The organism is Nonomuraea sp. NPDC049607, from assembly GCF_040675375.1.
Lineage (GTDB): Bacteria > Actinomycetota > Actinomycetes > Streptosporangiales > Streptosporangiaceae > Nonomuraea.
In genome coordinates this window covers 1-47,545 of the sequence record NZ_JBFAOV010000051.1, presented here as the reverse complement: position 1 = coordinate 47,545, position 47,545 = coordinate 1, and the positions used below count along the sequence as shown (strand labels likewise).

At 73.0% G+C, this 47,545-nt stretch carries 41 protein-coding genes and 1 riboswitch; of the genes, 19 read left to right on the top strand and 22 right to left on the bottom strand.

The features are described from left to right. Nucleotides 1-210: 210 nt before the first annotated feature. The 5 genes from AB0J97_RS47385 to AB0J97_RS47365 all read right to left on the bottom strand — a co-directional run bounded on the left by AB0J97_RS47385 (nucleotide 211) and on the right by AB0J97_RS47365 (nucleotide 3,242). Complete coding sequence (locus tag AB0J97_RS47385) at nucleotides 211-444, bottom strand: alpha/beta fold hydrolase (protein ID WP_364102738.1); 234 nt, start codon at nucleotides 442-444, stop codon at nucleotides 211-213. Nucleotides 445-550: 106 nt separating this feature from the next. After that, a complete protein-coding gene (locus tag AB0J97_RS47380) occupies nucleotides 551-1,348 on the bottom strand; it encodes an ABC transporter permease (protein ID WP_357708490.1) in 798 nt (265 codons plus the stop codon). Then, nucleotides 1,345-2,337 carry an ATP-binding cassette domain-containing protein gene (locus AB0J97_RS47375; protein WP_364102735.1) on the bottom strand — a complete coding sequence of 331 codons (993 nt, stop codon included), beginning with the start codon at nucleotides 2,335-2,337 and terminating at the stop codon, nucleotides 1,345-1,347. The genes AB0J97_RS47380 and AB0J97_RS47375 overlap by 4 nt, the downstream gene beginning before the upstream one ends. Then, the gene (locus tag AB0J97_RS47370; RefSeq protein WP_357708486.1) at nucleotides 2,334-2,696 is read right to left on the bottom strand and encodes a hypothetical protein; all 363 of its coding nucleotides are present in this window, start codon (nucleotides 2,694-2,696) and stop codon (nucleotides 2,334-2,336) included. Before AB0J97_RS47370 ends, AB0J97_RS47375 begins: the two co-directional genes overlap by 4 nt. Before the next feature lie 3 nt (nucleotides 2,697-2,699). Then, entirely contained in the window at nucleotides 2,700-3,242 is a 543-nt protein-coding gene (locus AB0J97_RS47365; RefSeq protein WP_364102732.1) for a helix-turn-helix domain-containing protein, read from the bottom strand. Between the two features lie 102 nt (nucleotides 3,243-3,344). On the opposite strand from AB0J97_RS47365, the gene AB0J97_RS47360 reads away from it, so the two are divergent. The 3 genes from AB0J97_RS47360 (at nucleotide 3,345) to AB0J97_RS47350 (ending at nucleotide 10,470) form a co-directional block, all read left to right on the top strand. Next, complete coding sequence (locus tag AB0J97_RS47360) at nucleotides 3,345-4,496, top strand: ATP-binding protein (protein ID WP_364102744.1); 1,152 nt, start codon at nucleotides 3,345-3,347, stop codon at nucleotides 4,494-4,496. 113 nt (nucleotides 4,497-4,609) lie between these two features. Then, entirely contained in the window at nucleotides 4,610-5,797 is a 1,188-nt protein-coding gene (locus tag AB0J97_RS47355; protein WP_364102729.1) for an ROK family transcriptional regulator, read from the top strand. 215 nt (nucleotides 5,798-6,012) lie between these two features. Further along, nucleotides 6,013-10,470, top strand: a complete 4,458-nt coding sequence (locus AB0J97_RS47350; protein ID WP_364102726.1) for a ThuA domain-containing protein — start codon at nucleotides 6,013-6,015, stop codon at nucleotides 10,468-10,470. 64 nt (nucleotides 10,471-10,534) lie between these two features. Here AB0J97_RS47350 and AB0J97_RS47345 read toward each other — a convergent pair whose 3' ends face one another. Next, on the bottom strand, nucleotides 10,535-12,091 hold the full coding sequence (locus AB0J97_RS47345; RefSeq protein ID WP_357708477.1) for a DUF5722 domain-containing protein: 1,557 nt from the start codon (nucleotides 12,089-12,091) through the stop codon (nucleotides 10,535-10,537). A 90-nt stretch (nucleotides 12,092-12,181) separates the two neighbouring features. Continuing rightward, entirely contained in the window at nucleotides 12,182-13,219 is a 1,038-nt protein-coding gene (locus tag AB0J97_RS47340; protein ID WP_357708474.1) for a LacI family DNA-binding transcriptional regulator, read from the bottom strand. A 171-nt stretch (nucleotides 13,220-13,390) separates the two neighbouring features. Here AB0J97_RS47340 and AB0J97_RS47335 point away from each other — a divergent pair, with 171 nt between their 5' ends. The 5 genes from AB0J97_RS47335 to AB0J97_RS47315 are packed head-to-tail and all read left to right on the top strand — an operon-like array spanning nucleotide 13,391 to nucleotide 22,870. After that, nucleotides 13,391-16,537, top strand: a complete 3,147-nt coding sequence (locus AB0J97_RS47335; protein ID WP_364102722.1) for a glycoside hydrolase family 78 protein — start codon at nucleotides 13,391-13,393, stop codon at nucleotides 16,535-16,537. A 22-nt stretch (nucleotides 16,538-16,559) separates the two neighbouring features. Further along, entirely contained in the window at nucleotides 16,560-17,450 is an 891-nt protein-coding gene (locus tag AB0J97_RS47330) for a sugar ABC transporter permease (RefSeq protein ID WP_357708470.1), read from the top strand. Beyond that, on the top strand, nucleotides 17,447-18,271 hold the full coding sequence (locus AB0J97_RS47325) for a carbohydrate ABC transporter permease (RefSeq protein ID WP_364102719.1): 825 nt from the start codon (nucleotides 17,447-17,449) through the stop codon (nucleotides 18,269-18,271). Before AB0J97_RS47330 ends, AB0J97_RS47325 begins: the two co-directional genes overlap by 4 nt. 49 nt (nucleotides 18,272-18,320) lie before the next feature. After that, entirely contained in the window at nucleotides 18,321-19,763 is a 1,443-nt protein-coding gene (locus tag AB0J97_RS47320; protein WP_364102716.1) for an extracellular solute-binding protein, read from the top strand. An 11-nt stretch (nucleotides 19,764-19,774) separates the two neighbouring features. Further along, on the top strand, nucleotides 19,775-22,870 hold the full coding sequence (locus AB0J97_RS47315) for a DUF5722 domain-containing protein (RefSeq protein ID WP_364102713.1): 3,096 nt from the start codon (nucleotides 19,775-19,777) through the stop codon (nucleotides 22,868-22,870). Between the two features lie 98 nt (nucleotides 22,871-22,968). Here AB0J97_RS47315 and AB0J97_RS47310 read toward each other — a convergent pair whose 3' ends face one another. Both AB0J97_RS47310 and AB0J97_RS47305 read right to left on the bottom strand, forming a co-directional pair. Beyond that, nucleotides 22,969-23,571 (bottom strand): histidine phosphatase family protein, encoded by a 603-nt coding sequence (locus AB0J97_RS47310; protein ID WP_364102710.1) that lies wholly within the window; start codon nucleotides 23,569-23,571, stop codon nucleotides 22,969-22,971. A gap of 57 nt (nucleotides 23,572-23,628) precedes the next feature. Next, a complete protein-coding gene (locus tag AB0J97_RS47305; protein ID WP_364102707.1) occupies nucleotides 23,629-24,858 on the bottom strand; it encodes a PEP/pyruvate-binding domain-containing protein in 1,230 nt (409 codons plus the stop codon). 59 nt (nucleotides 24,859-24,917) lie between these two features. Between AB0J97_RS47305 and AB0J97_RS47300 the strand changes: the two genes are divergently transcribed. Together AB0J97_RS47300 and AB0J97_RS47295 are read left to right on the top strand one after the other, a co-directional pair. After that, nucleotides 24,918-25,313: a DNA-binding protein gene (locus tag AB0J97_RS47300; protein WP_364102704.1), complete on the top strand. Its 396-nt coding sequence runs from the start codon at nucleotides 24,918-24,920 to the stop codon at nucleotides 25,311-25,313. Beyond that, complete coding sequence (locus tag AB0J97_RS47295) at nucleotides 25,310-25,945, top strand: transcriptional regulator (protein WP_364102701.1); 636 nt, start codon at nucleotides 25,310-25,312, stop codon at nucleotides 25,943-25,945. The genes AB0J97_RS47300 and AB0J97_RS47295 overlap by 4 nt, the downstream gene beginning before the upstream one ends. 32 nt (nucleotides 25,946-25,977) lie before the next feature. Here the strand turns inward: AB0J97_RS47295 and AB0J97_RS47290 are convergent, their stop codons facing one another. The 4 genes from AB0J97_RS47290 to AB0J97_RS47275 form a co-directional block, all read right to left on the bottom strand. Continuing rightward, nucleotides 25,978-27,375 (bottom strand): MBL fold metallo-hydrolase, encoded by a 1,398-nt coding sequence (locus AB0J97_RS47290; RefSeq protein ID WP_364102698.1) that lies wholly within the window; start codon nucleotides 27,373-27,375, stop codon nucleotides 25,978-25,980. A 149-nt stretch (nucleotides 27,376-27,524) separates the two neighbouring features. Further along, nucleotides 27,525-27,794 carry a metal-sensitive transcriptional regulator gene (locus AB0J97_RS47285; protein ID WP_357708511.1) on the bottom strand — a complete coding sequence of 90 codons (270 nt, stop codon included), beginning with the start codon at nucleotides 27,792-27,794 and terminating at the stop codon, nucleotides 27,525-27,527. A gap of 77 nt (nucleotides 27,795-27,871) precedes the next feature. Next, complete coding sequence (locus AB0J97_RS47280; protein WP_364102695.1) at nucleotides 27,872-28,600, bottom strand: hypothetical protein; 729 nt, start codon at nucleotides 28,598-28,600, stop codon at nucleotides 27,872-27,874. Next, nucleotides 28,587-29,099 carry a SigE family RNA polymerase sigma factor gene (locus tag AB0J97_RS47275; RefSeq protein WP_357708456.1) on the bottom strand — a complete coding sequence of 171 codons (513 nt, stop codon included), beginning with the start codon at nucleotides 29,097-29,099 and terminating at the stop codon, nucleotides 28,587-28,589. Before AB0J97_RS47275 ends, AB0J97_RS47280 begins: the two co-directional genes overlap by 14 nt. Nucleotides 29,100-29,214: 115 nt before the next feature. Between AB0J97_RS47275 and AB0J97_RS47270 the strand changes: the two genes are divergently transcribed. Then, complete coding sequence (locus tag AB0J97_RS47270) at nucleotides 29,215-30,105, top strand: hypothetical protein (RefSeq protein ID WP_364102692.1); 891 nt, start codon at nucleotides 29,215-29,217, stop codon at nucleotides 30,103-30,105. Between the two features lie 103 nt (nucleotides 30,106-30,208). Here the strand turns inward: AB0J97_RS47270 and AB0J97_RS47265 are convergent, their stop codons facing one another. The 4 genes from AB0J97_RS47265 to AB0J97_RS47250 all read right to left on the bottom strand — a co-directional run bounded on the left by AB0J97_RS47265 (nucleotide 30,209) and on the right by AB0J97_RS47250 (nucleotide 34,771). After that, on the bottom strand, nucleotides 30,209-32,446 hold the full coding sequence (locus AB0J97_RS47265) for an Orn/Lys/Arg decarboxylase N-terminal domain-containing protein (RefSeq protein WP_364102689.1): 2,238 nt from the start codon (nucleotides 32,444-32,446) through the stop codon (nucleotides 30,209-30,211). Between the two features lie 72 nt (nucleotides 32,447-32,518). Beyond that, complete coding sequence (locus AB0J97_RS47260) at nucleotides 32,519-32,905, bottom strand: 2'-5' RNA ligase family protein (RefSeq protein ID WP_364102741.1); 387 nt, start codon at nucleotides 32,903-32,905, stop codon at nucleotides 32,519-32,521. Between the two features lie 43 nt (nucleotides 32,906-32,948). Next, nucleotides 32,949-34,220 carry a GDSL-type esterase/lipase family protein gene (locus tag AB0J97_RS47255; RefSeq protein ID WP_364102686.1) on the bottom strand — a complete coding sequence of 424 codons (1,272 nt, stop codon included), beginning with the start codon at nucleotides 34,218-34,220 and terminating at the stop codon, nucleotides 32,949-32,951. Nucleotides 34,221-34,285: 65 nt separating this feature from the next. Next, nucleotides 34,286-34,771: a helix-turn-helix domain-containing protein gene (locus tag AB0J97_RS47250; RefSeq protein WP_364102683.1), complete on the bottom strand. Its 486-nt coding sequence runs from the start codon at nucleotides 34,769-34,771 to the stop codon at nucleotides 34,286-34,288. Nucleotides 34,772-34,865: 94 nt separating this feature from the next. Here AB0J97_RS47250 and AB0J97_RS47245 point away from each other — a divergent pair, with 94 nt between their 5' ends. Beyond that, on the top strand, nucleotides 34,866-35,246 hold the full coding sequence (locus tag AB0J97_RS47245) for a PPOX class F420-dependent oxidoreductase (protein WP_364102680.1): 381 nt from the start codon (nucleotides 34,866-34,868) through the stop codon (nucleotides 35,244-35,246). Here the strand turns inward: AB0J97_RS47245 and AB0J97_RS47240 are convergent. Further along, nucleotides 35,215-36,330 carry a hypothetical protein gene (locus tag AB0J97_RS47240; protein ID WP_364102677.1) on the bottom strand — a complete coding sequence of 372 codons (1,116 nt, stop codon included), beginning with the start codon at nucleotides 36,328-36,330 and terminating at the stop codon, nucleotides 35,215-35,217. The genes AB0J97_RS47245 and AB0J97_RS47240 overlap by 32 nt on opposite strands. A 120-nt stretch (nucleotides 36,331-36,450) precedes the next feature. On the opposite strand from AB0J97_RS47240, the gene AB0J97_RS47235 reads away from it, so the two are divergent. Then, nucleotides 36,451-37,506 carry a hypothetical protein gene (locus AB0J97_RS47235; RefSeq protein ID WP_364102674.1) on the top strand — a complete coding sequence of 352 codons (1,056 nt, stop codon included), beginning with the start codon at nucleotides 36,451-36,453 and terminating at the stop codon, nucleotides 37,504-37,506. Then, entirely contained in the window at nucleotides 37,503-38,132 is a 630-nt protein-coding gene (locus AB0J97_RS47230) for a response regulator transcription factor (protein ID WP_357708442.1), read from the top strand. Before AB0J97_RS47235 ends, AB0J97_RS47230 begins: the two co-directional genes overlap by 4 nt. A gap of 31 nt (nucleotides 38,133-38,163) precedes the next feature. Here AB0J97_RS47230 and AB0J97_RS47225 read toward each other — a convergent pair whose 3' ends face one another. Continuing rightward, nucleotides 38,164-38,940 carry a methyltransferase domain-containing protein gene (locus AB0J97_RS47225; protein ID WP_364102671.1) on the bottom strand — a complete coding sequence of 259 codons (777 nt, stop codon included), beginning with the start codon at nucleotides 38,938-38,940 and terminating at the stop codon, nucleotides 38,164-38,166. Between the two features lie 105 nt (nucleotides 38,941-39,045). On the opposite strand from AB0J97_RS47225, the gene AB0J97_RS47220 reads away from it, so the two are divergent. Continuing rightward, nucleotides 39,046-39,588 carry an RICIN domain-containing protein gene (locus tag AB0J97_RS47220; protein ID WP_364102668.1) on the top strand — a complete coding sequence of 181 codons (543 nt, stop codon included), beginning with the start codon at nucleotides 39,046-39,048 and terminating at the stop codon, nucleotides 39,586-39,588. Nucleotides 39,589-39,635: 47 nt separating this feature from the next. Here the strand turns inward: AB0J97_RS47220 and AB0J97_RS47215 are convergent, their stop codons facing one another. Continuing rightward, nucleotides 39,636-40,241 (bottom strand): TetR/AcrR family transcriptional regulator, encoded by a 606-nt coding sequence (locus tag AB0J97_RS47215; RefSeq protein WP_364102665.1) that lies wholly within the window; start codon nucleotides 40,239-40,241, stop codon nucleotides 39,636-39,638. 70 nt (nucleotides 40,242-40,311) lie between these two features. On the opposite strand from AB0J97_RS47215, the gene AB0J97_RS47210 reads away from it, so the two are divergent. Then, complete coding sequence (locus tag AB0J97_RS47210; protein WP_364102662.1) at nucleotides 40,312-41,868, top strand: FAD-dependent monooxygenase; 1,557 nt, start codon at nucleotides 40,312-40,314, stop codon at nucleotides 41,866-41,868. 5 nt (nucleotides 41,869-41,873) lie between these two features. Here the strand turns inward: AB0J97_RS47210 and AB0J97_RS47205 are convergent, their stop codons facing one another. Both AB0J97_RS47205 and AB0J97_RS47200 read right to left on the bottom strand, forming a co-directional pair. Further along, nucleotides 41,874-42,194: a multidrug efflux SMR transporter gene (locus tag AB0J97_RS47205; protein WP_364102659.1), complete on the bottom strand. Its 321-nt coding sequence runs from the start codon at nucleotides 42,192-42,194 to the stop codon at nucleotides 41,874-41,876. Between the two features lie 2 nt (nucleotides 42,195-42,196). Next, nucleotides 42,197-42,844 carry an NAD(P)H-dependent oxidoreductase gene (locus tag AB0J97_RS47200; protein ID WP_364102656.1) on the bottom strand — a complete coding sequence of 216 codons (648 nt, stop codon included), beginning with the start codon at nucleotides 42,842-42,844 and terminating at the stop codon, nucleotides 42,197-42,199. 112 nt (nucleotides 42,845-42,956) lie between these two features. Here AB0J97_RS47200 and AB0J97_RS47195 point away from each other — a divergent pair, with 112 nt between their 5' ends. The 3 genes from AB0J97_RS47195 (at nucleotide 42,957) to AB0J97_RS47185 (ending at nucleotide 47,402) form a co-directional block, all read left to right on the top strand. Further along, the gene (locus AB0J97_RS47195; protein ID WP_364102653.1) at nucleotides 42,957-43,571 is read left to right on the top strand and encodes a helix-turn-helix domain-containing protein; all 615 of its coding nucleotides are present in this window, start codon (nucleotides 42,957-42,959) and stop codon (nucleotides 43,569-43,571) included. A gap of 71 nt (nucleotides 43,572-43,642) precedes the next feature. After that, nucleotides 43,643-43,849: riboswitch (cobalamin riboswitch) on the top strand. Between the two features lie 128 nt (nucleotides 43,850-43,977). Continuing rightward, entirely contained in the window at nucleotides 43,978-46,389 is a 2,412-nt protein-coding gene (locus tag AB0J97_RS47190; protein WP_364102650.1) for a ribonucleoside-diphosphate reductase subunit alpha, read from the top strand. Next, nucleotides 46,371-47,402: a ribonucleotide-diphosphate reductase subunit beta gene (locus tag AB0J97_RS47185; RefSeq protein ID WP_364102647.1), complete on the top strand. Its 1,032-nt coding sequence runs from the start codon at nucleotides 46,371-46,373 to the stop codon at nucleotides 47,400-47,402. The genes AB0J97_RS47190 and AB0J97_RS47185 overlap by 19 nt, the downstream gene beginning before the upstream one ends. The last annotated feature ends 143 nt before the right edge of the window (nucleotides 47,403-47,545 follow it).

Here is a 47,545-nt window from a genome sequence, read left to right as displayed (position 1 = left end):
CGGTCTCCTACCGGCAGGGCACGCTGTGGCTCAGCCCCGACGAGCTCGCCGCGATGCTGACCGACCTGCTGGCGGTCCTGGGCGGCCGCCTGGGCCGGCGCCCGCGTCACCCGCTGGATCGACCAGAGCGGCCTGGACGACTTCCTGGGCGGCCTGTTCTGACCCCGGGCCCTGGGCGCGCGGACCGCATCCGGCCCTCGCGCCCAGGGCTCACCCCGCCGTCGCGGCCTGCGGCCCGTCGTGGGCCGAGGCGAAGGCGAGCAGGGACGCAGCCGTCCGGGCCGGGTCCTCCAGCATGGGGGAGTGCCCGGTCCCGGGCAGCAGTTCGACGGTCACGCCAGGGACCGTCCGGTAGTCGGCGGCCGAGGACGAGCGCCATCTCCGGTCGTCCTGGCCGAAGAGCACCAGCAGCGGCTTGCCGAGATACTGTCCCCGCCTGCCCACCCTGCGGGCTTGTACGAATGTTCCCGGTAAGGCGGGGTCCCGGCCGGTTGGCCGTCCGGCGGGGTCTCGGCCGGTTCGCGATCAGGCGGGGTTCGGGCGGTCGCGGTCAGGCCACGTCCCGGCGCAGCGGTCTCAGGACGGCGGCCGTGCTCGCCAGCGCCGCGTACGCCAGCAGGACCAGCGCCCCGGCGGCCGGTGACAGCAGCCGGACCGGCTCGCTGGACAACTGCGCGGCCAGCGCGTCGGCCACGGCGGTGAAGTCGGTCAGCGCCGAGGTGGCGCCGCCGGGCAGCCACGGGTACAGCTCCCGCACCCCGGGGATCATGATCAGCGCCAGTTCGCCGCCGTACAGGTAGCCGATCACCACGCACAGCGCGGCGACCTGGTTGCGGATCAGCGCGCCCAGGCCCACGCCGAGCACCACGTAGACCGCCATCGCCACCCCCAGCCGGGCCAGCAGCGCCACGATCGTCCCGGCCGGCAGCCCCAGCTCGACGCCGCGGGCCGCGGCCACGCCGAACAGCGCCGCCCCCGCCGTGAGGGCCAGCACCAGCCCGTACGCCAGGCCCGCCACGGCGTGGGCGGCGAGCTTGGCCACCAGCACCCGCCAGCGGTCCGGCGCGAACAGGAACGTGAAGTTCACCGTGCGATGCCGGTACTCCGACGTCACGGCGAGCGTCCCGGCGGCGGCCGGCACGAAGGCCGTGAACCCCAGGAACCCCAGGACGGCCCGCACCCCCGCCTCGGTGTCCAGCCCCGGCATCGGCGGCTCGAAGTTCTCCGGCCCGACCACGGCCAGCAGCCCGATCAGCCCGCCGCCGAGCAGGACGGCCACCAGCGGCATGCCCCACCACATCCGCGTGGCCAGCAACCGGCGGAACTCGGCCCGCACGAAACCCCTCACACGCCCGCCCTCCCACTCGCGCCCCGCTCCCGCGGGCCCGCCCCTGCACTCCCGTCGGCCCGCTCTCCCGGGCCTGTCCCTTCGCTCCCGTCCGCCCGCTCCCGCGCCCCCTCGCCGGTGAGTCCGAGGAAGAGACGTTCCAGGGTCGGGCGTTCGGTGGTCAGGCCGTGTACCGGCAGGCCGTGGGCCGCGGCCAGGGCGGCGACCCGCGCCGGATCGAGGCCGCGGACCCGCAGGTCGTGCGGCCCGGCCGGCTCCACCAGCTCGGCCTCGCCCGCCAGGACCGCGCGCAGGGCGGCGGCGTCGGGGGTGCGCACCAGCACGTCCGGCTCGGCGCCGCACAGCTCGCGCAGGCGGCCGGCGGCCAGCAGCCGCCCCCGCCCGATGACCACCACGTCGTCGGCGACCTGCTCCACCTCGGCCAGCACGTGACTGGAGACCAGGACGGCACGGCCCTCGGCGGCCATGCCGCGCAGGAACGAGCGCAGCCACGCCGCGCCCTCGGGGTCCAGGCCGTTGCCCGGCTCGTCGAGCAGCAGCACGCGGGGGTCGCCGAGCAGGGCGGTGGCCAGGTTGAGCCGCTGCCGCATCCCGGTGGACAGGGCGCCGGTCGCCCGCCCGGCGGCCCCCGCCAGGCCCACCAGGCCCAGCAGGTCGCCGACCCGGCGATCGGGATGGCCGCCCATCGCGGCGTAGATCCGCAGGTGGTCCCTGACCGAGTGCCGGGGATGGAAGGAGGCGGCGTCGAACGTCGCGCCCACCACGGTGGTCGGGCGCGGGAGGTCGCGGTAGCGCCGGCCGCCGATCGTCACGACGCCGCGGGTGGGGGTGACGTGGCCGACCATCATGCGCATCGTCGTGGTCTTCCCGGCGCCGTTGAGGCCGAGGAACGCGGTGACCGCGCCCGGCCTGACCGTGAAGCTGAGGTCGTCGACGGCGGTCAGCTCGCCGTACCGCTTGGTCAGGCCGCTGACCTCGACGCCGGTCACGTGACCACGGCCTGTACGGCGGCGGCGACCCGTCCGGCGTCGGGGACCGAGACGACCACCTCGTCGAACTCGCCGCCGGCCCCCGCGCGGTCCAGCAGCAGGTGCACCGCAGGCGTGTCACGGGTGACCGACACGAGCTGCCGCCGCCCCCCGAACAGCCCCCACACCCCGATCTTGACGTGGCCCGCCACGCTCAGCCCCTTCCGCGCGCCGCGCGGGACGCGCAACGGCTCACCGGCGACCCGCACCTCCCGCACGGATGCGAGCGGGAACGTGTACCGGCCGTGACCGGTGAGGAACCGCTCCCAGGGGCCGAAGACGATCGTGACCAGACCCTCGTTGACCATTACCGTTGCCACAGCTCAGCCTTCCTTCAGGGGGAGCAGGACCGTCGCCAGCAAGCGCGGCGTACGCCCCCCTCCCGGCTCGTTCGCCAGCAGGGGCCGCACCAGTTCGGCGAATCCCTGGGCGAAGGCGACGAACTCCTCGTCGTCCAGGTGGAGCACCATCTGCTGGTAGCCGGCGCCGTCGGCGGCCAGATCGACGCGCTCCCGGTCGAGATAGCGGGAGAACTCCGACAGCAGGCTCCCGGCGAACGCGGTGAACCACCGGGCGTGGTCCTCCGCCGTCGCCGTCGCCAGCGCCTCGGGGGACGGCGTCAGGCCGCCCTCGGGCACCGCGTACACCCGTTCGGTCGCTCCGCCGACCTTGTGCTCCTCGACCACCTCCAGCATCCCGGCCTTGGCCAGCGTCGCGATCTGCCGGTAGAGCGTCGCCTGCGGCACGTCGGGCAGCAGGCCCGCCAGGCCGGAGGCCGTACGGCGGCCCCCGGCGACGGCGCGCAGGATGCGGATCCGCACGGGATGCAGCGCCAGCTCGGCCCAGCGCTCTGTCGAGGTCGTCACACGCAAGACGTTATCACTATCGAGAATGAGAATGACAACTCTGGCGTGTTTCCGCATGTCACAGGCCCGGTGGGGGTAGATGGCGGCTGAGGGGGACCCGTGATGGGAGCGTCGGTCGACTACCAGGCGGCATTCGAGGCACTGCCGTGTCCCTGCATGGTGCTCACCCGCGGCGGGGTCGTGCTCGCCGTCAACGACGCCTACCTGCGGATGACCGGCCAGGACCGGGCGGAGGTCATCGGCCGCGCCCTGCTGGGCGAGGCCCCGGTCCTGGCGGACCTGAGCGCGTCCGGGGCGGCGAAGGTGCGTGCCTCGCTGGAGCGGGTGGCCGGGGCCGGCGTCGGCGACGTCGTGCCGCTGCTGCGGGACGACTGGGACCCGCCCGACCAGCGCCACTGGCGCCTCACGCAGGCCCCGGTGCTCGACCCGTCGGGGGACGTGAAGGAGATCGTCGTCGTCTTCGGGGAGGTCAGCGGCCCGCTCGAATCCCGGCGTGCCGCGCCGGGCCCCACCGGCGGCCGGGTCTCCGGGCCGCTGAAGCCCAACGCGCTGCTCCACCAGGCCTACCGCCAGGAGCAGCAGAAGGTGTCGATGCTGCACGAGACGATCGAGCACCAGCAGCGGTTCGTCTTCGACGCCGCCCACGACCTGCGTAACCCGATCGCCGGCCTGCTGACCGAGCTGGAGGAGGCGCTGTCCGACCCCGGCGCCGACCTCCGCCGCACTCTGCACAGCCTGCACCGCGACGCCGAACGCCTCAACGACATCGTCGGCGACCTGCTCGCCCTGGCCCGCCTCTACACGGCCCCGCCGCCCGGCGCCGACCTCGTCGACCTCGCCCGCCTGGTCGTGGAGGAGCTGGACGCCCATCCGCCGAGCGCGTCCGTCCTGACGCGGCTGGAGGAGAACGTGGTGGTCCGCGCCTCGCGGGTGCGGCTGGCCCGGCTGCTGTCCAACCTGGTGGCCAACGCCGAGCGCCACACCACCAGCAGGATCGAGTTCGTGGTCGCCGCCGCGCCGCCGTACGCCGTCCTGGAGGTGCTCGACGACGGGCCCGGCATCCCGCCCGAGGAGCGGGAACGCATCTTCCACCGGCTGTACCGCGAGGAGCAGGCGCGCTCGCTGGACGCCGGCGGCTCCGGCTTCGGCCTGCCCATCGCCCGCGAGATCGCCCACGCCTACGGGGGCGACCTCTTCGTGGCCGACCATCAGGGCGGCGCCCGCTTCGTCCTGAGGCTCCCGCTGGCGACCTGACCGTCCGCCGGACCCCAGGACTTATGCCGACGCACGGTCATAAGTCAGTCTCCAGCCGTCGAAGATAGACTTGGGGTCCTCTGAAGTGGCTGCCGTCATCGGCGGAGAGGCTGGTGTTGACTCTGGACACGCTCAACGGCGCGACGGCGGGGGCCGGCGCGCTGCTCTCCCTGCTACGGGAAGGGCCTCCGCGCACCCGGACCGAGCTGGTCCAGCTCACCGGCCTGGCCAGGTCCACCGTGTCCCTGCGCCTCGACGCGCTGCTGCGGCACCGCTGGGTGCTGCCCGCCGACGACGTCGTCTCCTCGGGCGGGCGGCCGGCGGCCATGTTCGCCTTCAACCGCACCGCGCGGCTCGTCCTCGCCGCCGACCTGGGCGTCATGCACGAGCGGGTCGCGATCACCGACCTCGGCGGCACGGTGCTGGCCGAGCGCACCGCCGACGCGCCGATCGACCGGGGCCCGGAGGCGGCGCTCGGGCGGCTCGTCCGGACGTTCACCGACCTGCTCGACGAGAGCGGCCGCGACCTGGCCGACGTGTGCGGGGCGGGCATCGGCCTGCCGGGCCCGGTCGAGTACTCGACCGGGCGCCCGGTCAACCCGCCGCTCATGCCCGGCTGGGACCGCTTCCCGGTGCCGGAGTGGCTGGGGGAGCGGCTGGGCGTGCCGGTCCTCGTGGACAACGACGTCAACATCATGGCGCTCGGCGAGCACCGCGCCGGGCGGCAGCAGACCGGCCAGCTCGTCTTCGTCAAGATCGGCACGGGCATCGGCTGCGGCGTGATCTCCGACGGCCGCCTCCACCGGGGCGCCCAGGGCGCGGCGGGCGACATCGGGCACATCCGCGTCGCCACCGCCGACGACGACGTGCTGTGCCACTGCGGCAACGTGGGCTGCCTGGAGGCCCTGGCGGGCGGGGCCGCGCTGGCCGCCCGGATCGCGGCGACGGGCGTGCCCGCCACCGGCGGCCGGGACGTCGTCGCGCTGCTGCGCGCGGGCAACCGCGACGCCGCCCAGCTCGTCCGGCAGGCCGGGCGGGAGATCGGCGACGTGCTGGCCACGATCGTGAACTTCTTCAACCCGGCCGCCATCGTGATCGGCGGCGACCTGGCCGACGCCGGTGAGCACCTGCTCGCGGGCGTCCGCGAGGCCATCTACAAACGTTCGCTCCCGCTGGCCACCCAGCACCTGCGCATCCAGGGCAGCGAGCTGGGCGACCGGGCCGGCGTCATCGGGGCGGCCGTCATGGTGCTGGAGCACGTCCTGGCCCCGGAGGCGGTGGACAGCGCCCTCGCCGGCTGACGTCCACGCCCGAAGCCCCGCCCCGCGTCCGTCGCGCAGGGCGGGGCTTCGCCGTTCCGGCCAGGGCGTCAACTCGTTACGTCTAGGACTTAACAGACTTTCGTTGACAATCATCAAAAGTGACATCTAATGTCCCGAGCTACGAAGGTTCTTCGATCGTCCGCCAATGGAACCCTCCTTCCCGGCCCACCCCCCACGGAAAGGGAACCTCCGCGATGCCCCCCAGCGGATCCACCCGCCTGTCCCGATGGACGGCGCGGACCAGCGCCCTGATCCTGGCCATGTCGGGCACGGTCGTGCTCACCGTGGCCGCCCCGCCCGCCCAGGCCCACGCCGCCATCGACCCCGCCGACTACCAGCGCGTCGAGCTGGCCAAGGGCGTCGCCGAGATGGGCGAGCCGATGACCATGGCGGTGCTGCCCGACCTGTCGGTGCTGCACACCGCGCGCGACGGCACGCTGCGCCGCACCGACGCGCGGGGACAGACCGGCGTGGTCGGCACGCTGTCCGTCTACACCCACGACGAGGAGGGGTTACAGGGCGTCGCCGTGGACCCCGGCTTCGCCACCAACCGGACCATCTACCTCTACTACGCCCCCCGACTGAGCACGCCGTCCGGCGACGCGCCCGCGACCGGCACCGACTGGTCGGCCTGGCAGGGCGTCAACCGCCTGGCCAGGTTCACCGTCAAGCCCGACTGGACGCTCGACCTGGCCTCGCAGCGGACCGTGCTCGACGTGGCCGCCGACCGCGGCATGTGCTGCCACGTCGGCGGCGACATGGACTTCGACGCCCAGGGCAACCTCTACCTGTCTACCGGCGACGACTCCAACCCCTTCGACTCCTCCGGCTACGCCCCCATCGACGAGCGGCCCGACCGCAACCCCGTCTACGACGCCCAGCGCAGCGCCGGCAACACCAACGACCTGCGCGGCAAGATCCTGCGCATCAAGGTCGATCCGGCGGACGGCACCTACACGATCCCCTCGGGCAACCTCTTCCCGCCGGGCACCGCGAGGACCAGGCCCGAGATCTACGCCATGGGCTTCCGCAACCCGTTCAGGATGACCGTGGACAAGGCCACCGGCGTCGTCTACGTCGGCGACTACGGCCCCGACGCCGGCAGCAGCGACCCGGGCCGCGGGCCCGCCGGGCAGGTCGAGTTCGACCGCGTCACCGGCCCCGGCAACTACGGCTGGCCGTACTGCACCGGGACCAACACCCTGGCCGAGACCTACAACGAGTACGCCTTCCCCTCAGGGCCCTCCGGCCAGAAGTACGACTGCGCCGCCGGCGGCCCGGCCAACGACTCGCCGCGCAACACCGGCCTGGCCAAGCTCCCGCCCGCCAAGCCCGCCTGGATCAGGTACGGCGGCGACGCCGGCTCGCCGCCGGAGTTCGGCAGCGGCTCGGAGTCGCCGATGGGCGGCCCGGTCTACCGCTACGACGCCGCCCTGAACTCCGCCGTCAAGTTCCCGCAGGACCTCGACGGGCACTTCTTCGCCGGCGAGTTCGGCCGCAAGTGGATCAAGGCGATCGACCTGGCCGCCGACGGCACCCGCGGCGAGATCGCCGCCTTCCCCTGGACCGGCACGCAGGTCATGGACCTGGCGTTCGGCCCCGACGGCGCCCTCTACGTCCTCGACTACGGCTCCGGCTACTTCGGCGGCGACGCCAACTCCGCCCTCTACCGCGTCGAGTACATCAAGGACAGGAACCGCTCGCCGGTCGCGGTCGCCACGGCCGACAGGACGTCCGGGAAACTTCCGCTCACCGTGGCCTTCTCCAGCGCCGGCTCCGCCGACCCCGAGGGCGGCGCGCTCACCTACGCCTGGGACTTCGGCGACGGCACCACCTCCACCGCCCCGAACCCCACCAAGACCTACACCGCCGAGGGACAGTTCTCCGCCACGCTCACCGTGCGCGACCCCCAGGGCAACTCCGGCACGGCCGGCGTGGTCGTCACGGCCGGCAACACTGCCCCCACCGTGACCATCGGCGCGCCCGCCGCCGGGACGCTGTTCACCTGGGGCGACACCGTGCCCTTCACGATCGGGGTGACCGACCCCGAGGACACCACGGTCGACTGCGCCAAGGTCCGGATGACGTACGTGCTCGGCCACGACAGCCACGGCCACCAGATCACCTCCAAGAACGGCTGCGCGGGCGAGCTGACGATCCCGGTCGACGGCGAGCACGACGACGCGGCCAACATCTTCGCCGTCTTCGACGCCGAGTACACCGACAAGGGCGGCCTGACCACCCACACCCAGAACGTCCTGCAACCGCGCCACCGCCAGGCCGAGCACTACACGACGATGTCCGGCGTCTCGCAGATCTCCAAGGCGGCCGCCCACGGCGGCAGGACGGTCGGCGACGTGCACAACGGCGACTGGATCGCCTTCAGGCCCTACCGGCTCGACGACGCCAGGACGTTCCGGGCCCGGGTCTCCTCCGGCGGCGTCGGCGGCTCCATCGAGGTGCGCGCCGGCTCGCCGACCGGGCCCCTGCTCGGCAAGGCCGCCGTCCCGGTGACGGGCGGCTGGGAGACCTTCACCGACGTGCAGGCCCCGCTGACCGGCGCGACGGCCGCGACCACCACGCTCTACCTGGTCTTCACCGGCGGCGCCGGGGCGCTGTTCGACCTCGACGACTTCACCCTGGCCAAGGAGGCGATCGCCACCGGCCCGATCCACGCCGCCGACGGCAGATGCGTGGACGTCGCCGGAGCCGCCACCGCCGACGGCACCAAGGTCCAGCTCTACTCCTGCAACGGTACGAACGCCCAGAACTGGGCCATCGACGGCCAGACCGTCAAGGCGCTCGGCAAGTGCCTGGACGTGGCCGGGGCCGACAGCGCGGACGGCACCAAGGTGCAGATCTACACCTGCAACGGCACCGGCGCGCAGAAGTGGACCGCCGAGGGCGGCGCGCTGAAGGCGCTCGGCAAGTGCCTCGACGCCACCGACCCGGCCCAGCTCGTCATCCGGACGTGCAACGGCGGCGCGCCGCAGAGGTTCACCACGGCCACCCCGGCCGCCGGTGGCTCCGCCGTCCTGGTCTTCTCCCGGACGGCCGGGTTCCGGCACGACTCGATCGCGGCGGGCGTCCAGGCGATCAGGGACCTCGGGTTCGCCGTGACCGCCACCGAGGACCCGGCGGCGTTCACCGCGGCGAACCTGGCCGCCTACAAGGCGGTCGTCTTCCTCAACACCACCGGCGACGTGCTCGACGCCACGCAGCAGGCCGCGTTCGAGGCGTACGTCAAGGCGGGCGGCGGCTACGCCGGCATCCACGCGGCGGCCGACACCGAGTACGACTGGCCCTGGTACGGCGGCCTCGTCGGCGCCTGGTTCGCCGCCCACCCGGCGGTGCAGAAGGCCACGGTCAAGGTCGAGGACCGGGCGCACCCGGCCACCGCCCACCTGGACGCCTCCTGGCCGCGCACCGACGAGTGGTACGACTACCGGACCAACGCCAGGACCGGCGCCCACGTCCTGGCGACCCTGGACGAGTCGACGTACTCGGGCGGCACGATGGGCGCCGACCACCCGATCGCCTGGTGCAAGCCGTACGACGGGGGACGCTCCTTCTACACCGGCGGCGGGCACACCGCGGAGTCCTTCGCCGAGCCCGCCTTCCGGCAGCACCTGCGCGGCGGCCTCGCCTACGCCACGGGCCAGGCCAAGGCCGACTGCCGCCCCGAGACCGGCTACACCACCCTCTACAACGGCTCGACCACCGGCTGGGAGCAGGCCGGGCCGGGCGGGTTCGCCAACTCCGGCGGCACGCTGACCTCGCAGGGCGGCATGGGCCTGTTCTGGTACAAGGCCAAGGAGTACACCGCCTCCTACTCGCTCAAGCTCGACTGGAAGCTGGCCGGCGACGACAACTCCGGCGTCTTCGTCGGCTTCCCGCCCTCGACCGACCCGTCCTCGGCGGTGAACAACGGCTACGAGATCCAGATCGACGCCACCGACGCCCCGGAGAAGACCACCGGCTCGGTCTACGGCTTCAAGGCCGCCGACACCGCCGCCTGCGACGCCGCGCTGAACCCGCCGGGGGAGTGGAACACCTACGAGATCCGGGTCGAGGGCGAACGCCTGCAGGTCTTCCTCAACGGCGTGAAGATCAACGACTTCACCAACACCGACCCCGCCCGCTCGCTGAAGAACGGGCACATCGGCCTCCAGAACCACAGCGACGGCGACGAGGTGTCCTTCCGCAACATCCGCGTCAAGGACCTCGGGCCGCCCACCGGGGACTCCGTCGTCCAGGCGGAGACCTGGACGCAGGCGTCCGGCGTGGCCACCTACCCGCACACCCCCGCGCACGGCGGCACCGTGCTCGGCTACGTCAACCCGGGCGACTGGGCGGCCTACGACGTGGACCTCACCGGGGTCACCGCGTTCAAAGCCCGGGTCGCCTCGCCGGGGCCGTCGGGCGGCTTCGAGGTCCGTTCCGGTTCGCCGACCGGGCCGGTGCTCGGCGCGGTCACCGTCCCGAACACCGGCGGCTGGGAGTCCTACGCCGACGTCTCCACGGCGCTGACGGGCGTCCCCTCCGGCGCCGCCCGGCTGTACCTGGTGTTCACCGGCGCGAACTTCGACGTCGACGACTTCACCCTGGTCCGCGGCCCGGCCGGGAAGAAGACCGGACGGGCCGCCGGATAGCCACCGGGCCGGTGGCCGCAATGGAGGACGGCCACCGGCCCGGTCAGGTCAGTTCAGGCCGGGGTCAGGTCAGCGCGTAGCCGAGGACCTGCTCGTGGATCAGGCCCTCGCAGCCGGCCTGGTCCGTGACGAGGTGGTCGCCGCTGGCTGCGCGGCACCGGTGCAGCGCGACCGAGCCGGGCACCTGGCTGGTGTAGATGTGGCCGACCGGGCCCATCGGGAACTGCCCCTCGCAGCCCGGGTCGCGGGTGAGCAAGGTGTGCGCGCCGACCTTGCACTCGTACAGGGGCACGGTGCCGGACGCCTGGTTGCGCAGCAGCTTCCAGACGCGTTCCTGGGTGAAGCCGGGCGGCAGCAGCCGGGAGCTGGCCACGTGCCCCTTGCTCGCCTGGTAGCCGCGCCGGAGCTGGGTGTGGGGCAGCAGCTCGAAGCCGCACGACAACTGCGGGGGCGACAGGTCGTTGCGGTTGGCCAGCGCCCACGTCGACCAGGCCGGCTTGGCCGAGCCGTCGGTACGGCGCAGCCCCACGCCGAGACCGGCGGCCGTCTCGTCCGGGTGGTCGCTCATGCGGTGCCAGACGTAGCTCTCGATGCCCGGCGTGCCGAGGACGTTGCGGAAGGAGTTGCACAACTGCGACGCCTGCGCGGCCTCGGACGAGGGCGACAACGAGTTCACGCCGCTCTCGGTGAGCTGCACCTGCCAGGCCGACGGCGTGTTCGGGAACTGCTGGCGCAGCCACCCGACCAGCACGCCGATGTTGCCGTAGGTGACCTTCGGGAAGTCGTCGGCGGAGAACTGCGGCGCCAGCAGGTTCGGCGGGTAGGGGTGGTAGGCCACCCGCCAGGCCCGGTTGCCGGCCCGCGCCGCCAGGCCCTTGAGCACGGTCATGCCCGACAACATCGCGTCGGAGGCGGCCGGCTGGTCGTAGGCGGTGCCGAAGTGGTGGTCGAGCGAGGTGAGCACCTTCGCGGTGGGCTGCTGGGCCATGACCGCGTCGTAGGCGGCGTTGTAGTTCGCGGCGATCGCGTCCAGCCAGGCGGTCGTGCCGCACGCCGTGCCCTGGCCGCAGCCGATGTCGAACCAGGTGTTGCTGTTGACCTCGTTCATGACGACGAAGTCGGCGATGCGGCCGTTGCCGTGCTGCCCGTCGTAGCGCTGGGCCAGCATGCCGGCGAAGCGGCCGTAGTCGGCGGGGTTGTCGGGGACGCAGAACTTCTCGAACCCGGCGGCGGCGGGCGTGCAGGGACGGGCTCCGCGGGCCCAGGCCGGGGTGCCGTAGACGACGGCGGTGACGACGAGACCGCGGGCGGTCCAGTCCTTGATGGCGGCGTCGACGGCGGAGCCGACGGTGAAGCAGTGGCCGTCGAACTCCTGCGCGCCCGCCGCGCACGGCGGCGTCTTCACGCTGGGCTCCCACTCGGCCCAGATGAGGTTCATGGCGACGCCGCCGGCGTTGTTGCCGGCGATCTCGTTCTTGTCGGGCCAGAAGTCCGGTTGCAGGCCCTTGATGCGGTAGTCGGACCTGACCGGGTACGGCAGAGCGGCCGCCGCGGCGGCGACGGCCGGCGCGGCTGGGAGGAGAAGTAACAGGACGGCGGCGAGACGGGCAACCCAACGCATGGGACCTCCTGGGATTTAAACGTCTCAACAATGAGGCCCAGAAGGCGGCCAGGCAAGACCCGATTTCCTGCGGTAGGCCGAATTGAAACGTCACTGAGGGACGGTCGAGGCCCTGACCATGAGCTCCGGCTGGAAGACGATCTCCTGGTGCCAGTGGTTGACGTCGCCCCGGGCGTCGGTGAGCAGCAGTTCCGCGGCCGCCTGGCCGAGCTGGTGCTTGGGCTGGCGGACCGAGGTCAGCGACGGCGACAGCAGCTCGGCGAACTCGACGTCGTCGTAGCCCATCACCGCCATGTCGTGCGGGACGCGCACACCGCGCCGCTCCAGCCCGCGCAGCGCGCCCAGCGCCACCGTGTCGTTGACGCAGAACAGCGCCGTCGGCCCCTTGCGCGCGGGCAGCCGCCCCAGCGCCGCCTCGCCCTCGCGCGGGGTCAGCGCGGGCAGCGTGACCTCGGTGATCACCTCGTCGGGGTCGAGCCCGGCGGCCCGCACCGCCCTGGTCAGCCCCTCCCGCCGGTCGGCGCACTGGCGCACGATGTGCGGCCCGTTGAGGAAGGCGATGCGCCGGTGGCCGAGCCCCAGAAGGTGGGCGCCGGCCAGCTCGCCGCCCCTGACGTTGTCGACCGCCACCGCGCAGAGCTGGGCGTCGGCGCCCGGCCGGTCGAGCAGCACCATGCCGACCCCGCGCCTGCGCAGCTCCACCAGATGGGAGATGTCGGGCCCGGCGGGCGTGATGAGGATGCCGGGCACCCGGTGCTGCTCCAGGATCTGCAGGTAGTGGGCCTCCTTCTCGGCCGAGTCGCCGGAGCTGCACAACACCAGCAGCAGCTGCTCCTGCGACAGCCGGTTCTCGATGCCCGGCAGCACCTCGGTGAAGAACGGGTTGCCGATGTCGCGCACCAGGACGCCCACCGAGCGGCCGGAGCCGCCGCGAAGCTGCCGGGCGGGCGCGCTGGGCACGAAGCCGAGCGCCTTGATCGAGGCGCGCACCCGGCGCAACGTGCGCTCGGCCACCAGTTCGGGCCGGTTGAGCACGTTGGAGACCGTTCCCACGGACACGCCGGCATGGGCCGCGACGTCGACCATGCTGAGCCGCCGGCGCTCGGCCGGCTTGTGGATGTCGGTCACCGGTGGGCAGCCCTTCTGGTCACCTGGCAGAGAGAGCCAGTCTACTGGTTGAAATGTTTCAGCCAAACGACCCTGGCCTGCACATCTGGAACAGAGGCATTGACGGAAGTACCTCGGGGTGCCTACCGTGCGCATTGCTTGAAATGTTTCAACTAGCTTGGAGCCCCCTTGATGCATTTCGCCGTGACCGACCTGCGTGTCGAAGGACTGGCCGAACCGCTGGGCCTCGACGTGAGCGCGCCGGAGTTCTCCTGGCGGATCACCGGTGCCGGGCGAGGACGCTCGCAGAGCGCGTACCGGCTGGTCGTGGCCCGGGAGTGCGATCCGGCCGGTGACGAGGCCGAGCTGGTCTGGGACAGCGGCGTGGTCGCCTCCGCGGCGACCTTCGACGTCCCCTACGGCGGCGCCGGGCTGCGGCCCCGGACGCGCTACCAGTGGCGGGTCAAGGTGGCCGACGAGAGCGGCCAGTGGTCCGGTTGGAGCCCCGCGCACTGGTTCGAGACCGGGCTCGGCGAGGCCGGCGGATGGATGGCGGGCTGGATCGGCACCCCCGTGGTGCCCGGCTCCGAGCGGTTGCCGTCCCTGGAGAACGTGCCGCGCATCTGGGTCGCCGGCCCGCTCGGCCCGTCGGCGTCGCCGGTGGGCGCGTTCCGGACGCGGTTCTCGGTGCCGGGCGGGGCCAGGCCGCTGTCGGCGTGGCTGGTGATCGGCGGCGGCGACGGGGTCGAGGCGTACGTCAACGGGGTGCGGGTCGCCGGGGAGCTCCGGGAGGGGGCGTTCGTGGCCGACGCGGGCGACCTGGTGGCCTCGGGGGAGAACGTGCTCGCGATCAGGGCCGCCGGGTCCGGGCTGTGCGTGCGGCTGGAGGTCGTGGTCGAGGGACGGCCCGCGCTGCCGCAGCTCGTCCCCGTGGCGGGCGAGGGCACGGTGACCGTCACCTCCGGCGGCCGGTGGCGGGCCGAGGACGGGCCGGTCGAGGGCTTCGAGCAGCCCGGCCACGACGACGCGGACTGGCGGCTGGCCGAGGAGGTCGGGCTGCACGGCGACCCGCCGCTGGGCCGTGAGCCGGTCGGCGACCGGCCGAGCCCGTACCTGCGGCGCGAGTTCGGCGTGCCGTCGCCGGTGCGCCGGGCCAGGCTGTACGCCACCGCGCTCGGCGTCTACGAGATCCACCTCAACGGCGCACGGGTCGGCGCCGACCACCTGGCCCCCGGCTGGACCGACTACCGTCACCGCGTCGCGTACCAGACCTATGACGTGACGGCGCTGGTGTCGGAGGGGCGCAACGCGATCGGCGCGGTCCTCGCCGACGGCTGGTACGCCGGCAACATCAGCTGGTTCGGCTCCTTCCAGTACGGCCGCCGCCTGGCCTTCCGCGCCGAGCTGGAGATCCTGCACGAGGACGGCTCCCGCACCCGGCTGCGCACCGACGCCGACTGGCGCGCGGGCTCCGGCGCGATCCGCTACGCCGACCTGCAGAACGGCGAACGCCAGGACCTGGCCGCCGAGCCGCTCGGCTGGACGGCCGCCGGGTTCGACGACTCGGGATGGGCGCCCGCGGTGCCGGTGAGCCCCCCGGCGGGCCGGGTGACAGCCTCCGTCGCGCCGCCGATCCGGGTGCACGAGGAGGTGGAGCCGGTGGCGGTGTGGGAGTCCCGGCCCGGTGTGTGGATCGCCGACTTCGGCCAGAACCTGGTCGGCTGGGTCCGGCTCACCGGCCGCGCCGGCCGCGACCGCCCGGTGGTGCTGCGGCACGCCGAGGTCCTCGACCACGAGGGCGGCCTGCACCTGGCCAACCTGCGCTCGGCCCGCGCCACGGACGAGTTCCTGCCGCGCGGCGAGCAGGCCGAGACGTTCGAGCCCAGGTTCACCTTCCACGGCTTCCGGTACGCCGAGGTGTCGGGCCTGCACGCCGCCCCGGAGTCGATCACGGCCAGGGTGGCCCACGCCGCGATGGAGCCGGCCGGCGAGTTCACCTGCTCCGACGAGCGGCTCGACCGGTTGCAGCGCAACATCGTGTGGGGGCAGCGCGGCAACTTCCTGGCCGTCCCCACCGACTGCCCGCAGCGGGACGAGCGGCTCGGCTGGACCGGCGACATCTGGGCCTTCGCCCCGACCGCGCTGTTCAACTACGACGCCGCCGCGTTCCTGCGGAGCTGGCTGACCGACGTGGTCGACGCCCAGGGCGACGACGGCGCGGTCACCCACGTGGTGCCCGACGTGCTGTCGGGCCGCGGCCTGTCGCCCAACCCCAAGGAGGCCGGCTCGCCCGGCTGGGGCGACGCGCTGATCATGCTGCCGTGGGCGCTGCACCGGCTGCGCGGCGACGCCGGCGTGGTCGCGGCCTGCTTCGAGCCGATGCTGCGCTGGCTGGCCTACCTGGACCAGCGCTCCGACGGCGGCATCTTCCCCGATGAGGGGTTCGGCGACTGGCTGTCGATCGGCGCCGAGACCCCCAAGCGGCTCGTCGGCACGGCGATCTTCGCGCTGTCGGCCCGGCAGCTCGCCGGGCTCGCCGCCGCGCTCGGTCGCGACGCCGACGAACGCACCTGCCTGGAGCTGTACGAACGCGTGCGCCGGGCCTTCCGCGCGGCCTTCGTCGAGGGTCCCGGCGTGGTGGCGAGCGGCACGCAGACCGCGTACGTGCTGGCCGTGACGGCCGGGCTGCTGGAGGAGCACGAGCTGCCCAGGGCCGCGGCCCGGCTGGCCGGGGACGTCGAGGCGCGCGGCGGCCACCTGTCGACCGGGTTCCTCGGCACGCCGTACCTGCTGGACGCGCTCACCTCGACCGGACGGCTGGACGTGGCCTACCGGCTGCTGACCCAGGACACCTTCCCGTCCTGGCTCTACCCGGTCGTGCACGGCGACGCGACGACCATGTGGGAGCGCTGGGACTCCTGGAGCCACCACCGCGGGCTGCACGACCCCGGCATGAACTCCTTCAACCACTACGCCTACGGCGCCGTCGGCGACTGGATGTACCGGACGGTCGGCGGGCTGGCCCCCGGCTCGCCCGGCTACGCCGACATCGTCGTGCGCCCCCGCCCCGGCGGCGGGATCGGCTGGGCGCGGACCGCCCACCGCACCCGGCACGGCCAGGTGGAGATCTCCTGGCGGCTCGCCGACGACGGCTTCGCCCTGGACGTCGTCGTGCCGCCCAACACCCGCGCCGAGGTGCACGTGCCCGCGCCGCCGGAGCGGGTGACCGAGGGCGGCCGGCCGGCGGGCGAGGCGGAGGGCGTAACCTTCGACCGCCTCGACGACGGGGCCGCGGTCTACCGGGTCGGCTCGGGCTCGTACGCGTTCCGCACCCTGTGACGGCTGAGAGGCATTGACGATCGTGACCAGCACAAAAGCGCGCCGCCGGATCCCGTGGGGCGTCTACCTCGTCCTCCTTCCCACCTTCGCCCTGCTCGCGGCGTTCGCCTACTACCCCGCGCTCAACGGCATGCTGCACTCGCTCTACGAGTGGCGGCCGGGCTTCCAGTCGCCGTTCGTCGGCCTGGAGAACTACCTCACGATGCTCGGCGACGACCTGTGGTGGGCCTCCTTCCGCAACGCCGGGATCATCTTCGTCTGGGCCGTCACGCTCATGTGGGTCTTCCCGCTGCTGGCCGCCGAGCTGGTGATGTCGCTGTCCAGCGAGCGGCTGAGGTTCGTCTTCCGCACCCTGCTCATCCTGCCGCTGGCCTTCCCGGCCGTGGTCAACGTGCTGCTGTGGCAGTTCATGTACGACCCGCGCGACGGCGTCGTCAACAGCCTGCTGCGCGCGCTCGGCCTGGACGGGCTGGCGGGCAACTGGATCGGCGACCCCGCCACGGCGCTGGCCGCGCTGATGACGATCGGCTTCCCGTGGGTGGCGAGCCTGCCGTTCCTGGTCTTCCTGTCGGCGTTGCAGAACGTGCCGGCCGAGATCTACCAGGCCGCCGAGGTGGACGGCGCCGGGCGGCTGCGCCGCTTCTGGAGCATCGACCTGCCGATGATGTTCCGCGACGTCAAGCTGCTGTTCGTGCTGGCGGTGATCTCGGTGCTCCAGTACGGCATGCAGGCCCACATCATGACCAAGGGCGGCCCCGACAACGCCACGCAGGTGCCGGTGCTGCGCATGCTGGACGCCGCCTTCGTGGACACCAGCTGGGGGTACGCGGCCGCGCTCGGCACCGTGCTGTTCGCGCTGACCCTCGGGGTGAGCCTGGTCGCGCTGGCGCTCGGCAGGAGGTCGGCGTCGTGAACCGGACCCGCAGGACCGATCTCGTGGCCGGCGGCGTGCTGGCGGTGCTGGCCTTCACCGGGCTGTTCCCGTACCTGTTCATGCTCGCCGCGTCGCTCAAGGACAACGAGCAGTTCTTCGCCAGCTACTGGTCTCCGGCCTGGCCGGTCCACCTGGACAACTACGCGGCGGCCTGGGAGCAGGTCAGCCCGTACCTGTTCACCTCGTTCGTGGTGGCGGCGCTGGCCATCGCCGGCACGATGCTGCTGGCCCCGGCGGCGGCGTTCGTGTTCGCCCGCTACCGCTTCCCGGGGCGCAACGCGCTGTTCGGGCTGGTCGCGGCGCTGCTCATGGTGCCCTCGATCACCAGCCTGATCCCGCTGTTCGTGCTGATGCGCGACCTCGGCATCCTGGACAGCCGGCTGGTGCTGATCGTCCCGCACGTCACCGCGAACACGGTCTTCGGGATCGTCGTCATGCGCACGTACATGGCGCAGATCCCCGAGGAGATCTTCGAGGCGGCGCGGGTGGACGGGGCCGGCGGCGTCCGGCTGTTCGCGGGCTTCATGCTGCCGCTGGCCCGGCCGGTGATCGGCACGGTGGCGCTGATGACGGTGCTGGGCGTGTGGAACGACTACTTCTGGCCGCTGCTCACCGTGCAGACCGATGCCTACCGGACGATCCCGGCGGGGCTGGCCTTCTTCGCCAACCAGAACGTGCAGCAGTGGGGCCCGCTGTTCGCCGGTTACGTCCTGGCCAGTCTCCCCTTGGTGGTGCTGTTCACGTTCCTGTCCAAGTGGTTCCTGGCGGGCATCCAGGGCGGCATCGTGTCCGGCAAGTGAGCCGCCGCCGCGATTGAAACGTATCAATAAGGAAAGGACCCCTACCCCGATGAGAACACCCCCCAAGAGCGGGCTGGCGGCCTCGGCCATGCTGCTCGCGCTGACAGGCTGCGGCCTGCTCGGCACCGGCGGCACGTCCGCCCAGGACGGCGGCGGCAAGGTGACGATCACCCTGGCCGGCCCCAACCAGTGGAACGCCAGCGGCAGCAGCTTCGGACCTGCCTGGGAGGCGCTGGTCGACTCCTTCGAGAAGCGCGAGCCCGGCATCGAGGTCAAGACGCAGGTCCTGCCCCTCGACGGCTTCATGCAGACGATCACCACCCAGCTCGCCGCCGGCACCGCGCCCGAACTGGTCTTCAACCAGCCGCCGCACAAGGCCCACGAGGTGCACGCACTCGACGACGAGCTGCAGAAGCCCAACCCGTACGTGCCGGGCAACCAGCGCTGGATCGACGTGTTCAGGAAGGAGTACTACGGCCCCGCCGTCTCCAAGGCGCTGAGCAAGGAGAGCGGCAAGCTGGAGTACATCCCCTTCAACCTGGTCGCCATCGGCCTGTTCTACAACAAGGACGCCTTCGCCAAGGCGGGCCTCGACAAACCCCCGGCCACCTGGGCGGACTTCAAGGGCGCCTGCGCCAAGCTCAAGGCGGCCGGCTTCGACCCCGTCGCCCTCGACAAGGGCGGCCTGGCCACCGGCTGGACGTGGGAGGCGGTCAGCACCCAGCTCATCGACAAGTACCACGACGACTGGAACTTCTTCGACGCCACCGGCAAGCCGGGCAAGGCGCCGACCGTGACCGAGAAGTCGATGAGCAAGGCCATCAAGGAAGGCACGCTCACCACCAAGACGCCGGAGGTCGCCGAGTCCCTGAAGATCTACAAGGAGTTCTTCGACTGCGGCACCCCCAACTGGACGGGCGTGGCCGACGGCGGTGCGACCGTGGGCTACCGCGACTTCGTCTCGGGCAAGGCCGCCATGTCGTGGGGCACCGACTTCGCCGTCGAGGCGCTGAAGACGGACGCCAAGTTCGCGCTCGGCACGATGCCGTTCCCGACGATCACCAAGGACAGCACGCCGCTGTCGTCGGAGGCCCCGGCCCGTTACGGCGCCTCGATCGGCGGCACCAGCTACATGATCCCCTCGACCGTCAAGGGCGAGAAGTACGCGGCGGCGGTCAAGTTCCTGCAGTACATGAGCTCGCCGGCGATCAAGCCCTGGCTGGACGCGACCGGCGGCCTGCCCGCCGTCGAGGGCGTGCAGCCGTCGGCCGAGACCGCCGGGCTGCTGGAGGGCGAGTGGGGCAAGCCGTTCCGGGTGGTGGCGCTGCCGGGCGGCCCGGAGGGCACCTCCTTCCGCGACGTCTTCGACGGCTACCTGCTCGGCCGGCGGTCCCTGGAGGAGGAGCTGGCCGACCTGGACAAGTGGTGGAAGCGCGGCATCGAGGCCGGGATCAAGAAGAACGCCTGGGGCGACGAGGACTGGGCCAAGTAGGAGGAGATGACATGCGATTGTTGATGGCTCTGGCGCTGGCCGTCCCGATGCTGGCCGTCCCGGCGCAGGCCCTGCCCGCGCGCGCGGCGGCGGCCGGTGGGGTGAGCGGCGTCGAGGTCGGCGGGAGCACGATCACCGTCACCGGGGTCGCCCCGGGCCCGGCCGAGCTGTACGCGCTGGACACCTGGCAGGACTCGACCACGGGGGAGCGGCCGGTCGCGACCGTCGAGGCGGGCCCGTTCCGCGTCGAGGTGCCCCGGATGGACGGGGACCAGGACCGGCTCTACGACAAGTTCCTCGCGGTGGGCGCGGACGGCCCGCTGGGAGAGGTGCACTACGCCGACGAACTGAGCTTCGCGTCGGCCACCCAAACCCCTTATCCCGAAATGTCGGGCAAAAAGGGGTTGCAGGTTCAGATGACCGACGACGCCGAGGAGATCGGCGTCCAGCACGCCGGCATCAACCTGGCCCTCGACTCGGTCATGATGGCCGGGCCGGGCGCCCCGGGCAACACCATCGAGTTCGTCTCGCAGGGCAAGACGTACTATTTCGACCGCGGCGCCGTCGCCGGGCTCGACGCCCAGGTCAAGCCGCTGTCGGACAACGGCGTCCTGGTCAACATGATCGTGCTGGTCTACAACAGCGGCGCCCCCAACTCCGCCGCCCGCACGCTCATCCACCCCGACGCCGAGCTGGGCAAGGGCACGGTGTACGCGTTCAACACCAAGACGGCCGAGGGCGAGGCGCACTTCACCGCCGCGATGGAGTTCTTCGCCCAGCGCTACAGCCAGGCCGACGGCCGCTACGGCCGGGCGTGGGGCTGGATCGTCGGCAACGAGATCGACGCCCAGCAGTTCTGGTACAACATGGGCCGCCAGGACCGCGACGTGTTCCTCGACCAGTACGCCCGCGCCATGCGGCTGACCTGGCAGGCCGTGCGCAAGGCCGACGCCGCCGCCCGCGTCTACACCTCGCTGACGCACTTCTGGACGGGCGCCGCCAACGACGACCCCAAGTACACCTACAAGGGCCGCGACGTGGTGGACGGGCTCAACACCCTCACCAAGCGCCAGGGCGACTTCGACTGGAACATCGCCTACCACCCCTACCCGGAGAACCTGTTCAACCCGGCGTTCTGGAACGACAAGACCGCCACCGACAGCTTCGACACCCTGCGGATCACGTTCAAGAACATCGAGCTGCTGCCGCGCTACCTCGCCCAGGACCAGCTGACCTACAACGGGCAACGGCGGCGGGTGATCCTCTCCGAACAGGGCCTGAACTCCCAGGACTACTCCGCCAAGGAACTGGAGCTGCAGGCCGCGGCCTACGCCTACGCCTACTACAAGATCGCCTTCGCCGACGGCATCGACTCCTTCATCCTGCACCGGCACGTCGACCACAAGCAGGAGGGCGGCCTCCGGCTCGGCCTGTGGACATGGGACGAGGAGCACAGCGCGCCCTCCAACGCGGGCGAGCGCAAGCCGCTGCACGAGGTGTTCGCCGGCATCGACACCGACCGGTCGCTGGAGGTGACCGAGTTCGCCAAGAAGATCATCGGCATCTCCGACTGGAAGGACGTCATCCCCGGCTTCGACCCCGCCGAGCTGGCCGTCAGGAAGCCGCCCGCCGTGGCCGGCACGCAGCTCGACGCCAAGCCGGTGGCCGAGCGGGTGATCTCCGGCTTCGAGACCGACACCGGCGGCTGGCGGCCCTCGGACAACGCCGCCGCCGTCGAGCGGACGGCCGTGGACGGCGGGCACGCGCTGCGCGTGCGCTTCGACCGCGACCTGCCCGGCTGGTCGCGGTACGCCAAGTCGTACAAGGGTGCCGACGTGCTGTTCGACAAGCCGCTCGACGCCTCGCGCACGCCGTCGCTGTCGGTGTCGATCCGGGTGCCGGCCGAGGCCGACGACGGCTTCAAGCCGGGCAACGTCTTCACCGCCAGGGTCCGCGCGTACGGGCGCGGCGGCGCGGTGGCGGAGGGCGTCGGCACGATCGACCCCGCGCTCGGCTGGAACCGGCTCACGCTGGACCTGTCCCGCTGGGCCCCGCGCGCCGCGATCTCCCGGGTCAAGGTGTGGGTACGCGGCTCGGTCGGCTCCGACTGGGCGGGCTCGTACGACATCGACCGGCTGAGCCTCGCCGCGGCCGCGGTGCCCGGTCTCGCCCGGCGCAACGTCGAGGTGAGCGCGTCCACCGCCGAACGCGGCAGGATCGGCTCCAAGGTCACCTTCACCGTCACCAACCGGGACGTGCTGCCGATGGCCGGACGGGTCACGCTGTCGGCCTGCGACGGCGTGGGCGTCGATCCGGCCGCCCTGCGGGTGACCGGCCTGCGCACCGGCGAGAGCCGCACGTTCGAGACCGCGCTGACGGCGTACGCGCCCGCGAACCAGGAGTATCCGGTCGTGTGCGCGTCCTACCTGGGGCACACGGACCGGGTGACGTTCCGGCTGCCGCCGCAGGCCGCGTACGTGCCGCCGGCCCCCGACGCCTTCGCCAACCAGGAGCTGGCCGACGGCTTCGACCTGGCGGGCGACTACCAGGCGCACCGGGTGCTGCCGGAGGACAAGGAGCTGCCGCAGGTGACGTACGCGGACGGCGCGCTGTCGGCCGGGCACCCGTCGGCGTCCTGGTTCGGGCTGATGTCGTCGGGCGTCTCGCCGCGCAACCCGGCGTTCGCCACGGCGATCACGATCAGGAAGTTCCAGGGCGACTCCGCCGACATGGACACCGTCTACACGGGCCTGGTCAAGGACGGCAAGACGGACGTGGTGGCGTTCTACGTCAACAGCCAGAAGTTCGCCGGTTTCGAGGTGCGCGGCCCGCAGGTGCCGGGCGGGCTCGCGGTCTTCGGCGTCAAGCAGGGCGTGACCGTCCCCGACGGCGGCCGCTTCGCGCTGTCGCTGGTGGGCGAGCGGGCCGCCATGTACGCCGACACCGGCTCCGGCTGGGAGCTGGTGACCGCGGCCACGCTGGAACACCTGCCGGCGCTGTCGGACCCGGAGGTCAGGGCCGGTTACCGCTACGGTTTCGGCGTCCGCGGCGACCCCGGCTCCAGCCCGCTGGTGCTGGACGCCGTGGAAGGCCGCAGCATCTCCTGACGCCCATCGGCCCACCGGCCACCGGACCGGCCCGTCGCGCGTCACCGCGGCGGGCCGGTTCGCGTCCGGAGGCGGGCCGACCGGCGGAACCGGAGGGTTCAAGGCCACATGTCCTGGGGGAAGCCGGTCCAGCGGAGGTCGGCCGGCAGGTGGCTCAGGTCGTTGTACATCACCATCGTGGGCGGCAGCCCGGTGCGGTACTCGATGATCGTCAGCCCGGTGTTGGCGCTGTTCAGGCCGAGCCAGCGGGGCAACGGCGCGTCCAGCGCGTGCCGTACCAGCCATGCGATCTGACCGGCGTGCGTCACCAGCACCTCGTGCACGTCGGAGGCGGGCCCGTCGGGGGCGTGGGCGAAGCGGGCGACCAGGGCGTCGGCGAGCGCCCGCCCCGAGGCCGCCTCCGCCCGGTCGAAGCCGTCGAAGTACCCGGCCCAGGAAGCGGGCGTCTCGGCGGGCGCGGGGACGTACGGCACGTGGTTGACGAGCTCGGCGGCCTCGGCCACGGGGACGTCCGGAAGGCGCCGGGCCAGCTCGCGCGTGCTCTCGGCGGCGCGCGCCAGCGGTGAGTGCCACACGGCGTCGATCGGCATGCCCGCCAGCCGGTCGCCCAGCAGGGCCGACTGCCGCCGTCCCGCGTCGGTGAGCTGCCCGAACGCGTCGGCCGCGCCGTGGCGGGCCAGGTAGAGGTGTCGCGTCGTCATCGATGTCCGGGAAGCGCGCCCCGCGGGGCCGGCTCCCCTCTCCTCTCAGGTGTTCGGTCAGGCGGCGGTGACGGTGCCGGCGGTGCCGTCGACGGTGACGAGCGTGCCGTCCAGGAGCCTGCCGGTCGCGTCCGGGACGCCCAGGACGGCCGGGATGGCGTGCTCCCGGGCCACGATCGCGGCGTGGGAGAGCACGCCGCCGGTCTCGGTGACGACGCCGGCGGCCATGCGCAGCAGCGGCGTCCAGGCGGGGTCGGTGAAGGGGCAGACGAGCACGTCGCCCGGCAGCACGCGGGCGAAGTCGGCCGGCCCGCGCACGATCCGCGCGATGCCGGTCACGGCGCCACGGCTGCCCGGCGTCCCGACGAGCGCCCCGGCCGGTCCGTCCGCGGCGCGGGTGAGCGGGTCGGCGAGCGGGGGAGCGGCGGTGACCGGGCGGGCCTGGAGGATCCAGACGCGGCCGTCGGCGACGGCCCACTCGACGTCCTGCGGCCCGCCGCGCAGGGCGGCGATCTCCGCGCCCAGCCCGGCGAGCCGGACGGCGGTCGCGTCGTCGATCGCCGCCCGCCCCCGGACGCCGGCCGGCACGTCACGGACGACGAGCCGCGCGCCCTCCCGGTCGAGCCGGGTGCGTTTGTCGGCGACGGCGCGTTCGACCGATCCGTCCCCGGCGACGCGGTAGGAGTCGGGGGTGACCGTGCCGCCCACGACGCTGGGCCCGAGCCCCCAGGAGGCCTCGATCCTGGTGGGCTCGTCCGGCCCGCCGGGGGTGAACATGACCCCGGACACCGCGGCGTCCAGGTGCCGCTGGACGACGACGGCCATCATCGGGTCGCCGCCCGACCGGTCGCCGACGGCGGCGCGGGGCGAGAACAGCGAGGCCCAGCAGGCGCGCACGGCCTCGGTGACCCCGGCGACCCCCCGTACGGCGAGGAAGCTCTCGTAGATGCCGGCCGCGGAGGTCAGGCCGGTGTCCTCGTCGGCCGCCGACGACCGCACGGCCACCGGCGGGTCGCCGAGCCCGCCGAGCGCGCGCAACCCGTCCGCCAGCGCCGCCACCACCCCGGCGGGGACCGGCCGCCCCTCGATCGCCTGCCGCGCCGCGGCGAGCCCGTCCGGTCCGGCGGCGTGCCGCGCGAGGTCCAGGTCGCCGACCGCGGCGAGGTAGGCGGCGAACGGGAGCACGAAGCCGCCGGGAACCGGCAGCCCGGCCCGGATCAGCGCGCCGAGCGCGCCGCCCTTGCCCCCGCAGGTGTCGGCCACGGCCTCCTTGAGGGGTACGATCATCCGCCCCGCCTTTCAACAAAATGTTGACGATGTCCCGCCGATTGTGAATCATGTCCCGCATGGAACGCAACCACGACCAGGCTCACACCACGCGGGCCGACCATCTCCAGGCCCAGAGGGAGAGGGAGGCGCGCCGGCGTCTCCTGGACCTGGGCGCCGACCGGCTCGAACCCCGTCCCTGGCAACCGCCGCCCGTCCCGCCGTCGGCGGTCGACCTGGCCCGGTTCGCCGTCTGGCGCAACGCCGACCTGGACCAGCAGGACGCCCTGAGCGCGCTCGCCCTGCTGCCCGCCGCGCGCGCCGAGGTCGAGGCGATCGAGTCCGCCCTGCTGTTCACCGCCCGCAGCGCCGGGCTGACCTGGGCGCAGATGGCCGAGGCGATGGGGTTCAACTCGCCGCAGGCGTGCCAGCAGCACTACACCCGCCTGACCGCCCGTCAGGAGGCCGGCGCATGACCAGGAACTCCGCGCCCGACCTGCTGGTGTTGCACGCCGTACGCGTCACCGGCTTCGCCGACACCCCCGTGCTCGCCCGGCGGTACGCGCTCGGCGTGGCCGAGACCGAAGAGGAGCTGCGCGACGCCGAGGCGCGCGGCTGGGTGAGCCACACCGCGTTCGCCGGTACCGGCGGCTGGTCGCTGACCGAGTCCGGCCGGGCCGAGGACGAGCGGCGGCTCGCCGCCGAGCTCGAACTCGTCGGCGGCGCCGAGGAGGTCCACGGCGTCTACCGCGAGTTCCTCCCGCTGAACGCCCTCCTGCTGAAGGCGTGCACCGACTGGCAGCTGCGCCCGGACGGCCGCGACCGGCTCGCCGCCAACGACCACTCCGACCCCGCCTGGGACGCCCGGATCCTGCACGAGCTCTCCGTCGTCGGCCGCGCGCTCCAGCCGCTCGCCGAACGGCTCACCGGCGTCCTGACCCGGTTCGGCGGGTACGACACCCGCTTCGCCGCCGCCCTGGCCCGGGCCCGCAACGGGGAGGGCGCCTGGGTCGACCGCACCGACGTCGACTCCTGCCACCGCGTCTGGTTCGAGCTGCACGAGGACCTGATCGCCACCCTCGGCATCGACCGCCACGCCCACTCCTGACCGCCGCGCCGGACGTGCCGGTGCCGTCAGGGTCAGTCGTCGGCCTCGGTGATGGTCAGGCCCGCTTCGGCGGCCGCCGCGTAGGCGTCGTCGATGTGCACGACGCGGTGTCCGGCGCGGGCGAGCAGGCTGGTCGCGGCGGCGGCCCGGTAGCCGGAGCCGCAGTGCGTCCACACCGTGCCGGCGGGCACGTCGGCGAGGCGGTGCGGCAGGTCGGGCAGGGGGATGTGGGTGGCGCCCTCGACGTGGCCGGCCCGCCATTCGTTGGTCATGCGCACGTCCAGCACGACGTCCGGGGCGGGCAGGTGCGCGGGGGCGCGCCCGGCCCGGACGGCGGCCAGATCGGCGAACGTGGCCACCGCCAGCTCGCCCAGCCGGTCGTCGTGGCCGCCGGCCCACTGATCCGGGTCGCCGGTCGCGGCGGCGGCCGGGCGGTCGACGCCGATGCGGGCCAGCTCGCGCTGGGCGGCGGCGACCTGCCCGGCGTCCTCGCCCAGGAGGGTGATCGGCGCGCCCCAGGGAGCCATCCAGGCGAGCCAGGTGGACATGGGGCCGTCCAGGCCGAAGCTGAGGGTGCCGGTCAGGTGGCGGCTGGCGAACGCCTTGCGGGAGCGCAGGTCGACCACCCATTCGCCGGCCTCGATGCGCTTCCTGAGCTCCTCGGGGTCGGCGGCCCGGACGGGCGTGAGGTCGATCGGATCGCCGCCCTCGGAGTTGCGCGGGCCCATGTGGGCGTAGTACGCGGGGTAGGCGTCGAGACCGGCGAGGGTCTGGGCGACGAAGTCGTCGGCCTCCAGGCGCAGCGCCGGGTTGGCCTGCCTCTCGCGGCCGATCGTGGAGGCCGGGGCGTCGGCCTGCGTCGCCGAGCAGAAGCTGCCGAAGCCGTGGGTGGGCCACACCTGGGCGCCGTCGGGCAGCAGGTCGGCCAGGCGGCGCGCGGAGGTGTGCTGGCTGTGGGCCAGGGTGTGGGCGTGCTCGGCGCCGAGCAGGTCGGTGCGCCCGGTGGTGCCGAAGAGCAGCGAGCCGCCGGTGAAGACGCCCTCGGGGCCGTCCGGGCCGGTCAGGATGTACGACAGGTGGTGGAAGGTGTGACCGGGGGTGGCCACCGCCCGGACGGTCATCGCGCCGGACAGCGTGACCTCCTCGCCGTCGGAGATCGGCCGGCGGTCGAACCGCACGCTCTCGTCGGCGGCCACCAGATAGGCGGCGCCGGTCACCCTGGCCAGGGCCAGACCGCCCGAGACGTAGTCGTTGTGCAGGTGGGTCTCGGCCACGTGGGTGATGCGCACGCCGAGACGTCCGGCCAGGGCGAGGATCCGGTCGATGTCGCGCTGCGGGTCCACGACCAGGGCGACGTCTCCGTCGTGGGCCAGGTAGCTGCGGTCGCCCAGGGAGGAGGTCGCCACCACCTCGATGTGGATCGTGCTCATCGTCTTCGCCGCCTTCGTGTCGTCACGGTCGGTTCCCGGTCGGGGACGTTTCTAACCGGCGATACCCTAGGGGGTATACGTCAGGCAAAAACAAGGGCATACTCCGGCGTACGGCCCCCGCCGTCGCCTTCGGATGCCCTTGGGTGGGATCAGGACAGGGCCAGGAACAGCTTCTCCAGCCGCTCCGGCGTGATCGACGGCTCCTCGCCGCGCTCACGCGCCATCTGGCACTGCTGCAGGCCGGTTGAGATGATCTTGAATCCTGCCCTGTCCAGGGCCTTGGAGACCGCCGCGAGCTGGGTCAGCACCCGCTCGCAGTCGTCGCCGTTCTCGATCATGGCGATCACCCCGCCGAGCTGGCCGTGGGCCCGCTTGAGCCGGGTGAGCGCGTCGGCCAGGACGGCCGCGTCCATGTCCACTCGCTCCACCTCCACCGCCAATATACCCCCCGAGGTATTGTGCCGCGCACGCCCGGCCGCCGGCGGGACGGAGAGGGTCACAGGGTGGAGGTGAGCCCTTCGGCGATCCTCCTCAGCTCGGCGGTGACGGCATCGGCGTCGCCCAGCTCACCGGCGTACACCGGGCTGATCATGATCTCCGCCCACTGCCGCTCGCCCATCTTGAGGAACAGGGTCGGCGTGCCCTTCATGCCGTCCTCGCCGACGTCCTGGACGACCAGGTATCCGGTGCGGTCGCCGACGGTCACCTCCTCGCCCTCCCCCTCGTCGCGGTGGGCCGCGATGCGGTCGGCGACCTCCTCGACGGTCGCCTGCTCGTACATGTAGATCTGCACGCGGTAGAAGCCCGAGTCGTCGCCCTCGTAACCGTAGGCAGTCGAGTACTTGTCGCCGAAGTTCACCGACCAGCGGGACCAGATCAGCCGCTCGGGCAGGTACCCCACCTTGACGTGCCCGAACGCCTTGCCGTCGCCCAGGTCGCCGAGGGTCGGCGGTTCGGACGGCTGGGGCGGGACGTCGTCGATGGCGGGCGGCTCCGGCGTCGCGGAGATCGTGACCTCGCCGCCCGTCGTCGTGGCCGCGCCCATCCCCATGTACGCGACCGGCGCGGCCACGACGGCCACGGACGCCGACAACGCCGCGATCCGGCTCCGAGTCCTCCTGCGCCGGGACCCGCGCACCACCCGCTCCACCAGGTCGGGCGCGGCGTGCAGGCGCGCGGTCTCCTCCGTCATGAGCCGGAGGAGCTCCTCCTCAAGCGTGGGCATTCCTGATCACTCCTTCCACTGTCTCCCGTCCGAGGGCCGACCGAAGCTTGGCCATCGCCTTGGACGCCTGACTCTTGACCGTGCCGGTCGAGCAACCGAGGACCTCGGCGGTCTGCGCCTCGCTGAGGTCCTCCCAGTACCGCAGGACGATCACCGCCCGCTGCCGTGGCGGCAGGGCGCGCAACGCGTCCATGAGCACCTGGCGCAGGTCGGTGTCCGTCGCGCGATCCGGTGTGTCCGGCGGGCTGTGCATCGGGATGATCCGCAGGATCGCCCGGCGGCGGGCCCGGCTGATGGCGGCGTTGACGATGACCCGGCGCACGTACGGTTCGAGGCTGTCGTGGCGGACCCGGTCCCAGTTCCGGTAGGTGCGCTCCAGCGCGGTCTGCAGCAGGTCCTCGGCCTCGGCCTCGTCGCCGCAGGCGAGGTAGGCGACCCGCAGCAGGCTCGTGGCACGTGCGGCCACGAAGGCGCCGAAGTCGTGTTCCGAGGCGCTCATGGCTGTCTGTCCGAATTCACGCTTCCTTATACGCCTGGGCTTTCGCGGCGGTTGCCCACGGGGGCAGGTGAATGCGGCGGGCAACCGTTCGGGGGGCTCAGGCGTATGGAGGGGCATGACTTCGCATTCACGGGCAGGGACGGTGACGTTCCGCCGACTGATCATCTTGGGCGCCGGGCTGGCCGTGGGCGCCGCCCTGGGCGCGCCCGCGCCCGTCGTGGCGGCCCCGCCGGAGGGCGCCTACTGGCACGTCAAGGAACTGCTCACCATGCCGCAGCCCCGCCTGTTCGGCACCAGCTCCAACTCGTACTCGCTGGTCAAACGGCAGATCACCGAACGGTGGACCACCCCCGACGGCCGGGCCTGGTACGCCTACCGTGAACTCGGGACGACACCGGGCAGCGCGGCCGACAAGAAGGCGTGGCAGCGTGACGGCTCACCCAGCAGGTGGGGCAAGTCGATCGACGGGCAGACCGTGCGGTTGTCCACCGAGCCGACCAAGGGCCACCTGGGGAGCGTGCGCGAGCGCAACCAGTTCGAGCTGGCCGGGCAGTGGCTGACCTACGACGAGATCCAGCGCCTGCCCGCCGACCCCGCCCTGCTGAAGGACTGGCTCACCAGGGCGGGCCGGGTCGCCCAGATCCCCGGGACCGCCCTGCCCGGCTGGGTCGCCCAGACGTTGCCCCAGCTCCTGCACGTCCTGCCCGCGCCGAAGGAGGTGCGCAACGCCGCCTACCAGGGGATGCTCACCATGCCGGGTGTGCGCGCCGACGGCGTCGCCAAGGACGAGCTGGGCCGGTCGGGCGCCGCCGTCGTGATCGACACGGTGAACGGGACGGGCAAGGCGGCCGTGCCGGAGACCACCCGGCTGATCGTCGACACCGGCAGGATGGCCCTGCTGTCGGAGGAGCGGCGTGGCGGCAAGCAGCCGGGGAAGGCGTACGTCACGACCCTGGCCGAGGTCGGCTGGACCGACTTCCGGCCCGCCGTACCGGCCCTCCCCTGACCCTGCCCTGGCCCTGCCTGACCCTGCCCCGAGCCGGCGCGGGGGCCCGGCACGGGGACTCGGCTCGGAGCCCCGGCTCAGGGACTCGGCCCGGGGCCGGCCGTCAGTCGCGGACGACCTCCACCCAGTAGCGGCCCTCGCCGTCGCGGTGGGCGCCGTGGATGTCGGTGGCCAGGTCGGGGAAGGCCCGGTCGAAGTCCTCCAGGGCCCGCAGGTACCTCATCAGCGGCCCGTCGGCCTCGCCGGTCGCCTCGCCGGGCATCAGCATGGGGATCCCGGGCGGGGTGACCACCACGGTCGCCGCCACGACCCGCCCGGCGAGCCGGGCCAGCGGGACCCGCTCGGTACGGGAGCGGATCATGGCCTGGTAGACGTCGGCGGGCGTCGAGACCGGCACCGGCAGCGCGGTGAAGACCTGGTCGAGCAGCGCGCCCACCTCCGAGTCACGCAGCCTGGCGTGGACCTCGGCGCAGAACGCGCGCAACGACACCCCGGACGGCCCGAACCCGGGCAGCACGTCCGCCAGCGGTTTGTCGTCGTCGTAGGCGTTCTTGAAGTCGGTGAGCGCGTCGATCAACGTGCCCCACTTGCCCTTGGTGATCCCCATCGAGAACAGCACCAGCAGCGTGTGGTCGCCGGTCTTCTCCACCACGATGCCGCGCCGCTGGAGGTAGGCGGCCACGACCTTGGCCGGGATGCCCCACTCCAGGGTGCCCCTGGCCGCGTCGGCGCCGGGGCAGGTGATCGTCACCTTGACCGGGTCGAGCATGGCGTAGGAGTCGGTCATCCCGTCGAACCCGTGCCAGGCGGCCCCGGGCTCCAGCACCCAGCAGCGCGGCTCGGCGCACAGCAGCGCCGGGTCGGCGTCGGCGAACGGCACGGCCGTGCCGGTGCGCGGGTCGATCACCGACGACGGCTGCCAGAGGCCGAAGAACCACTCGGGCCGGCGGCCGTCCTCGCGGACGCGGGCGGCCAGCCGGGTCATCGCCTGCCGGAACCGGACCGCCTCGACGATCGCCTCCCCGGTCAGGAAGGCCCCCGACGGGCCGTCCATCATCGCCGCGGCCACGTCGAGCGAGGCGATCATCGGGTACAGCGGCGAGGTCGAGGCGTGCATGAGGTACGTCTCGTTGAACGCGTCGTAGTCGACCGGCGCCCGCGGCGAGGGCCGGACGTGCAACATCGCCGACTGGGAAAGTGCCGCCAGCAGCTTGTGCGTGGACTGCGTGGCGAACACCGTGGGACGCTCCGGGCCGGGCAGCGTGCGCTCGTCGACCGACATGGCGTACCGGCGGGCGTAGAGCGGGTTGAACCGGCCGTAGGCGAACCACGCCTCGTCGAAGTGCAGCCGCGGCACGCTGGCGCCCAGCAGCTCGGCGACCCGGACCGCGTCGTGGCAGACGCCGTCGTAGGTGGAGTTCGTGACGACCGCGTACGACGGGTCGCCCGCCGCGAGAGGATGGGCGGCCAGCCGCGCCCGGACGGCGGACGCCTCCAGCGCGGCGGCCGGGATCGGCCCGGCCAGCCCCAGCCCGTTGCGCTCGGGAACCAGGTAGACCGGCCGCGCGCCGCTGATCGCCAGCGCGTGCTGGATCGACTTGTGGCAGTTGCGGTCGACCAGGACGGTGTCGCCGCGGGCGATCGCGTGGTGCCCGACGATGCGGTTGGCGGTGGAGTTGCCGTTGACCACGAAGAACGTGCGCTCGGCGCCGAAGACGCGGGCGGCGTTGTGCTCGGCCTCGCCGATCGGCCCGGTGTGGTCGAGCGGCGACCCCAGCTCGGTGACGGAGATCGACAGGTCGGTGCGCAGCAGCCGCTCGCCGTAGAAGTCGAAGAACGCCCGGCCCACGGGCGACTTCAGGAACGCCACGCCGCCCGCGTGGGCCGGGGTGTGCCAGGAGTAGGGGTGGTGGTCCTCCAGGTGCAGCAGCGCGCGGAAGAACGGCGGCAGGATCTGCTCGGCGTACTGGTCGGCGGCGTGCGCGATGCGCCCGGCGATGAACTGCGGGGTGTCCTCCAGCGGGAAGACGTAGCCCTGGATGACCTCGTACACCCACAGGGGGAGCTCCTGGTCCTGGGTGATCAGGAAGACCGGCAGGCCGCGGAAGCGCCTGGCCACCGCGGTCAGCAGGTCGTCGGCGCCGGGGGCGTCCCAGGCCGCCAGGATCGCCGTGAGCGAGGCGTCGGACCCGACCACCGCCAGGGCGTCGGCCGTGCGGTGGGTCCAGCGCACCTGCAGCCCGAGCTCGCCCATCTCGGCACACACCCGGCGGATCTGCTCGGCGAGCGCCGAGTCGGCGTCGGGGTGTTCGGTGACGGCGGCCAGAACCGTTCGCTCCATGCGGCACTCCATGATCGATCAGGGGAGGACGACCTTCCCGGATCGTAACGCCAAGGAATGACAAAATCACGGTCAGTGACGAATCTCGCCGAGCGGGAAGGCCCGCTCTTCGCGCCGGCGGCGGCCGTCGCCGACCGGCAGGCGCACCTCCCGCACCCGGGCCGTCAGGGGCAGCCCGGCGGCCAGCTCGGCCTCCACGTGGTCGAGCAGCTCCGGCTCCTGCCGGTCGGCGACCGTGAGATGGGGGACGATCGAGGCGAACCGGCCTTCGTAAGGCGGGGCCTCGGGCCACCGGGCGGCGACCGCCTCCGTCAGCTCCCGGAACGGCCGCTCCGGGCCGGGCGCGGGGTAGAGCACGCCGGGGAACCTGCCGCATCCGGCGAACCGCACGTCGAACCCCGGCCGAGCGCCGTTCCGCCGGCTCGGTACGTGGTCGGTTCCGTGGGGGGCATGGTTCAGGTTCGCAGAGCGTCCGTGGCGCCGGCCATTGGATTACCGTCCGTCAGAGCAGGCGGCGCAGGTCGAGGGCGGCGGCGATGGCGTGGGCGCCCGCGTCGTCCGGGTGGAGGCCGTCCATGAAGACGTAGCCGGGTCTGGGCCGGTCCGGCGCGGCCGGGTCGGACATCGCGCGGTCGGCGTCCAGGACGACGTCATAGGCGCCGCTCGTCCGGATCCAGTGGTTGAGCGCCACCCGGGCCGCCTCGATCTCCTTCGTCCAGAACGGGAACAGCGCCCCTCGCAGCGGGATGACCGTGACGCCGACCGTCCTGATCCCGCGGGCGCGGGCGGCGGCGATGAGCCGCCGGTGGCCCGCGATGAGCTCCTCCACGCCCACCTTCGGATCGGGCTTGGCGCACGGGTCGTCGAGCCCCGGATAGGCCAGGTCGTTCGCGCCCAGGTGGACGACCACGGCCTTGACGCCCGGACGGTCCAGCACGTCACGTCCCAGACGGTCCAGGGCCCGGTCGCCGAAGCAGGGGGAGTCGTTCAGCAGCCTGCCGCCGGCGATCCCGGCGTTGACGACCGAGGCCGGGCTGCCCGCGGCGACGAGACGTTCGGCGAGCTGGTCGGTGAACCTGGTCTCGGCGCCCGGAGTGGAGCCGACGCCGTCGACGAGGGAGTCGCCGAAGACCACCACGGCGGGTGCGGCGGCGGCGACCTCCACCCCGGTCAGGTAGTACCAGGCGGCGGTGGACTCGGTGAACGCCCTGCCGCCCAGGTCCGACAGCCGGTCGCCGGCGGCCCGGTAGGAGGTCGCGGTGGTGAACCGGTGGAAGGTGGCCGGGCCGGTCGCCTCGGGCAGGCGCAGCGTCACGGCCAATCGTTCCAGCGGCGAGGTGGGCAGCGCGACCGGGTCGCTGACGGCCTGGCCGCCGGGCGGGATCTCGGTCCGCGTCCGGCCGCCGAAGCGCAGCGCGCGCGAGGTGCCCGGCCACACCGCCGCGGCGCCGGCCGACCTGCCGACCGTGGCGCCGGAGAGCTTGAGCGGCTTGGTGCCGTACCGGTTGGACAGGCGTACCCGCAGCTCGGGGGCCGCCGCCGTCACCCTGATCACCTGCCGGAGCGTGTGGTCGCCGAACCCGGACAGCGACCAGTTCGGGCCGGTGTCGGCGGTGCCCTTGGTGGGGCGCTGCATCGCGCTGCCCCAGGTCGCCGTCCAGCTCCCGGCGTCGGCGCGTGCTCCCGCCGCCGCCGCGGGCTGGGCCGCGGCGGTCAGGATCAGGCAAAAGGCGGCGGCGGGCGCCAGTGCCCGCCGCCATCCGGTCGATCTCATGTCGAACTCCCTGCGTGACGTCGATGGTCACGGGAGATCTTCTTGATCGGCGCCGGGGGCCGGGATCAGCCGAAAGTGTGATCCTCCGCGCCGTTCGGCCGATCGGCCGCGCCGGGACCGGGCAGCAGCTCGACGTCGCCCGCGTGCATCGGGGCGCCGCAGCGGGCGCAGCGCAGGTCCACCGCGCTGATCTCGCCGCAGGCGTGATGGCGGTAGAGCACGGGCGGCCCGGCCTCCCCGGCGAGCCATTTGTCCCCCCAGCCGGCCATGACCATGAGCAGGTCGACCAGCTCGGCGCCCTTGGCCGTCAGGTGGTACTCGTGACGCGGCCGCTGATCATAGGGACGGCGTTCGAGCACGCCCTGGTCGACGAGGTGGTTGAGCCGCTCGGTCAGCACCTTGCGGGAGATGCCCAGGTCGGCCTGGAGCTGGTCGAACCGTCGCACCCCGGCCCATACGTCCCGCAGGACCAGCGGCGACCACGGCTCCCCGATCACGTCGAGGGTGCGTGCGATGGAGCAGGCCATCTCCGCGAAGTTCGTGCGTTGCATGGCGGCAGTCTACCTCTTCGGGGTTCCCTGAGGGAACTTCAGGTGCTACGGTAATGGAGTCTCCTCAAGGAACTTCGTCAGACCGGAGAGAACCATGAAGCTCGACCCCGACGTGCGCGGCGTGCTCGACGGCACCCCCATCGCCCACCTCGCCACCCTCCTCCCCGACGGCGCCCCCCACTCCGTCCCCGTCTGGATCGGCACGCACGGCGACCACGTCGTGATCCTCACCGGCCCGCGCTCCCGCAAGGCCATCAACCTGCGGCGCGACCCCCGGGTAGCGCTCTCGCTGACCCCGGTGGGCAACCCGTTCCAGCCGGTGCTCATCAGGGGCCGGGTCGTGGAGTGGATCGAGGGCGAGGCGGGCTGGGAGATCGTCGACCGGATCGCGGAGAAGTACATCGGCGGGCCCTACTCGCGCGAGGAGGAGCGCGTGGTGCTGGTCATCGAGCCCGACCGGCAGAGCGCGGGCTGAGCCGCGCCGTCCCGGACGGCGTCTCCCGGCGGCGCCGGTGGTAGCAGACGGTGGCGGTGGCCAGCGCGGCGCCCCAGACCGGCCAGAAGCACTCCGGCAGCCAGGCGCCCCACTCCTCCAGGGTGAACCGGCCGGCCACGGTCCAGCGGATGTAGGTGAGCCCGGCCACCGTGACGATGATCGAGACGAACGCGGCCGGGACGACCGCCAGCAGCGGCGGCACCCGCCGGCCGCGCAACCCCGGGATCCAGCGCGGGAAGACCTCGCCCCACCGCTGGACCAGCCCGAGGGTGAGCACGCCGCCCAACGCCCCGAACGTCGCCAGGTACGCCCCCGCCAGCCACAGCCCGTCCTCGCCCTCGGCCAGGAACTCCGCGCTCACGCCGAGCGGGATGCCCAGCGCCCAGGCCCACCGGGTGGCGCAGTAGACCAGCGGCACCGCGACCGCCACGTACACCGCGATCCGGCCGCGCGCCGGGGTGAACCAGCTCGCCCGGCCACGTCCGTGCTCCCGGGCGGCGGCGGCCAGCAGCAGGCCGCCCAGCACGCACACGAGCTGGTTGAGCACCGGCCACGGCCAGGCGTCGGCGAACGTCGCGCCGCCCAGCCCCCAGCCGAAGACGGGGGCGACCAGCAGCAGCGGCGTGTAGGCGACGCCCATCATCAGCCGCGAGTCGGGCACCACCAGCACCAGCAGCGCCGCGACCGGCCACGCCACCAGAACGGCCACCCGTCCCAGCGGCCCGCCCGGCCGCCGTCCCCCGCCACGAGGGCTCGGCCCCGCTCCGGTCGGCGGACGTTCCCCGCCTCGGAGGTCCGCCCCCGCTCCGGCCGGTGGGCGGGCATCGCCGGGGCGGGTCAGGAGCAGCGCGGTCGCCGCCGTGAGGGCCGAGAACGCCGCGATCCACCAGCCGAAGGCCGGCGCGGTGCCGGCCAGGATCGACAGCGCGCCGTCGGGGTCGGGATCGTTCGATCCCCAGGGGTAACCGGGCGCCCCGAGCGCCCAGGCCGCGCCGAGCAGGCCGTAGGCGACCGCCCACAGCGCCGCCGCGTGTCCGTACCGGACGGAAGTGAAGATCGTCATGCCGACGAGCCTTCCAGCGCGGGCGCACGGCGGGCAGATGCCGTTCGGCACCTCCTGGAGGCCGCGGCGGTGCCGTTCGGCACGTGGGGCGGGCCGGCGGGGGCGCATATCGTTTCCCGGATGAACGTGTTGTGGATGGTCGCCGCCTCCGTGCCGGCGGCGGTCGCCGTCGCGGTGGCGGCCATCGGGTTGTTCCTGGCCGGGGGCAGGGCCAGGTGGCTGCCCGTGCTGACGCTGCCGGCCGCGGGCCTGTCCCTGGCGGTCACGGCCGGGTGGCCGGCCGCCGGAGGGCCGTCCACCCCGGCCGGCGGCGCGTTGGGCATGATCGAGAGCGTGGCGCTGGCGGTCACGACCGGCCTGGTCGTCCGGTACGCGCCCGTCCGCCGGGCCGCGCCGGCGGCGATCCTGGCGGGGCTCGCCGCGGCCACCTGGCTGCTGCGCGTCTTCGCGCCGGCCTCGCCGCTGGAGGCGCTGGGGGCGTGCGCGTTCTGGGGGACGGGCGTGCTGGCGGCCGCCGCCGTGGGCGGCTACCTGCGCCTGCTCGACGTACGGAAGGACCGGGCGGTGGCCGACACCCGGACGGTCCTGCGGCTGCGGCTGGCCGGAGACCTGCACGACTTCCTGGCCCACGACATCAGCGAGATGGTCGCGCACGCCCAGGCGGGCACCGTCGCGGGCGATCCGCTGCGGGCGCTGGAACGCGTCGAGGCGGCGGGCCTGCGGGCGCTGTCCACGCTCGACCGCACGCTCGACACGCTCCACCACGACCGGCCCCTGGGTCCCGTCGGCGACCTGGGCGGCATCGCCGAGGCCGCCGACCGCTTCTCCGCCGCCGGGCCGGCGCGGATCGGCGTGCGGATCGACCCCGTCGCGGCCGTCCCGGCGGAGACGGCGGCGCTGGCCTACCGGATCGTCATCGAAGGGCTGACCAACATCCGGCGGCACGCGCCGCGCGCCGGGCGCGTCGAGCTGTCCGTCACGACGCCGGGCGACGTCCTGGAGATCACCCTGACCAACGACGGGGTGACCGGCGCGGCCCGCCGCCGCCGCGGCGGATCGGGGCTGCCCGCGCTGGCCGCGCTCGTGGCGGAGCAGGGGGGCGAGCTGGCCGCGCGGGCCGTACCGGACGGGTGGTCGCTGACGGCGCGGCTGCCGCTGCGACAATCTCCTGGGTGAGCACCCGCATCCTCGTCGCCGATGACCAGGAGGGCATCCGCGACGCCTTCCGCCTGATCCTCGACGCCCAGCCCGACATGACCGTGGTGGCCGAGGCGGCCGACGGGCGCACCGCGATCGACACCGCCCTCGCCGTCCGGCCGGACGTCGTGCTCGCCGACATCCGCATGCCCGGCGCCGACGGCATCGAGGTGACCCGCGCCCTGTCCGGCACCGGCATCCAGGTCGTGGTCGTCACCACGTTCGGGCTGGAGGAGTACGTCCAGGCGGCCCTGCGGCACGGCGCGGCCGGTTTCGTGCTCAAACGCTCGGGCCCCGCGCTGCTCGTGGAGGCCGTCCGGGCGGCCATGAACGGCGACATGCTCATCAGCCCGCAGCTCACCGTCCGGCTGCTGCGCGGGAGCGGCCCGCGACGGGAGGTCTCGGACGTGGTGCTCACCGAGCGGGAGGACGAGATCGTGGTCCTGGTGGCTCAGGGGCGGACCAACGCCGAGATCGCCGCCGAGCTCTTCCTGTCGCCCGGGACGGTGAAGAACCACATCGCCGCGGTCCAGCGCAAGATCGGCGCCAGGAACCGGGTCATGATCGCGGCCTGGGCGTGGGCGACCGGCAGGGCCCAGCCGTGACGGGGAGTGCCCGTCCGTGCCGTGCCGCCGGTCAGGGGAGGTGGCGGGCCAGGTAGAGGGCCGTCTCGACGTTCACCGTCACGTGCGCGCCGAGCGTGTCGAGGAGCGTGCCGAACAGCCTCTCTCGCACGTCCTCGTCCAGGATGCGGTAGGACGACTGGGTGGACAGCAGGGTGACGTAGTCGGCCACCGGAAGCGTGCGTTCCGACCGGTAGAGCCGGGTGCCGAGGTCCCCGAACTCGGGCGGCAGCCCCATCTCCGCGGCCCACTCGCGGGCCCCGGCCTCCTCGCCGATCGGCCTGGCGATCGGGCCGGTGTTGGGCCTGATGTGCGGGGCGAACCTCTCGTGCGCGGCCAGCAGCCTCGCGGTCACCCCGTCGTCGGCGGGCCAGTCGATGTTCCAGAACAGGGCGAGCCCGCCGCCGGGGGCGAGCGCCGCGGCGGCGCGCTGCCAGCGCACCTCCTTGTCGACCCAGTGCCACGCCTGGGCGCAGTACAGCAGGCCGAAGGCCCGCTCCGGGACGTACTCCTCGAACGTGGAGACGGTGACCGTCACGTTCGGCAGCCCGGCGGACCGCCGGGCCAGCACGGCGGCCATGGCCGGATCGGGCTCGGTGGCCACGATGTCGACGCCGCTCGCCGCGAACAGCTCCGTGGCCTTCCCGGTGCCCGCGCCCACCTCCAGCGCCGGGGCCCCGGCGTAGGCCAGCACGTCGGCCGCCAGCTGCGCCGGGTAGCCGGGCCGGACCCTGTCGTACTCGTCGGCGACCTCGCCGAAGACCCTTCCTTGTATCCGTGGTGATGTCATGGAACCGATCCTGATTCATGATCGTCTGGGGCGGCAACCCCGGCGGCGCACATTGAGTACGCGCTACTCAGGCCCTACGGGCCCGGCGACCGCAGGCTTGGTCGCATGAAGACACACATCCTTCGCCCGGCGGCCGTCGTCGCCCCGCTCCTCGCCCTCGGCCTCGTCACCGCCCCGGCGCCCGCGTCGGCCTCGGCCGTGTGGGCCGCGTCCAACGTCCAGCTCGTGAACCGGCAGACCGGCAAGTGCCTGACCATCGCCGGGGGCGTCAGCACCGAGAACAACGTCCACGCCGTCCAGTACGACTGCGACAGCCATCCCTCCCGCCGCTGGGACGTCTGGGGCTACTCCAGCGCGGCCCTGCAGGTCAGGAACCGCCAGACCGGCAAGTGCCTGACCATCGCCGGGGGCGTCAGCACCGAGAACAACGTCGTCGCCCTCCAGTACACCTGCGACACCCACCCCTCGCGCTACTGGGCGCTCGGCAACCGCGTCGGCCAGTACGTCGAGTTCCGCAACGTCCAGACCGGCAAGTGCCTGACGATCGCCGGAGGGGTGAGCCCCGCCAACAACCTGGAGGCCGTCCAGTTCACCTGCGACGGCCACCCCTCCCGGTTCTGGGAGATCCGCGACTACTACGTGAGCTGACCCGGGCGGCCGCCCGCGCGGGGAGGCCGTCCCCTGGTGGCCGCCGGTCAGGCGGTGGACGTGCCCAGGAGGGGCAGCCAGACCTCGTCCACGATCTCGATGATCGACTCCTCGGGCACCCCGCGCATCGTCACCAGCATGTCGTGCCGCAGCAGGTCCAGCGGCAGGTTCACCACCCTGGACGAGCGCGGCACGCCGGGCAGCTCGCCGCGCTCGACCGCGCGGCCCACGATCGTCTCGAAGGCGGTCGCGTGGCCGGGCGGGAGCAGGGTGTCGCGCAGCTCGGTCAGGCTGGTGCCGCTGTCGCGGAAGTAGTCGGCGAGCTGCACGCTCATCAGCGTCAGCATGCCCGCGCGGTCGGCGCCGGCGTTGCGCAGGAACCCGATCGCGTCGTCGCGGAGGCTGCCGGTGTCGGGCACGTCGATCAGCCGCCAGAACTTGGCGAGGGTGGCCAGCAGCAGGTCGTCGCGCCGCGGCCAGCGCCGGTAGAGCACCGGGCGGCTGGTGCCGGCGCGGGCGGCGACGGCTTCGTAGGTGAAGCCGTGGTAGCCGTGCTCGACCAGCACGTCCCAGGCGGCGTCGAGGATCGCGTCCGCCAGCGCGGAGCCGCGCCGGCGGGAGGCGCCGCCGGGGGCACGGTGCTTGAGATTCACTTGCGTATCTTATCGCGGGACTCTACGGTGACCTGAATTAGATACAGCCCTGTACTTTAAGGAACGTCACATGATGTTCGACGTCATCGTCGTCGGCGGCGGCCCGGCCGGCCTCTTCCTCGCCTGCGAGCTGCGCCTGGCGGGCGCCCGGCCGCTGGTCCTGGAACGGCGTCCGGAGCCGGACCTGTCGGACAAGGCCCACGGCCTGGCCGGTCAGGTCGTCCGGCTCCTGGACCACCGCGGCCTGTACGAACGCTGCGGCGGCCGGGGCGTCCCGGCGCCCGCGCCGGGCTTCTTCTTCGGCGGGATGCCGTTGCCGCTGCACGAGCTCGGCGCGGAGAACCCGATGCACCTCCTGCCCTGCGACCAGCGCGACCTCGAACGGGTGCTCGGCGAGCGCGCGGCCGAACTCGGCGCGGACGTGCGGCGCGGCTGGGAGGTGCTCTCCCTCGCCCAGGACGACGACCGGGTCGAGGTCGTGACCCGCGGCCCCGGCGGCGTCGCGACGACCCTCACGGCCCGCTACCTGGTCGGCTGCGACGGCGGCCACAGCATGGTCAGGAAGGCGGCGGGCATCGCCTTCCCCGGCGTCAGCGACGACCACGTCGTCGACCGCTCGGCCCTCGTCGGGCCGGGCGAGCACTTCCGGATGCTGCCCGGAGGGCGCGTCCTGATCGACGGCCTCGGCGAGATCCCCGCGCACTTCCACCGCACCGATCGCGGCGTCTTCACCCTCCTGGCCCACGACCCGCGGCGGCCGCTGATCAACACGGCCGAGTGGGAGGACCACCCGGCGGGCAGTTTCCCGGGGCCGGGCGCGCCGATGACGCTGGCCGAGATGGAGAAGAGCGTCGAACGCGTCCTCGGCGTGCGCCTGCCCCTGAGCCCGCCGCCCGAGGGCGCACCGTCGATGCTGCGCCGCCTGTGCGGGCGCAACACCCGGCTCGCCGACCGCTACCGCGCCGGACGGGTCTTCATCGCCGGCGACGCCGCCCAGGTCAGCCACGGGCCCACCCTGAACCTGGCGCTCCAGGACGCCGCCAACCTGGCCTGGAAGCTCGCCGCCGCGCTGCGCGGACAGGCCCCCGAAGGGCTCCTGGACAGCTACGAGGCCGAGCGCCGCGCGTGCGCCGAGCGCGTGGTCACCCACACCCTGGCCGCGACCGCCCTGCTGGCGCCCGGGGCCGAGGTCACGGCGCTGCGCCGGCTGTTCGGCGAGCTCCTGGGCCGTACGGAGAACCTGCGCCTGGTCGCCGACCTGATGGCGGGCAGCGACGTCCGGTACGACATGGGGGAGGAGCGGCCCGCCGCGCCCACCGGGTGGTTCGCGCCGTCCCTCGCCCTGACCGCCGGCGACGGGCGGCCGGGGCGCCTGGCCGAGCTGCTGCGTGACGCCCGCCCCCTGTTCCTGGACCTGACCGGACGCGACGCCCTCGCCGCCACCGCCGCGCCCTGGCTCGACCGGGTGCGCCACGTGGCCGCGACCGCCGCCGGCGCTCCCGCCCCTGCGCTGCTCGTCCGGCCGGACGGTTACGTCGCCTGGGCGGGCGCTGACCCCGACGGCCTGGAGGCGGCCCTCACCCGCTGGTTCGGGGATCGTCCTCGACGGGCCGCGACCCCCGCCTGACGAGGTCACTCCGGGCTGGTGATCCGCGCCAGGACGATGCCGCCGACGATCAGCGCCAGCGCGGCCATCCGCCCGATCGACATCGGGTCCTTGTGGACGACGACGCCCAGCGCGATCGCGCCGACCGCCCCGATGCCGGTGAAGACCGCGTACGCGGTGCCGACCGGCAGGGTCTTCATCGAGTACGACAGCAGCCAGACCGCCGCCACCATGAGGACGAAGCAGAGCAGGGTGGGCAGCGGCCTGGTGAACCCCTGGGTGGGCTTGATGCTCTGCGCCCAGGCGATCTCGACCAGCCCGGCCAGCCCGAGGACGAGCCAGCTCATCGTCAGAACTCCTTGCCCAGGTCGCGGGCGCCGCGCAGCGCGGCGGCGTACAGCTCGTCGTGCCGGGAGCGCAGGTGGGCCAGGTCGGGGTCGACGCGGGAGTTGGCCAGCTCGGCGGTGACCACGGTGGTGTCCTCGACGGCGAAGTGGCCGGCGAAGAAGTCCCGCAGGTAGCGCTCCTGGTAGTCGAACTTGGCCTTGGGGGCGCCGGGCGAGTAGGCCCCGCCGCGCGCCGTGGTGACCACGAAACGCCGCCCGGCGAGGGACATCTTGGGGAAGGTCACCTGGTCGAGCCACGCCTTCAGCGCCGACGGGATCGAGTAGTTGTACATCGGGGTGGCGATCAGCACCACGTCCGCGGCCACCAGTTCGGCCAGCAGCGGCTCGATGACCGCCCAGGCCGCGGCCTGCTCCGGGGTGCGGGCGGCCTCGTGGTAGCGGCCGATGTCGGTGATCCGGTTGGCCATGACGTAGTCGCACAGCTCCGTCCAGGCCTCCCCGATGTGCGGCACGGGCTCGGCCGCCAGGTCGCGGTGGACGTAGGTGCCCTCGGGGTGGGCGGACCGCCACGCCTCGGCGAAGGCGTCGCCGAGCTCGCGGCTGATCGAGCGGCGTCGGGCGCTGGCGTCCAGGTGGAGCAGAACGGTCATGAGGGGCTCCTCGAAATAAGTGGACATTGCGTCCGCTTTGGGGGTCGGCATGACCGTAGCAACTAAGCGGGCACGTTGTCCACTTATCGTGGTGTGGGTTAGAGTCGCCGCCATGGAGTCCCGTACCGAGTTGCTGACCGGACGTCCCGTGGAGGAGGCGGGCCGCCCGCGCGAGCGCGCCGACGCCGCACGTAACCGCGCCAAGGTGCTCGCCGCGGCGGCCGAGCTGTTCGCCGCCCGAGACCCGCGCGGCGTGACAATGGACGACATCGCCAAGGCCGCCGGCGTGGGCCGGGGCACGCTCTACCGCCGCTACCCCGACACCGTCTCGATCGCGCAGGCCCTGCTCGACGAGCACGAGCGCGTGTTGCAGGAACGCCTCCTGCGCGGCGACCCGCCGCTCGGCCCCGGCGCGCCTCCCGCCGACCGGCTCGCCGCCTTCTACGCCGCGATGGTCGAGCTGCTGGACGAGCACATCTCGCTCGTCCTGGGCGCCGAGCAGGGCGCGGCGCGGTACGCCACCGGCGCCTACGGGTTCTGGCGGGCGCACGTACGGGTGCTGCTGGCCGAGGCGGCGATCCCGGAGCCCGACGCGCTGGCCGACATCCTCCTCGCCCCGCTGGGGCCCGACGTCTATGCCGAGCAGCGCAGGCGGGGGCTCACCCCGGAACAGATCACCGCCGCCCTGACCCGCCTGGCCCACGGCATCGTCGAACGCGCCGGCTAGCCCGTCCCGGGCCGGCGCCTTCCTCTTCGCAACACGACATGTTGGGTGTGACTTTTTGATCCGCCCTATATATGGTGTCTCCCGCAGCCGGTTCGGCCCGCCCAGCCAGGGTGGCCGAGGCAAGAGGGAACCTGGTGGAAATCCGGGACTGCCCCGCAGCGGTGAGTGGGAACGACCGCCGTCAGACGCACTGGGCCATGGGCCCGGGAAGCGACGGCCAGTAGGCAGCGACAGCATGCCCACGAGTCCGAAGACCTGCCGGCGCGCCGCGCACGATCATGCGTGCGTGGCTGCTCCGAGGCCGCGCGGGACGGCGGACGGTACCGGCGAGAGGGCTGTGGCGCCTCGCCGTCTGCCTCCTGCGCGTGTTCTCGGCACCTGACCGAGTTCACGAGGGGAGAGCGAAGTGACGGTCACAGGGGACCCGATGACGGACCTGGCCGAGGCGGCGGGGGCGGACGACGGGAGGCCCGCGCCGCGGCGCGTCCAGATGCAGGTGCGCAAGCGCAACGGCACCGCCGAGCCGGTCGACGTCAACAAGATCGTACGCGCGGTGGAGCACTGGGCGACCGATCTGACGGACATCGACCCGATGCGGGTGGCCACCAAGACGATCAGCGGGCTCTACGACGGGGCCACCACCGCCGAGCTGGACCGGCTGTCCATCCAGACGGCCGCCGAGATGATCGGCGAGGAGCCGCAGTACTCGCGCCTGGCCGCGCGGCTGCTGTCGGGCTACATCGACAAGGAGGTCCGCGGGCAGGGCGTGGCCTCCTTCAGCCAGGCGATCCGGCTGGGCCACGCCGAGGGGCTCGTCGGCGACGAGACCGCCGAGTTCGTCAACGCCAACGCCCGCAAGCTCGACGACGCCATCGACGTCACCGCCGACCTGCGGTTCGAGTACTTCGGGCTGCGCACGGTCTACGACCGCTACCTGCTGCGCCACCCGTCCACCCGGCTGGTGGTGGAGACGCCGCAGTACTGGCTGCTGCGCGTGGCCTGCGGGCTGGCCGAGACGCCCGCCGAGGCCGTCGGGTTCTACCGGCTCATGTCGTCGCTGGCCTACCTGCCCAGCTCGCCGACGCTGTTCAACTCCGGCACCCGGCACACCCAGATGTCCTCCTGCTACCTGGTCGACTCCCCCCGGGACGAGATCGGCTCCATCTACGACCGCTACGCCCAGGTGGCGCAGCTGTCGAAGTTCGCCGGCGGGATCGGCATCTCCTGGTCGCGGGTGCGCTCGCGCGGCGCGCTGATCCGCGGCACGAACGGGCACTCCAACGGCATCGTCCCGTGGCTGCGCACGCTCGACGCGTCCGTGGCCGCCGTCAACCAGGGCGGCCGCCGCAAGGGCGCGGCCTGCGTCTACCTGGAGCCCTGGCATCCGGACGTCGAGGAGTTCCTGGAGCTGCGCGACAACACCGGCGAGGACGCCCGCCGCACCCACAACCTCAACCTGGCCAACTGGATCCCCGACGAGTTCATGCGCCGCGTCGAGGCCGACGAGCCGTGGTCGTTGTTCGACCCCGACGAGGTCCCGGAGCTGCCCGACCTGTGGGGGGAGGCGTTCGAGGACGCCTACCGCGCCGCCGAGCGCGCCGGGCGGTACGTCCGGCAGATCAAGGCCCGCGACCTGTACGCCAAGATGATGCGCACCCTCGCCCAGACCGGCAACGGCTGGATGACCTTCAAGGACGCCGCCAACCGCCTGTGCAACCAGGCCGCCGAGCCCGGCAACGTGGTGCACCTGTCCAACCTGTGCACCGAGATCATCGAGGTGTCCAGCGACGCCGAGACCGCGGTCTGCAACCTGGGCTCGGTCAACCTCGCCGCCCACCTGACCGGCGACGGCATCGACTGGGAGCGGCTGCGCGCCACCGTCCGCACGGCGGTCACGTTCCTCGACCGCGTGATCGACATCAACTACTACCCGAGCGAGCAGGCCGCGGCCAGCAACCCGCGCTGGCGTCCGGTCGGCCTGGGCGTGATGGGCCTTCAGGACGTCTTCTTCGCCCTGCGGCTGCCGTTCGACTCGGCCGAGGCCAAGGAGCTGTCCACCCGGCTCGCCGAGGAGATCTACCTGTCGGCGCTGGAGACCTCCGCCGGCCTGGCCGAGCGCTTCGGCGCCCACCCGGCCTACGACCAGACGTGGGCGGCACGCGGCAGGCTCCAGCACGACCTGTGGGGGGAGAGCGGCACCCAGGCCGAGCGCTGGGACGCGGTGCGCGCGCGGATCGCCGCCCACGGCCTGCGCAACTCGCTGCTGATCGCGATCGCGCCGACCGCCACCATCGCCTCGATCGTCGGCTGCTACGAGTGCGTCGAGCCGCAGGTGTCCAACCTGTTCAAGCGCGAGACGCTGAGCGGCGAGTTCCTCCAGATCAACAACGCGCTGGTGGCCGAGCTCAAGTCGCGCGGGCTGTGGAACGAGCGCGTCAGGGCCGCCATCAAGCAGGCCGAGGGGTCGGTGCAGGGCATCGCCGAGCTGCCGGAGGACGTGCGCCGGCTGTTCCGCACCGCCTGGGAGCTGCCCCAGCGCGCGCTGATCGACATGGCCGCCGCGCGCTCGCCGTACATCGACCAGAGCCAGTCGCTCAACCTGTTCCTGAGCGCCCCGACGATCGACAAGCTCTCCTCGATGTACCTGTACGCCTGGAAGTCCGGCCTGAAGACCACCTACTACCTGCGCTCGCGCCCGGCCACCCGGATCCAGCAGGCCACCGTGCCCCTCGCGCCCCCCGCGCCCCTCATGAACAAGTCCGAGGAGGCCCTGGTCTGCTCCCTGGAGAACCCCGAGTCGTGCGAAGCCTGCCAGTGACCCCCGAGGAGAACGTGATGTTGCTCGACCCGGGCATGAGCCTGACCCTGCGGCCCATGCGCTACCCCCTCTTCTTCGACCGCTACCGCGACGCGATCAAGAACACCTGGACCGTCGAGGAGGTGGACCTGCACTCCGACCTGAAGGACCTGGCCAGGTTGTCGGCGGCCGAGCGCCACCTGGTCAGCCGGCTGGTCGCCTTCTTCGCCACCGGCGACACGATCGTGGCCAACAACCTGGTGCTCAACCTCTACCAGCACGTCAACGCGCCCGAGGCGCGCCTCTACCTGAGCAGGCAGCTGTTCGAGGAGGCGGTGCACGTCCAGTTCTACCTGAACCTGCTGGACACCTACGTGCCGGACGAGGAGGAGCGGTTCGCGGCGTTCGCGGCGGTGGAGAACATCCCGTCCATCCGGCGCAAGGCCGAGTTCTGCTTCCGCTGGATCGACTCCATCGGCAGCCTCCAGCGGCTGGAGACGCGCGACGACCGGCGGGCGTTCCTGCTCAACCTGATCTGCTTCGCCGCCTGCATCGAGGGCCTGTTCTTCTACGGCGCCTTCGCCTACGTCTACTTCCTGCGCTCGCGCGGCCTGCTGAACGGGCTGGCCTCGGGCACCAACTGGGTGTTCCGCGACGAGTCCATGCACATGGCCTTCGCCTTCGACGTGGTCGACGTCGTACGGCAGGAGGAGCCGGACCTCTTCGACGAGGAGATGGCCCGTCAGGTCAGGGAGATGCTGGCCGAGGCGGTGGAGTGCGAGGCCCAGTTCGCCGAGGACCTGCTCGGGCAGGGCGTGCCGGGCATGTCGACCGCTGACATGCGGTCCTACCTGGAGCACGTGGCCGACCGGCGGCTGGGCCAGCTCGGCATCGAGCCGCTGTACGGGTCGAAGAACCCGTTCGCGTTCATGGAGCTGCAGGACGTGCAGGAGCTGTCGAACTTCTTCGAGCGGCGGGTGTCGGCGTACCAGGTGGGGGTGACCGGCTCGGTCAGCTTCGACGCCGACTTCTGACGGCTCCACGTGGTGCGCAGGCCCGGCGGGGGTTCACCCCCGCCGGGGGGGGGGGGCCGGCGGGGGGGGGGGGGGGGCCGCCGGACGGGGGGGGGGGCCCGGGGGGGGGGGGCGGGGCGGGGGGGGGGGGGGGGGGCGCCCCC

Excerpts from the sequence above, each read along its gene's own strand:
- AB0J97_RS47235 (WP_364102674.1), top strand. The coding sequence starts at position 36,451 with ATGAACGTGTTGTGGATGGTCGCCGCCTCCGTGCCGGCGGCGGTCGCC.
- AB0J97_RS47245 (WP_364102680.1), top strand. The coding sequence starts at position 34,866 with ATGAAGCTCGACCCCGACGTGCGCGGCGTGCTCGACGGCACCCCCATC.
- AB0J97_RS47220 (WP_364102668.1), top strand. The coding sequence starts at position 39,046 with ATGAAGACACACATCCTTCGCCCGGCGGCCGTCGTCGCCCCGCTCCTC.
- AB0J97_RS47335 (WP_364102722.1), top strand. The coding sequence starts at position 13,391 with ATGCATTTCGCCGTGACCGACCTGCGTGTCGAAGGACTGGCCGAACCG.
- AB0J97_RS47270 (WP_364102692.1), top strand. The coding sequence starts at position 29,215 with ATGACTTCGCATTCACGGGCAGGGACGGTGACGTTCCGCCGACTGATC.
- AB0J97_RS47290 (WP_364102698.1), bottom strand. The coding sequence starts at position 27,375 with ATGAGCACGATCCACATCGAGGTGGTGGCGACCTCCTCCCTGGGCGAC.
- AB0J97_RS47295 (WP_364102701.1), top strand. The coding sequence starts at position 25,310 with ATGACCAGGAACTCCGCGCCCGACCTGCTGGTGTTGCACGCCGTACGC.
- AB0J97_RS47345 (WP_357708477.1), bottom strand. The coding sequence starts at position 12,091 with ATGCGTTGGGTTGCCCGTCTCGCCGCCGTCCTGTTACTTCTCCTCCCA.
- AB0J97_RS47300 (WP_364102704.1), top strand. The coding sequence starts at position 24,918 with ATGGAACGCAACCACGACCAGGCTCACACCACGCGGGCCGACCATCTC.
- AB0J97_RS47240 (WP_364102677.1), bottom strand. The coding sequence starts at position 36,330 with ATGACGATCTTCACTTCCGTCCGGTACGGACACGCGGCGGCGCTGTGG.
- AB0J97_RS47360 (WP_364102744.1), top strand. The coding sequence starts at position 3,345 with ATGGGAGCGTCGGTCGACTACCAGGCGGCATTCGAGGCACTGCCGTGT.
- AB0J97_RS47225 (WP_364102671.1), bottom strand. The coding sequence starts at position 38,940 with ATGACATCACCACGGATACAAGGAAGGGTCTTCGGCGAGGTCGCCGAC.
- AB0J97_RS47195 (WP_364102653.1), top strand. The coding sequence starts at position 42,957 with ATGGAGTCCCGTACCGAGTTGCTGACCGGACGTCCCGTGGAGGAGGCG.
- AB0J97_RS47320 (WP_364102716.1), top strand. The coding sequence starts at position 18,321 with ATGAGAACACCCCCCAAGAGCGGGCTGGCGGCCTCGGCCATGCTGCTC.
- AB0J97_RS47315 (WP_364102713.1), top strand. The coding sequence starts at position 19,775 with ATGCGATTGTTGATGGCTCTGGCGCTGGCCGTCCCGATGCTGGCCGTC.
- AB0J97_RS47265 (WP_364102689.1), bottom strand. The coding sequence starts at position 32,446 with ATGGAGCGAACGGTTCTGGCCGCCGTCACCGAACACCCCGACGCCGAC.
- AB0J97_RS47205 (WP_364102659.1), bottom strand. The coding sequence starts at position 42,194 with ATGAGCTGGCTCGTCCTCGGGCTGGCCGGGCTGGTCGAGATCGCCTGG.
- AB0J97_RS47250 (WP_364102683.1), bottom strand. The coding sequence starts at position 34,771 with ATGCAACGCACGAACTTCGCGGAGATGGCCTGCTCCATCGCACGCACC.
- AB0J97_RS47310 (WP_364102710.1), bottom strand. The coding sequence starts at position 23,571 with ATGACGACGCGACACCTCTACCTGGCCCGCCACGGCGCGGCCGACGCG.
- AB0J97_RS47200 (WP_364102656.1), bottom strand. The coding sequence starts at position 42,844 with ATGACCGTTCTGCTCCACCTGGACGCCAGCGCCCGACGCCGCTCGATC.
- AB0J97_RS47280 (WP_364102695.1), bottom strand. The coding sequence starts at position 28,600 with ATGCCCACGCTTGAGGAGGAGCTCCTCCGGCTCATGACGGAGGAGACC.
- AB0J97_RS47350 (WP_364102726.1), top strand. The coding sequence starts at position 6,013 with ATGCCCCCCAGCGGATCCACCCGCCTGTCCCGATGGACGGCGCGGACC.
- AB0J97_RS47255 (WP_364102686.1), bottom strand. The coding sequence starts at position 34,220 with ATGAGATCGACCGGATGGCGGCGGGCACTGGCGCCCGCCGCCGCCTTT.
- AB0J97_RS47305 (WP_364102707.1), bottom strand. The coding sequence starts at position 24,858 with ATGATCGTACCCCTCAAGGAGGCCGTGGCCGACACCTGCGGGGGCAAG.
- AB0J97_RS47210 (WP_364102662.1), top strand. The coding sequence starts at position 40,312 with ATGATGTTCGACGTCATCGTCGTCGGCGGCGGCCCGGCCGGCCTCTTC.
- AB0J97_RS47275 (WP_357708456.1), bottom strand. The coding sequence starts at position 29,099 with ATGAGCGCCTCGGAACACGACTTCGGCGCCTTCGTGGCCGCACGTGCC.